Annotated in this window: 67 protein-coding genes and 3 pseudogenes (1 of these 70 cut by a window edge); 48 read left to right on the forward strand and 22 right to left on the reverse strand. The window is 41.9% G+C overall.

Annotation, left to right across the window (positions count from 1 at the left end; all coding sequences use genetic code 11):
- Positions 1–378: 378 nt before the first annotated feature.
- The 4 genes from LEP1GSC058_RS17665 (at position 379) to LEP1GSC058_RS17680 (ending at position 1,986) form a co-directional block, all read left to right on the forward strand.
- On the forward strand, positions 379–660 hold the full coding sequence (locus tag LEP1GSC058_RS17665; protein ID WP_016551334.1) for a type II toxin-antitoxin system RelE/ParE family toxin: 282 nt from the start codon (positions 379–381) through the stop codon (positions 658–660).
- A gap of 8 nt (positions 661–668) precedes the next feature.
- Entirely contained in the window at positions 669–971 is a 303-nt protein-coding gene (locus LEP1GSC058_RS17670; protein WP_039948782.1) for a HigA family addiction module antitoxin, read from the forward strand.
- Between the two features lie 297 nt (positions 972–1,268).
- Positions 1,269–1,568, forward strand: a complete 300-nt coding sequence (locus tag LEP1GSC058_RS17675) for a nucleotidyltransferase family protein (RefSeq protein WP_016551355.1) — start codon at positions 1,269–1,271, stop codon at positions 1,566–1,568.
- A complete protein-coding gene (locus tag LEP1GSC058_RS17680; protein ID WP_039948783.1) occupies positions 1,561–1,986 on the forward strand; it encodes a HepT-like ribonuclease domain-containing protein in 426 nt (141 codons plus the stop codon). Before LEP1GSC058_RS17675 ends, LEP1GSC058_RS17680 begins: the two co-directional genes overlap by 8 nt.
- Here the strand turns inward: LEP1GSC058_RS17680 and LEP1GSC058_RS17685 are convergent.
- Positions 1,920–3,133, reverse strand: a protein-coding gene (locus LEP1GSC058_RS17685; protein ID WP_156860729.1) for an IS3 family transposase whose coding sequence is annotated in 2 segments (ribosomal slippage) — positions 1,920–2,791 and positions 2,791–3,133 — 1,215 coding nt in all. Because the reading frame shifts where the segments join, the coding sequence is not laid out codon by codon here. The two genes, LEP1GSC058_RS17680 and LEP1GSC058_RS17685, sit on opposite strands and share 67 nt — an antisense overlap.
- A gap of 298 nt (positions 3,134–3,431) precedes the next feature.
- On the opposite strand from LEP1GSC058_RS17685, the gene LEP1GSC058_RS17695 reads away from it, so the two are divergent.
- The 4 genes from LEP1GSC058_RS17695 to LEP1GSC058_RS17705 are packed head-to-tail and all read left to right on the forward strand — an operon-like array spanning position 3,432 to position 5,061.
- Complete coding sequence (locus LEP1GSC058_RS17695; RefSeq protein WP_016551314.1) at positions 3,432–3,971, forward strand: hypothetical protein; 540 nt, start codon at positions 3,432–3,434, stop codon at positions 3,969–3,971.
- A 20-nt stretch (positions 3,972–3,991) separates the two neighbouring features.
- A complete protein-coding gene (locus LEP1GSC058_RS20400; RefSeq protein WP_198014432.1) occupies positions 3,992–4,174 on the forward strand; it encodes a hypothetical protein in 183 nt (60 codons plus the stop codon).
- Positions 4,171–4,668 (forward strand): hypothetical protein, encoded by a 498-nt coding sequence (locus LEP1GSC058_RS17700; RefSeq protein ID WP_016551083.1) that lies wholly within the window; start codon positions 4,171–4,173, stop codon positions 4,666–4,668. The genes LEP1GSC058_RS20400 and LEP1GSC058_RS17700 overlap by 4 nt, the downstream gene beginning before the upstream one ends.
- Positions 4,669–5,061 (forward strand): hypothetical protein, encoded by a 393-nt coding sequence (locus tag LEP1GSC058_RS17705; RefSeq protein ID WP_016551146.1) that lies wholly within the window; start codon positions 4,669–4,671, stop codon positions 5,059–5,061.
- Positions 5,062–5,279: 218 nt separating this feature from the next.
- Here LEP1GSC058_RS17705 and LEP1GSC058_RS17710 read toward each other — a convergent pair whose 3' ends face one another.
- Together LEP1GSC058_RS17710 and LEP1GSC058_RS17715 are read right to left on the reverse strand one after the other, a co-directional pair.
- Positions 5,280–5,489, reverse strand: coding sequence for a CopG family antitoxin (locus LEP1GSC058_RS17710; RefSeq protein WP_039948786.1), 210 nt, complete (start codon positions 5,487–5,489; stop codon positions 5,280–5,282).
- Positions 5,486–5,776 carry a BrnT family toxin gene (locus tag LEP1GSC058_RS17715; protein ID WP_016551343.1) on the reverse strand — a complete coding sequence of 97 codons (291 nt, stop codon included), beginning with the start codon at positions 5,774–5,776 and terminating at the stop codon, positions 5,486–5,488. Before LEP1GSC058_RS17715 ends, LEP1GSC058_RS17710 begins: the two co-directional genes overlap by 4 nt.
- A 439-nt stretch (positions 5,777–6,215) precedes the next feature.
- On the opposite strand from LEP1GSC058_RS17715, the gene LEP1GSC058_RS17720 reads away from it, so the two are divergent.
- From LEP1GSC058_RS17720 to map, 9 genes and pseudogenes are all read left to right on the forward strand, one after another.
- Complete coding sequence (locus LEP1GSC058_RS17720; protein ID WP_039948787.1) at positions 6,216–6,497, forward strand: BrnT family toxin; 282 nt, start codon at positions 6,216–6,218, stop codon at positions 6,495–6,497.
- A complete protein-coding gene (locus LEP1GSC058_RS17725) occupies positions 6,418–6,723 on the forward strand; it encodes a CopG family transcriptional regulator (RefSeq protein WP_232224739.1) in 306 nt (101 codons plus the stop codon). The genes LEP1GSC058_RS17720 and LEP1GSC058_RS17725 overlap by 80 nt, the downstream gene beginning before the upstream one ends.
- Positions 6,724–7,206: 483 nt before the next feature.
- Positions 7,207–8,410: pseudogene (locus LEP1GSC058_RS17730) on the forward strand (IS256 family transposase).
- Between the two features lie 190 nt (positions 8,411–8,600).
- Positions 8,601–10,367, forward strand: coding sequence for an AIPR family protein (locus LEP1GSC058_RS17735; protein WP_016551324.1), 1,767 nt, complete (start codon positions 8,601–8,603; stop codon positions 10,365–10,367).
- Between the two features lie 445 nt (positions 10,368–10,812).
- Positions 10,813–11,004 carry a type II toxin-antitoxin system RelE/ParE family toxin gene (locus LEP1GSC058_RS20090; protein ID WP_232224740.1) on the forward strand — a complete coding sequence of 64 codons (192 nt, stop codon included), beginning with the start codon at positions 10,813–10,815 and terminating at the stop codon, positions 11,002–11,004.
- A gap of 11 nt (positions 11,005–11,015) precedes the next feature.
- Positions 11,016–11,303: a HigA family addiction module antitoxin gene (locus tag LEP1GSC058_RS17740; protein WP_039948789.1), complete on the forward strand. Its 288-nt coding sequence runs from the start codon at positions 11,016–11,018 to the stop codon at positions 11,301–11,303.
- Positions 11,304–11,624: 321 nt separating this feature from the next.
- Positions 11,625–12,191 (forward strand): dihydrofolate reductase family protein, encoded by a 567-nt coding sequence (locus tag LEP1GSC058_RS17745; protein ID WP_039948790.1) that lies wholly within the window; start codon positions 11,625–11,627, stop codon positions 12,189–12,191.
- A gap of 314 nt (positions 12,192–12,505) precedes the next feature.
- Complete coding sequence (locus LEP1GSC058_RS17750; RefSeq protein WP_039948838.1) at positions 12,506–13,063, forward strand: dihydrofolate reductase family protein; 558 nt, start codon at positions 12,506–12,508, stop codon at positions 13,061–13,063.
- Between the two features lie 102 nt (positions 13,064–13,165).
- Positions 13,166–13,909, forward strand: coding sequence for a type I methionyl aminopeptidase (map, locus tag LEP1GSC058_RS17755; RefSeq protein WP_016551345.1), 744 nt, complete (start codon positions 13,166–13,168; stop codon positions 13,907–13,909).
- Between the two features lie 84 nt (positions 13,910–13,993).
- Here map and LEP1GSC058_RS17760 read toward each other — a convergent pair.
- A pseudogene (locus tag LEP1GSC058_RS17760) lies at positions 13,994–14,423 on the reverse strand (dihydrofolate reductase family protein); the annotation flags it as partial.
- A gap of 427 nt (positions 14,424–14,850) precedes the next feature.
- Here LEP1GSC058_RS17760 and LEP1GSC058_RS17765 point away from each other — a divergent pair.
- Entirely contained in the window at positions 14,851–15,294 is a 444-nt protein-coding gene (locus tag LEP1GSC058_RS17765; RefSeq protein WP_039948840.1) for a VOC family protein, read from the forward strand.
- A 294-nt stretch (positions 15,295–15,588) separates the two neighbouring features.
- Here the strand turns inward: LEP1GSC058_RS17765 and LEP1GSC058_RS17770 are convergent, their stop codons facing one another.
- Positions 15,589–16,101, reverse strand: coding sequence for a VOC family protein (locus LEP1GSC058_RS17770; protein ID WP_016551167.1), 513 nt, complete (start codon positions 16,099–16,101; stop codon positions 15,589–15,591).
- Positions 16,102–16,589: 488 nt separating this feature from the next.
- Here LEP1GSC058_RS17770 and LEP1GSC058_RS17780 point away from each other — a divergent pair, with 488 nt between their 5' ends.
- The 3 genes from LEP1GSC058_RS17780 (at position 16,590) to LEP1GSC058_RS20210 (ending at position 19,225) form a co-directional block, all read left to right on the forward strand.
- Positions 16,590–17,930: an ATP-binding protein gene (locus LEP1GSC058_RS17780; protein ID WP_016551300.1), complete on the forward strand. Its 1,341-nt coding sequence runs from the start codon at positions 16,590–16,592 to the stop codon at positions 17,928–17,930.
- A gap of 112 nt (positions 17,931–18,042) precedes the next feature.
- Positions 18,043–18,639 (forward strand): class I SAM-dependent DNA methyltransferase, encoded by a 597-nt coding sequence (locus LEP1GSC058_RS17785; protein ID WP_016551138.1) that lies wholly within the window; start codon positions 18,043–18,045, stop codon positions 18,637–18,639.
- A 346-nt stretch (positions 18,640–18,985) separates the two neighbouring features.
- Entirely contained in the window at positions 18,986–19,225 is a 240-nt protein-coding gene (locus LEP1GSC058_RS20210) for a hypothetical protein (RefSeq protein ID WP_156860730.1), read from the forward strand.
- A 195-nt stretch (positions 19,226–19,420) separates the two neighbouring features.
- Here LEP1GSC058_RS20210 and LEP1GSC058_RS17790 read toward each other — a convergent pair whose 3' ends face one another.
- Positions 19,421–19,903: an SRPBCC family protein gene (locus LEP1GSC058_RS17790; RefSeq protein WP_016551344.1), complete on the reverse strand. Its 483-nt coding sequence runs from the start codon at positions 19,901–19,903 to the stop codon at positions 19,421–19,423.
- Positions 19,890–20,219, reverse strand: coding sequence for an ArsR/SmtB family transcription factor (locus tag LEP1GSC058_RS17795; RefSeq protein ID WP_039948842.1), 330 nt, complete (start codon positions 20,217–20,219; stop codon positions 19,890–19,892). The genes LEP1GSC058_RS17790 and LEP1GSC058_RS17795 overlap by 14 nt, the downstream gene beginning before the upstream one ends.
- 401 nt (positions 20,220–20,620) lie before the next feature.
- Here LEP1GSC058_RS17795 and LEP1GSC058_RS17800 point away from each other — a divergent pair, with 401 nt between their 5' ends.
- The 3 genes from LEP1GSC058_RS17800 to LEP1GSC058_RS17810 all read left to right on the forward strand — a co-directional run bounded on the left by LEP1GSC058_RS17800 (position 20,621) and on the right by LEP1GSC058_RS17810 (position 22,325).
- Positions 20,621–21,022, forward strand: a complete 402-nt coding sequence (locus LEP1GSC058_RS17800; RefSeq protein ID WP_039948792.1) for a DoxX family protein — start codon at positions 20,621–20,623, stop codon at positions 21,020–21,022.
- Positions 21,019–21,594, forward strand: a complete 576-nt coding sequence (locus tag LEP1GSC058_RS17805; protein ID WP_016551304.1) for a DUF4256 domain-containing protein — start codon at positions 21,019–21,021, stop codon at positions 21,592–21,594. The genes LEP1GSC058_RS17800 and LEP1GSC058_RS17805 overlap by 4 nt, the downstream gene beginning before the upstream one ends.
- A 137-nt stretch (positions 21,595–21,731) precedes the next feature.
- Entirely contained in the window at positions 21,732–22,325 is a 594-nt protein-coding gene (locus LEP1GSC058_RS17810) for a YdeI/OmpD-associated family protein (protein WP_016551174.1), read from the forward strand.
- Positions 22,326–22,485: 160 nt separating this feature from the next.
- On the opposite strand, the gene LEP1GSC058_RS17815 is transcribed toward LEP1GSC058_RS17810, so the two are convergent.
- Positions 22,486–22,887: a hypothetical protein gene (locus LEP1GSC058_RS17815; RefSeq protein WP_039948793.1), complete on the reverse strand. Its 402-nt coding sequence runs from the start codon at positions 22,885–22,887 to the stop codon at positions 22,486–22,488.
- Between the two features lie 275 nt (positions 22,888–23,162).
- Between LEP1GSC058_RS17815 and LEP1GSC058_RS19825 the strand changes: the two genes are divergently transcribed.
- The 3 genes from LEP1GSC058_RS19825 to LEP1GSC058_RS17830 all read left to right on the forward strand — a co-directional run bounded on the left by LEP1GSC058_RS19825 (position 23,163) and on the right by LEP1GSC058_RS17830 (position 25,118).
- The gene (locus LEP1GSC058_RS19825; RefSeq protein WP_016551238.1) at positions 23,163–23,783 is read left to right on the forward strand and encodes a DUF998 domain-containing protein; all 621 of its coding nucleotides are present in this window, start codon (positions 23,163–23,165) and stop codon (positions 23,781–23,783) included.
- Positions 23,784–23,851: 68 nt separating this feature from the next.
- Positions 23,852–24,490: a thiopurine S-methyltransferase gene (gene tmpT, locus LEP1GSC058_RS17825; RefSeq protein ID WP_016551336.1), complete on the forward strand. Its 639-nt coding sequence runs from the start codon at positions 23,852–23,854 to the stop codon at positions 24,488–24,490.
- Between the two features lie 178 nt (positions 24,491–24,668).
- A complete protein-coding gene (locus LEP1GSC058_RS17830) occupies positions 24,669–25,118 on the forward strand; it encodes a hypothetical protein (protein WP_232224741.1) in 450 nt (149 codons plus the stop codon).
- 261 nt (positions 25,119–25,379) lie between these two features.
- On the opposite strand, the gene LEP1GSC058_RS17835 is transcribed toward LEP1GSC058_RS17830, so the two are convergent.
- From LEP1GSC058_RS17835 to LEP1GSC058_RS17845, 3 genes are read right to left on the reverse strand one after another with little or no spacing between them, the layout of a single operon-like run.
- Entirely contained in the window at positions 25,380–25,850 is a 471-nt protein-coding gene (locus LEP1GSC058_RS17835; protein ID WP_016551218.1) for an SRPBCC family protein, read from the reverse strand.
- A gap of 55 nt (positions 25,851–25,905) precedes the next feature.
- On the reverse strand, positions 25,906–26,379 hold the full coding sequence (locus LEP1GSC058_RS17840) for an SRPBCC family protein (RefSeq protein WP_039948795.1): 474 nt from the start codon (positions 26,377–26,379) through the stop codon (positions 25,906–25,908).
- Positions 26,342–26,722 carry an ArsR/SmtB family transcription factor gene (locus tag LEP1GSC058_RS17845; RefSeq protein WP_016551204.1) on the reverse strand — a complete coding sequence of 127 codons (381 nt, stop codon included), beginning with the start codon at positions 26,720–26,722 and terminating at the stop codon, positions 26,342–26,344. Before LEP1GSC058_RS17845 ends, LEP1GSC058_RS17840 begins: the two co-directional genes overlap by 38 nt.
- A 214-nt stretch (positions 26,723–26,936) precedes the next feature.
- Here LEP1GSC058_RS17845 and LEP1GSC058_RS17850 point away from each other — a divergent pair, with 214 nt between their 5' ends.
- Complete coding sequence (locus LEP1GSC058_RS17850) at positions 26,937–27,326, forward strand: hypothetical protein (protein WP_016551158.1); 390 nt, start codon at positions 26,937–26,939, stop codon at positions 27,324–27,326.
- A 147-nt stretch (positions 27,327–27,473) separates the two neighbouring features.
- Here LEP1GSC058_RS17850 and LEP1GSC058_RS17855 read toward each other — a convergent pair whose 3' ends face one another.
- On the reverse strand, positions 27,474–27,848 hold the full coding sequence (locus LEP1GSC058_RS17855) for a VOC family protein (protein ID WP_016551384.1): 375 nt from the start codon (positions 27,846–27,848) through the stop codon (positions 27,474–27,476).
- Between the two features lie 312 nt (positions 27,849–28,160).
- Between LEP1GSC058_RS17855 and LEP1GSC058_RS17860 the strand changes: the two genes are divergently transcribed.
- The gene (locus LEP1GSC058_RS17860; RefSeq protein ID WP_016551075.1) at positions 28,161–28,577 is read left to right on the forward strand and encodes a hypothetical protein; all 417 of its coding nucleotides are present in this window, start codon (positions 28,161–28,163) and stop codon (positions 28,575–28,577) included.
- Between the two features lie 28 nt (positions 28,578–28,605).
- Here the strand turns inward: LEP1GSC058_RS17860 and LEP1GSC058_RS17865 are convergent, their stop codons facing one another.
- Positions 28,606–29,403, reverse strand: a complete 798-nt coding sequence (locus LEP1GSC058_RS17865; protein ID WP_016551148.1) for a CPBP family intramembrane glutamic endopeptidase — start codon at positions 29,401–29,403, stop codon at positions 28,606–28,608.
- 222 nt (positions 29,404–29,625) lie between these two features.
- Here LEP1GSC058_RS17865 and LEP1GSC058_RS17870 point away from each other — a divergent pair, with 222 nt between their 5' ends.
- The 18 genes from LEP1GSC058_RS17870 (at position 29,626) to LEP1GSC058_RS17965 (ending at position 42,334) form a co-directional block, all read left to right on the forward strand.
- Positions 29,626–30,087 carry a GNAT family N-acetyltransferase gene (locus tag LEP1GSC058_RS17870; protein ID WP_039948846.1) on the forward strand — a complete coding sequence of 154 codons (462 nt, stop codon included), beginning with the start codon at positions 29,626–29,628 and terminating at the stop codon, positions 30,085–30,087.
- A 257-nt stretch (positions 30,088–30,344) separates the two neighbouring features.
- The gene (locus tag LEP1GSC058_RS17875) at positions 30,345–30,731 is read left to right on the forward strand and encodes a nuclear transport factor 2-like protein (RefSeq protein WP_016551298.1); all 387 of its coding nucleotides are present in this window, start codon (positions 30,345–30,347) and stop codon (positions 30,729–30,731) included.
- A 176-nt stretch (positions 30,732–30,907) separates the two neighbouring features.
- Entirely contained in the window at positions 30,908–31,090 is a 183-nt protein-coding gene (locus tag LEP1GSC058_RS17880; RefSeq protein WP_016551082.1) for a hypothetical protein, read from the forward strand.
- Between the two features lie 461 nt (positions 31,091–31,551).
- Positions 31,552–31,956: a DoxX family protein gene (locus LEP1GSC058_RS17885; protein WP_016551065.1), complete on the forward strand. Its 405-nt coding sequence runs from the start codon at positions 31,552–31,554 to the stop codon at positions 31,954–31,956.
- A gap of 24 nt (positions 31,957–31,980) precedes the next feature.
- The gene (locus LEP1GSC058_RS17890) at positions 31,981–32,445 is read left to right on the forward strand and encodes a hypothetical protein (protein ID WP_016551170.1); all 465 of its coding nucleotides are present in this window, start codon (positions 31,981–31,983) and stop codon (positions 32,443–32,445) included.
- A 221-nt stretch (positions 32,446–32,666) separates the two neighbouring features.
- Positions 32,667–33,023, forward strand: coding sequence for an ArsR/SmtB family transcription factor (locus LEP1GSC058_RS17895; RefSeq protein WP_010568577.1), 357 nt, complete (start codon positions 32,667–32,669; stop codon positions 33,021–33,023).
- Between the two features lie 20 nt (positions 33,024–33,043).
- Positions 33,044–33,430 carry a DoxX family protein gene (locus tag LEP1GSC058_RS17900; protein WP_016551303.1) on the forward strand — a complete coding sequence of 129 codons (387 nt, stop codon included), beginning with the start codon at positions 33,044–33,046 and terminating at the stop codon, positions 33,428–33,430.
- A 174-nt stretch (positions 33,431–33,604) separates the two neighbouring features.
- Positions 33,605–34,174, forward strand: a complete 570-nt coding sequence (locus LEP1GSC058_RS17905; protein ID WP_016551072.1) for a dihydrofolate reductase family protein — start codon at positions 33,605–33,607, stop codon at positions 34,172–34,174.
- Between the two features lie 305 nt (positions 34,175–34,479).
- Entirely contained in the window at positions 34,480–34,998 is a 519-nt protein-coding gene (locus tag LEP1GSC058_RS17915) for an SRPBCC family protein (protein ID WP_016551169.1), read from the forward strand.
- 110 nt (positions 34,999–35,108) lie between these two features.
- On the forward strand, positions 35,109–35,591 hold the full coding sequence (locus LEP1GSC058_RS17920) for an SRPBCC family protein (protein ID WP_016551372.1): 483 nt from the start codon (positions 35,109–35,111) through the stop codon (positions 35,589–35,591).
- A 9-nt stretch (positions 35,592–35,600) separates the two neighbouring features.
- Complete coding sequence (locus LEP1GSC058_RS17925) at positions 35,601–36,059, forward strand: SRPBCC domain-containing protein (RefSeq protein WP_016551118.1); 459 nt, start codon at positions 35,601–35,603, stop codon at positions 36,057–36,059.
- A 46-nt stretch (positions 36,060–36,105) separates the two neighbouring features.
- Complete coding sequence (locus tag LEP1GSC058_RS17930) at positions 36,106–36,651, forward strand: SRPBCC family protein (RefSeq protein WP_016551191.1); 546 nt, start codon at positions 36,106–36,108, stop codon at positions 36,649–36,651.
- 138 nt (positions 36,652–36,789) lie between these two features.
- The gene (locus LEP1GSC058_RS20215) at positions 36,790–36,963 is read left to right on the forward strand and encodes a dihydrofolate reductase family protein (protein ID WP_016551322.1); all 174 of its coding nucleotides are present in this window, start codon (positions 36,790–36,792) and stop codon (positions 36,961–36,963) included.
- Between the two features lie 12 nt (positions 36,964–36,975).
- A complete protein-coding gene (locus LEP1GSC058_RS17940) occupies positions 36,976–38,502 on the forward strand; it encodes an MFS transporter (RefSeq protein ID WP_016551236.1) in 1,527 nt (508 codons plus the stop codon).
- A complete protein-coding gene (locus tag LEP1GSC058_RS17945; RefSeq protein ID WP_016551128.1) occupies positions 38,499–39,029 on the forward strand; it encodes an SRPBCC domain-containing protein in 531 nt (176 codons plus the stop codon). The genes LEP1GSC058_RS17940 and LEP1GSC058_RS17945 overlap by 4 nt, the downstream gene beginning before the upstream one ends.
- 293 nt (positions 39,030–39,322) lie before the next feature.
- Complete coding sequence (locus LEP1GSC058_RS17950) at positions 39,323–39,820, forward strand: serine hydrolase (RefSeq protein WP_016551339.1); 498 nt, start codon at positions 39,323–39,325, stop codon at positions 39,818–39,820.
- Positions 39,821–39,998: 178 nt separating this feature from the next.
- Complete coding sequence (locus tag LEP1GSC058_RS17955) at positions 39,999–41,567, forward strand: NAD(P)/FAD-dependent oxidoreductase (RefSeq protein ID WP_016551243.1); 1,569 nt, start codon at positions 39,999–40,001, stop codon at positions 41,565–41,567.
- Between the two features lie 506 nt (positions 41,568–42,073).
- Positions 42,074–42,334 (forward strand): RNA recognition motif domain-containing protein, encoded by a 261-nt coding sequence (locus tag LEP1GSC058_RS17965; RefSeq protein WP_010409572.1) that lies wholly within the window; start codon positions 42,074–42,076, stop codon positions 42,332–42,334.
- Positions 42,335–42,523: 189 nt separating this feature from the next.
- On the opposite strand, the pseudogene LEP1GSC058_RS17970 reads toward LEP1GSC058_RS17965, so the two are convergent.
- From LEP1GSC058_RS17970 to LEP1GSC058_RS17980, 3 genes and pseudogenes are all read right to left on the reverse strand, one after another.
- A pseudogene (locus tag LEP1GSC058_RS17970) lies at positions 42,524–42,889 on the reverse strand (LB_289 family protein); the annotation flags it as partial.
- 247 nt (positions 42,890–43,136) lie between these two features.
- Positions 43,137–43,565: a thioesterase family protein gene (locus LEP1GSC058_RS17975; RefSeq protein WP_016551159.1), complete on the reverse strand. Its 429-nt coding sequence runs from the start codon at positions 43,563–43,565 to the stop codon at positions 43,137–43,139.
- 36 nt (positions 43,566–43,601) lie between these two features.
- The gene (locus LEP1GSC058_RS17980; RefSeq protein ID WP_016551256.1) at positions 43,602–44,321 is read right to left on the reverse strand and encodes a hypothetical protein; all 720 of its coding nucleotides are present in this window, start codon (positions 44,319–44,321) and stop codon (positions 43,602–43,604) included.
- Positions 44,322–44,456: 135 nt separating this feature from the next.
- On the opposite strand from LEP1GSC058_RS17980, the gene LEP1GSC058_RS17985 reads away from it, so the two are divergent.
- Positions 44,457–45,356, forward strand: a complete 900-nt coding sequence (locus LEP1GSC058_RS17985) for a glycerophosphodiester phosphodiesterase (RefSeq protein ID WP_051133843.1) — start codon at positions 44,457–44,459, stop codon at positions 45,354–45,356.
- Between the two features lie 16 nt (positions 45,357–45,372).
- On the opposite strand, the gene LEP1GSC058_RS17990 is transcribed toward LEP1GSC058_RS17985, so the two are convergent.
- The 6 genes from LEP1GSC058_RS17990 to LEP1GSC058_RS18015 form a co-directional block, all read right to left on the reverse strand.
- Entirely contained in the window at positions 45,373–46,941 is a 1,569-nt protein-coding gene (locus tag LEP1GSC058_RS17990) for an FMN-binding glutamate synthase family protein (protein WP_016551365.1), read from the reverse strand.
- Positions 46,942–47,061: 120 nt separating this feature from the next.
- A complete protein-coding gene (locus LEP1GSC058_RS17995) occupies positions 47,062–47,859 on the reverse strand; it encodes a UDP-2,3-diacylglucosamine diphosphatase (RefSeq protein WP_016551107.1) in 798 nt (265 codons plus the stop codon).
- Between the two features lie 155 nt (positions 47,860–48,014).
- Positions 48,015–48,407: a DoxX family protein gene (locus LEP1GSC058_RS18000; protein WP_016551062.1), complete on the reverse strand. Its 393-nt coding sequence runs from the start codon at positions 48,405–48,407 to the stop codon at positions 48,015–48,017.
- Between the two features lie 66 nt (positions 48,408–48,473).
- Positions 48,474–50,408, reverse strand: coding sequence for an AMP-binding protein (locus tag LEP1GSC058_RS18005; RefSeq protein ID WP_039948800.1), 1,935 nt, complete (start codon positions 50,406–50,408; stop codon positions 48,474–48,476).
- Between the two features lie 114 nt (positions 50,409–50,522).
- Positions 50,523–52,334, reverse strand: coding sequence for a diguanylate cyclase (locus LEP1GSC058_RS18010; RefSeq protein ID WP_232224743.1), 1,812 nt, complete (start codon positions 52,332–52,334; stop codon positions 50,523–50,525).
- A gap of 120 nt (positions 52,335–52,454) precedes the next feature.
- Positions 52,455–53,638: the 3' portion of a polysaccharide deacetylase family protein gene (locus LEP1GSC058_RS18015; RefSeq protein WP_016551283.1), read on the reverse strand. It continues 250 nt past the right edge of the window; only the last 1,184 of its 1,434 coding nucleotides appear in the window; its start codon lies beyond the right edge, outside the window; its stop codon occupies positions 52,455–52,457.

The raw sequence follows: 53,638 nt of genomic DNA on the forward strand, positions 1-53,638 counted from the left end.
TAAGAAAACAGAAAGAGAAGCTAAAACTCAAATTAGATAGTATTCAAACGCTACAAAGAACCGGCTGAGAACCTATTGCCCAACTTCGCATAACTACGCGGCTCCGTTCCGCTCAAGATCGCTTTGCGACTTTCGCTCCAGGCTTCGCCAAATTCGGCTTTGTCACTTCGCTTGCAGTGGCAAGCTCGCGCCAAGTGCTTCGCACGCGCGGAACTTCGACAATTATCTTTCGTTATACGCCATTTTGAAAAATGATATTTTTAACTAAAATTCTTTAAAATTGAACTTTTAACGGGGTCTATTGATCAGATTACCAATTTTGGTCATTTCATCAATATTCCTGCTTGACAATAATAACGGGATGCAGGAATATAAGGTGTGATAAATTCCTTTAAATCGAAGGAAACAGAAAAGATCTGGAATCAGGAGTTTTCAAAGAAACTTCCGAATCAAATTCAATTTATTGCTTATAGAAAATTAGTGATGATTGCTAGATCGAAGCAAATTGAAGATCTTAAAATTCCTCCTTCAAATCATTTGGAAAGACTCTCTGGAGGTAGGGGAGGACAATATAGTATTAGAATCAACAATCAATGGCGGATTTGCTTTAAATGGAAAGATGGCAATGCCTTTGATGTTGAAATAGTTGATTATCATTAGAGGTAGTTATGAAAAAGATTCCAAATGTGCATCCTGGTGAAATTTTACACGAAGAATTTCTTTTACCTATGAATATTACTGCATACCGGTTGGCTAAAGAGACTAAACTTAATCCAACTAGGATTAGTGAGATTATTCATGGTAAAAGGGGTATATCTGCTGATACAGCTCTAAGGTTCTCAAAGTTTTTTGGCAATTCGGTTGAATTCTGGATGGGTATCCAGGATGAGTATGAGATTCGTGAAGAAAGAGAGCGAATTTCAGGCGAATTGAAAGAAATCAAAAATTATAAAGAATTAATTAGCGCTTAATCCCTTCAAAACGGCGTATAACTACTACGCATTGTCGCGTCGCTTCGGGATCGCTTCGCGACCCTCGCTCCAGGCTTCGCCAAATTCGGCTTTGTCACTCGTCTTGCAAGGCAAGTCTCGCGCCAAGTGCTTTGCACGCGCCGAACTTCGGAGCCGCTCTTTCGTTAACCGCCATTTAGCAAAATCGTACCGGAAGCCCTAAAAAGAGAAAAAATTACCTCCAGAATCCTTATTTAGCCGGTTTAAGCTGATATTCCAAGTATTGACTTTTTCTCCCACAATTTGAATATTTTACATATGAAGGTAGAAACCAAACAGGACTTGATTCAGAAACTTTCTGAAATTAAACCTAAACTGCAGAATGAATTTGGCGTTCTGAAAATTGGTATTTTTGGTTCTTTTGCAAAAGATCAAATCACTTCAAACAGCGACATAGATGTCTTGGTTGAGATGAAGAATCCAGATTTTGATTCTGTGGCCGGTTTGCAGATCTTACTCGAGAAACTCTTTGAAAGAAATGTGGATTTAATTAGAAGAAGAGATCAAATAAAATCTTCATTTCTAAACAGAATTCAAAAAGACCTTATCAATGTCTGAAGAAATAAGAGAAAGATTCGAATTCATTTTAGAATCTCTTTCTCTTACCGAAACTAGATTTAATAAAATAAAATTTCCAGACGATCTGATAAGTTCTGAAGAAGGATTAACAATTCTTGATGCAATAGCGATGAGACTCCAAGCTATTGGAGACAATGTTAAATCTATTATTAAGTTAGATAGTAAGTTCCTTAATAATTATCCTGAAATTGATTGGGAGAAGATTATGAAACTGAGAGATGTTATTTCTCATCATTATGAAGGACTTGATCACGAAATTATATTTAATATTTGCAGAGAAAAATTGGGGACCCTTAAAACTTCTGTTCTTCTTGTAGTTACCCCCAAAAATCATACAACCAAGGCTAGCTCAGATTCAATAAATTCCTTTGGCGACATCATGTTGAGTCCTTTATGAGGAGCAAATTTGTTGTAGTCGTCAACCCAATTGTGAAGTTTCTGAAGAACTTCCTCAGCACTATCTAAACTGTTTACATAAGTGTAATCCCTCTTGAATGTCTTTACAAATGCCTCTGCCATGCCATTACTTTCGGGAGAATAAGCCGGGGTGTTACAGACTTCGAATCCCAAACTTTCTAAAAAATTTACCGTTGCTAACGCCGTATATTGAGGACCGTTATCCGATAAGAACTGAGTGGATGGGGCTTTCGAATCTCCGAATCTTTGCTCCTTAGCTTCAAAGACCATGTCTCTAATCATTTCTCCGTCGATTCCAATTGTGGAACCCACATAGTTGATGATTTCTCGATCATGGCAATCCATCACAAAGGCTACCCAGACAAGACGTCCGTCCCAACAACGAATACCCAAGATATCAGAACACCAACGTATATTGCTTCTAAGCGCAATGATCTTGCCTTCATGAGTTCGTTTCGGTCGAGGAGCGTGGCGCTGTAAGAGAAGGTGGTTTTCCTTCATGATTTTATAGATCCGCTTGTGATTCACGCGAGGAAGGCCTTTATTCTTATTGATCCGATTTACAAGTGCTGTTACTCGAGGATATCCGTAGGTCGAGCGAATTTCACAAACTTCAAATACGGTTTGTTTTACGTATTCTTTGAATTCGTTCACAGATTTTTTCGTTCTACGAAAACTAGCCTCATAATAAAAGATCGATCGGGACACTCCTAATGCCTCGGCTATTCTTGTCATTGGAAACCTTCGATTCCTTCTAATGGCTTTTGCGAGATCAGTTTTTTTTTACGAGCAAGGATGACCGCTTCCTTGAGTATCTCCACTTCTTCCGTCTTGCGCCCAAGTAGTCGTTCTAAGATCTTTATCCTTTGCTCAAGTTTTTTGACTTCTGACTCGGGAACCAGATTCTCTTCGTTCTCGATACCTTTGTTTGCGCCGCTTTCCATAAACCGCCTCCACTGGAAGAGTTGATTTGGTGCTATATTATGCTTTCTCGCAACTAAGGAAACAGAATTTCCCGGCTCGTAGGTCTCTAGGATGATTTGTTCTTTTTCCCGAACCGACCACCTGCGTCTTCGCTGAACAGATGTGATTACGTGAACCGTTTCATTACTACTAGTATTATTCATAGTATTACTCCTATCTCTAAGAAGCTAACTTCGCTGTACGGTTTTAAGTGGGGTAACTACACTTCTTATATTGGATAAGCTAAACGGCGGTTAACTACGGCTCGGCCACTTCGCTTCGGGCTTGCTTCGCAACCCTCGCTCGGCCTACGGCAAATCCAGCTTTGTCACTCGTCTTGCAAAGCAAGCCTCGCGCCAAGTCCTTCGGACGCGCGGAACTTCGACAATTATCTATCGTTAGGCGAAATCGCATGAGAATATTATTTTCCAGAAATTTAAAGTTTATCAAATAGATACGAATATGATCGAATCGAAGTATTGGAAAGAGGATTTAAAAATTCTTGTTAAAGACCTTTCACCTAAGCGTAACCCAAAGAGGATTTCGGGAAAAGCTTTGGCTGTCATGGAGAAAAGAATCGTTATTTGTTTCCTAATAATTAGAAAGTTAATGGAAGCCAAATCGAAACTAACTCAAGCGATCTACAAATATAAAGATATCATCACTTATTACCCAGTAAAGGCTGATGCGCGTATTACTAAACTAAACGATATTTTTTTGGAAAGACATTATGATTTAGATTCCCCTCGAGAGAAAAAGGTAGATATTAGATTTATTTGCAATCAGCTTATTCATAATGAAATTTTCTTTCTCGTAAGAGATGAAAATAGGAATTATTATAATGTTTTGGTATGTTCGGAATATGAGCAAAGAAAGGCATTATATGAGATTTCAATTGAAACTATATCTAAGATTTTATTGGTAGTCGCTGATAATAAGCAAGAATCAATAATTTATACTTTTGATGACCGCCTTGGTGACTATGTAATTAGTAGTAAGTAATTTGTGCGAAGGTTGTCGTAATGCGACTTCGGCTAACTATCGGCTCTGACGCTGCGCTTCAGGATTGCTTCGCAACCTTCGCTTGGCCTCCGGCACATTTCGCTTTGTCACTCGTCTTGCATAGCAAGTCTCGCGCCAAGTCCTTCGGACTCGCGAAACGTCGTCAAGCCTTAGTCGTTAGGCGCCATAAGGAAATTAAATGAAAGAAAAACTTGCAATAGTTCTGTTAGGACATCAAGAATCTGGAAAATCAATGACTTGGATTAATTTATTCCAAAGTAATGTAAAAACGGGAAAATATATTCGCGATTTAAAACTTAATAATGAAGAGTATGTTAATGTTTTTCTAAAAAATGGTTCATTCGAAGAACGTGAAGAAGAAATTGAAGATATGTCTTTTCTTGAAGAGATTGGTATATTATTAATATCTGTTCAATACATTGAACATGGGATTAAAACTATAGATTACTTAATTGAGAAAAATTTCGGCATAATTATTCAATGGTTAAATCCTGGATACAAGGACTCTGATGTAAGATATTTTGATTATCTCGGCTTAATCGATCGTTTTATTTCTAAAGGTGTAACGATTCAAATTAGAAATGGTAAAGAAGACCCTTCGGAAAGAGTCAATGAAATTAAAGGCTTTATCTATGGTTGGGCAAAGCAAAATGACTTAATTTTAAGGTATAGTTAAATGGAGATATTTTCGCTAATAAGTAATGTATTCTCAATTGCCTTGGCAATTATATCTATTTGGTTTGCATTTCATTCGATAAAAAGTTCAGAAATCCAATTTATCCAAACCAAAAATACGCTGCAAGAAATTGTTGAAAGGTCTACAAAAACGGAAACGATTGTAGGTATTCATTTTGAAAAATTAATGAATACAGTATTGAATATCGTTAATAATGCAACTTCTTCACCTGAAGTTAAACAGGCTGAGCTTGCGCTAAAAGAACAAGAAAATGATCTATTATTCCAATCAAAAATTGTTGATATAATAAACTCTATTCTATCTTCAGGAGATCCAAAGAAACTAGATGAAATAATAGAAGCATTGCATAAACTTAAAAGGTTGTCTAATTAATTCCTTACGGCGTCTAACTATCGGCTTGTCGCTGCGCTTCGAGATGCTTCGCACTCTCGCTTGGCCTTCGGCACATTTCGCTTTGTCACTCGTCTTGCAGAGCAAGTCTCGCGCCAAGTCCTTCGGACTCGCGAAACGTCCTCAAGCCTCGGCCGTTAGGCGCCATAACGCTTGAAACGAATGCCGGACATCCTTGTCCGGCTTGATTTGATAGATTCTTATTTCCAGGAAAGGTCGATTTTTTTGTGTTTTGAAGCACACTCAGCTAAGTATAAATTAATTAGATTTTGATAAGGAATACCTGTTTTATCAGATAGGCCTTTGAAATAACCTATTGTATCAACATCAACTCTGATGGTAATAGGCTTTCTTAATTTCTTTAAGTAAGGGTTTTTCTTTGATTTTGAAAAATCGTATTCTTTTTTCATAAAAATGCCTCGTATTGTTTAGATTCAGATTTTGTAGCTTTTCTTGCAGAAATAATTCTAATTACGTCTTTAGATGATCTGTAGCAGTGTGAAACCATAAGTAAATTCAGTTTATGACTAAATCCAAGAATGATAAATCTTTCTTCCTTATCAGAATGATCCGGATCATTAATAATCCTAGCGTTTTCGTCATAGAAGACTGTTTTAGCTTCTTCAAAAGAAATACCGTGCTTTCTTTTATTGGAAGAGTTTTTTGTTGAGTCCCATTCAAAGTCGATTGACGACATATGTATGATAGCAATATACTATACATATATTTGCGGTCAATAGGAATTTTAAAGAAAATTAAGGTGTAGGGGATTGACAGGGCGCCATCCGTGGCGCAGCAACGCGTTACAGGCGCCTAACTTCGGCTCGGCCACTTCGCTTCGGGCTTGCTATGCAACCCTCGCTCGGCCTTCGGCAAATCCAGCTTTGTCACTAAGCTTGCAAAGGCAAGCTCGTGCCAAGTCCTTCGGACGCGCTGGACTTCGGCCAGCCTTATTCGTTAGCTGAACAGTCCCGTGACATTTTTTGTGAATCAATAGCGGGCATCCTTGCCCGCGCTCAAAGTTTTAGACTCGAGGTTGTGTAATGAATATAAGAATTTTCAAATTTATACATACTATTATATGTATAAAAATATGTATTGACAAGATGCGCATACCTTTTATACTATCTACGTAGATGGAGTTTGAGTGGGATTCTGCCAAAAACGATGAGAACCTACGAAAACATGGTTTAGATTTTTTCGAAGGCCAACGAGCATTTTTAGACCCCAAGCGTGTAATATCAATTGATATGGCTTATTCATCTGAAAATGAAAAGAGATACTTTTGTTTTGGATTAGTTGATTTGTTCGTAGCAACTATAAGATTTACATATAGAAATGATAAAATCCGGATCTTTGGAGCAGGATACTGGAGAGAGGGTAAGAAAATTTATGAAAAAGAAAATAAAATACACTGACGCACCGTCTTTGATTTCTTCGTCCATAAAGTCTTCAATGGTTGTTGATGACTTTTTGCCGCCTCCTAATAAGCTTATCTTAAAAGAAGAAAATTCAAAAGTAACGATTACTCTCAGTAAAAAGAGTATTTCATTCTTCAAAGATCAATCAAAGAAATCAGGAATTCCATATCAAACGATGATTAAGAAAGTCTTAGATTTATATACTGATCACTATGCTAAGTAACAGGAAATTACTAACCTTGCTGCCATCCTTGGCTTGATTTTTAACTCTTTAGGCACGGGACCGTCGGCTAACTAAAAATTGTCGCAGCGCTTCGGGATTGCTTACGCAACCCAGGCTTGGCCTTCGGCACATTTCGCTTTGTCACTCGTCTTGCAAAGCAAGCCTCGCGCTAAGTCCTTCGGACGCGCGGAACTTCGACAATTATCTATCGTTAACCGCAAGTTTTGGGCCCAACTCTCGGTAGACGGATAGCGAGCCTCCATGCTCGCGCTTCAAGGAAAAAATGCAAGATTACGAAAAATTAGAAATCAGTGAAGCCGTTTCGAAAATAAACAAATCAATATTTCTACCGGATATTCAGCGAGACTTTGTATGGAAGCCGATAACGTCCTAAATATTTCGCACATTTAAAGATCTAAAGAAAGGCTCTCCTTGCCAATTGAGATTGCGACCAAACAAATTTCAAAAGAGGAGAACTCCCCAATGAGGGCAGAAGAAGATAAAAGCCACCTGAAAGTGATCCAAGTGGATGAGACCTCAACTCAAGAAGGACTTGAACGAGCTCGTAAGAGGTTCAGTAGAAGAAACCCTGAACGCTCTTTTAGATGAAGAGGCGGATAAACTTTGTCAAGCTTCGAAGTATGAAAGAAGCCCGGATCGAGTTGATACACGAGCAGGTTCTTACAATAGAAACTTCGAAACAAAAGCCGGAAAAGTAAAGTTAAAAGTTCCGAAACTTAGAACAATTCCGTTTGAGTCGGCTATTATCGAAAGATACAAACGTCGGGAGAGTTCGGTAGAGGAAGTTCTCATGGAAATGTATCTAGGGTATCTGTTCGGAGGGTTGAAGACATTACGGAAACACTCTAGGGAACCAAGGTTTCTCCTTCTACGATTAGCAAACTCAACCAGAAAGTCTTTGTTCAAGCTGACGAATGGAGGATTCGTCAGCTTACCGATGAATATCCTTATGTTTAATTGGATGGATTATATCTCAAGAAATCTAGGGGAGGCGAAGTTCGCAACGTAGCGATTCTAATCGCTATAGGAGTCAACTCTGAAGGCTACAGAGAGGTTTTAGGCTCCATGGAGAAGGAGCCAGGAAGATAAGGACAGTTGGTAGGCTTTCTTGAAGCATCTAAAGGATTGAGGACTGAAAGGAGTGAACTTAATAATCTCCGATAAATGTTTAGGTTTAGTGGAATCGCTTCCTTACTTCTTTCCGGAATCCAAGTGACAAAGATGTGTAGTTCATTTCTATAGAAACGTATTTGGAACGGCTCCGAGAGGATCGTTTAAAGTTATTTCTCAAATGTTAAAGGCAATCCATTCTCAAGAGAACAAAGGCGAGTCTTTGAAGAAAGCTAACTTTGTCGTAGAACGATTAACGGAAATGAAATTAAAGGAAGCGGCTAAAGTAGTTTAGAATGGAATCGAGGAAACTTTAGTCTACATGGACTTTCCTTCCGAACATTGGAGAAAGATACGAACAAATAATCCTTTGGAACGAATCATCAAAGAAATCGAGAGGAGAACCAAGGTTGTCGGAGCTTTCCCGGATGGCAAGTCCGCTCTAATGTTGGCAACCGCTCGCCTCAGGCATGTTGCCTCCACAAAATGGGGAACCAAAAAGTATGTTGACATGAAGAAGTTAAAAGAGTTAAAAATTTCAAAGCTCACGGCTTAACGGTCATTGAGAGCCTTATCTGAAATTCTAATTGTGCGAAACTTTCAGGACACTATCCCAGTGCTTTCGCACTCGCGAAACGTCGTCAAGCCCTGTTCATTAGCCGAAATGGCGCGCAAGGACGGCCGCCATCCGTGGCGGCCGGTCTCCGTACTTCGCGATCACTGAATCAAACCACGGGAGAAACAACATGTTTGAAAAGATTGTCACAGAAATAAAGGAACCCTTCTACCAACAACATTTTGCCAATGATGGGCAGCGGTTTGTCGCTTGGTATTTGAGGAACGTACACTTGCGGGACATGAATGAGACGCGGGACGATATCACGGACGGGGCGGACGATAAACAGATAGACGCCATTGTTATTGATGATGAACGCTCCACCGTCGTGGTTATTCAAGGGAAGTTCATTGGTGAAAAAGCCGTGAACGCCGAACCCCTTCGCGAGGTACTCTCTTCATGGGTGCAGCTAAGAAATCTTGTTCGGCTCCAGGAAGTCGCTAACGCGAAACTAAAACGCAAGCTGAGCGAAGTCGCGGCAGTGCTGGAAGACGAATACGAAATTGCTTTTGAGCTTTTGACAACGGGTGAACTCACGTCAGCCGCCAAGGATGATCTCGCCACGTTTCAGAAAGAGCTCGCCGAAATTGCAGAAAATGAAGACTTCGTTTGCTCTATTTCAGTAGTCGATCAAGATGAAATCAAACGCCGTCATGACATTGCGCTTGAGGCGGACAATCCACAAATCCATCACACTATAGGGCTCGCACATGTCCAGCATATGCAGTTAGAGATTGCAGGGAGCAAGGTCGTAATTGGCGCACTGCCACTGAAAGACTGCGTAGCTTTTCCTGGAATCAAGGATGGCACCCTTTTTCAAAAAAACGTGCGTCAGAGCCTGGGATTGAACAATTCCGTAAACAAGGGAATTCGAAACACTATATACGGAGATAAGTACAAGGACTTCTTCTTTTTCCACAATGGCGTGACTGCTATATGCAACAAAATAGAGATGATCGGTCCGCAGAAGGCGACGATGCGGCTGCATGGTCTCAGTATTGTTAATGGTTGCCAATCACTCAATACAATCCTCAGTTGCAGCGAGAAAGTAAAAACTTTGGATGATACATTCATTCTCTTTCGTTTCTACGAAATTCCACAGCGAGAGCGAGCCGACCGCATTAGTATAAACACCAATTCGCAAAGCGCCGTGAAACCGCGTGACCTACGCAGCAATGATCGGAGAGTCGTGGCTTTCAAGCGCGCCTTTGAGCAAAAGTATCCGACCGGTTTCTTTATCTCGAAGCGCGGTGAATCCGCACCGGCCGAAAAAGATAAACGCTATGTTCTTGATCTAGCTGACATGGCAAAGTCTCTTATTTCCTGGCATTCCCAACGGCCCAACTCAGCCCATAGCGAAACCAAGCTTTTCGATAAGTATTTCGAACAATTGTTCCGCCGGGAATACAAGCCCGAAGACGCACAAGCGTTAAATATGTGGATGCAACAAGTAATGAAAACGTGGGAACCGGCGAATCCGCTAAACTTCAATGAGAGCCTTTTGGCAATGAAAGCTTACGCCCCTGCCCACCATCTTTACGCCATTTCAATGTGCTTTGGCATTTCCAGCAACGCGCCAGAGCGCGTTGCTCCACCGAGCCACTGTTATGCCGTGGCCGCAAGCAATCAGCTTGTTGATGAGATTGTCAAAATCGCGGGCATCAGTATCAACATGGCGCTCGAAGCAGCCGCGAATGAACCGCAGCCTATAAATCGCGTTTTCAGTCCACAAAACTGGATCAAGGCAAAGACATGCCTTGCCGGAATCAACTTCGCAATCAGAAACTATTTCCAAATGCTGCCGATGATGCCTGGAGGCGCAGATATCAAAACAAGGCTCAACGCCGCGCTCGTTCTCGATTCCGCTACTTTCGAATATCGGTGGGCTGCCGATTAAAGTACCTCCGCCATCCGTGGGCTCCGGCACCCGGCGCGTCACTTCGGCTAACTCGCGTTAACCGTTAGGCTCCTTGGCTGCGCCTCCGGCTCCGCTATGGTGCTCAGCCGCCCGTTTCTCTCGCGAATCATTCCGGCTTTGCCTGTCTTCGGCCGGCACGCCTCCATTCATATTCGCTCATGCGGACGCGCGCAAATGGGGTTTAAGGCGGGATTAAATGCGCGCGCCGCACCGAACTTCGGGCACATGCTCGCTTCGCTCGCACGTCGGTTAGCTCACCACGTTATGCGGACAGTTTGGCTAATCTTACTATGAAAATAAAGAGTTGATAATGTAACCTATAGGGTTACATTTGTAACATTGATTATTTCCTTTAAACATAAGGGTCTTGAACATTTTTTGAGACGGGCAGTAAGAAAGAATACAAGCCGATCATGCGAGTAAATTGGCGAGACATCTAGATCGATTAGATTCATCTACTTCGCCGAAAGACATGAATTTGCCCGCCTACAGGCTGCATCCTCTTAAGGGACAAGAAAAGGGTAGGTGGTCAGTATGGGTAAATGGAAATTGCCGCCTTACTTTTGAATTTGAAGGCGAAAATGCTATACTGGTTGATTATGAGGACTATCACTGAGGAAAAACTTTATGAATAAGAGAAGGCCAACTCATCCCGGTGAGATTCTATTAGAAGATGTAATAAAGCCTTTGGGATTAACGATTACTGAGACTGCAAAAAATTTAGGTGTGTCTCGTAAAACTCTATCAGAAATAGTGAATGGAAAAAGTCCAGTTACGCCTGAAATGGCTGTTAGAATTGCCATTGCTACGAATACTTCAGCTGAGAGTTGGCTAAATATGCAGACAAAGTTAGATTTATGGGCTGCAATGCAGGAAAAACCTAAAAATATAATTAAATTTCCAATTTCGGCATAGCAACTTTCTTCAAGGGCCACCAGCGCATAACTACGCAGCCTCCGCTACGCTCGGGATCGCTTCAGGCTTCGCCGAATTCTGCTTTGCCACTCGCCTTGCAAAGCAAGTCTTGTTCCAAGTGCTTCGGACGCGCAGAACGTCGGAACCGCTCTTTCGTTATGCTCAATTCAAAAAATATTTTTCTAAATGAAAAATGAGAATAAGCTTTATTAAAAATGGATAGATTTGGTTTTTTCTTTTACTCTAGAACGGGATAATCTTTTGTTTTCTTTCGCTACACGACAGGAAGCGATTTATTTACAAATTTTTAAGGAAAATGTTATGAGAAAATTAATAATGTGGAATGTAATCACCTTAGACGGATATTTTGAAGGTGAGAAAAACTGGGACTTAAGCTTTCATGAACTTGTTTGGAGCAAAGAGCTTGAGGAACTCAGCCTAACTCAGTTGAATTCAGCCGACATGCTTGTATTTGGTGCGACAACATACAAAGGTATGGCAGACTACTGGACAAAGGCGGGAGAAGAGGAAGGAGAAATAGCCAAATTGATGAATGAGATTCGAAAGGTCGTCTGTTCATCAACGCTCAAAACTGCCGACTGGAACAATACGATAGTTGTAAAAGATGCAGTAGCTGAAATTTCTAATTTGAAACACCAAGGCAATGGAGATATGTTTGTGTTCGGTAGCGGTAACCTTTCCGAATCTTTAATAAAAGCAGATCTATTTGAAGAGTTTCGCTTATGCATTGCACCAGTATTTTTAGGGGATGGGAGACGTTTGTTTAATCAGGGAATCCCCTATAAAAAACTCAAACAACTTGAGGCTCGTCCCCTTTCGACGGGCGGCATCATCGTTCGGTATGCTCCGGAGAAAGAATCGAGATAATGAAAAGCAAAAAATAATTCTTTAAAAAACGAAATGGAAGAAAATAAAACGAAACCACTTGTCACGTAATTTTCGAACTGCGTTTAGATACGGCTCTGCCATTTCCCTTTGGGCTTGCTGCAACCCTCGCTTGTCCGTCGGCAAATCCGGCTTTGTCACTTCGTTCGCATTTACAAGTTCGCGCGAAGTCCTTCGGACACGCCGGATTTCGGCCAGTTTCGTTCGTTAGCACTAAGCGCCGCGCAGTATTCGATAATCGAAAATTCGCTTAATTGATACTTGAACTTCTCTGTGCAAGCCATATAACTAGACCGATGAGAAAAACTATTTTCGCAATCAATATTACCACTGATGGGTATTGTAGTCATACCGACATGATCGCTGACGAAGAGCTACATACGTATTTCACCGATCTTTTGCGTACTGCAAGCCTCATCCTTTATGGTCGGATTACGTATCAGCTAATGGTGCCTTATTGGCCTGACATCGCCAAGCGCCGATCAGAAGCAGAATCAACGAATGAGTTCGCTCGAGTATTTGACTCGCTCGATAAGGTCTTATTCTCCACAACATTGAGAGATGTGGAAGACAGGAATACGAGACTTGCGCAGCGAAACATTGCAGAAGAGGTCCTTGCTTTGAAACAGCAGTCCGGAAAGGACATTTTCGTGGGCAGTTTGAGCATTGCGTCGCAGCTTTCGGAACGCAATTTGATTGACGAGTATCGTTTCGTAGTTCATCCGGTTGTTGCTGGAAAAGGACCGCGGTTATTCGATACCGTGAGTTCGGAAAAGAGTCTCCGGTTGGATTTTCTTGGTTCGAAAATTTTTCAATCTGGAGCCGTTGCTCTTCATTATGAAAAACATATGTGAGGAGAAATGGATTTCATAAGCTGGGCAGGAAGGCCGAACTTCGGAGCCGCTCTATCGCAATTCGTAAATGGTCTAAGAGAAAGAAAATAAATCGAGGTAGTTATGTCAATTGAATCAGAAAAAGACATTATCGGCTTGCAAAAGGTCGGTAATTTAGTTGCCGAAACCATAAAACTAATGATTGCAAATGCGTCTCCTGGAATTACTACAAAATCCCTCGACAAAATTGCTCGAAATTACTTTGAGTCCTTCGGTGCACATTCCGCGCCCGAGATTACATATAATTTTCCCGGCGCAACTTGTATCAGTGTAAATCATGAAGTAGCACATGGGATTCCCGGCTCTCGCGTTTTACGCGAGGGCGATCTACTAAATGTAGATGTTTCTCTCGAACTTGAAGGTTATTTTGCTGATGCAGGGTATTCTATTTGTCTCTCTCCAGCTCGTCAGAATCTTATAAACCTTTGCAACACGTCGCACGATATTTTACTTAAAACAATTAAATCACTTCGTTCGGGAAACAAAATAAATAAAATCGGATGTACCATCGAAACTGAAGCAAAGAAGCACGGTTATCAAGTTATTAGAAATCTTACAGGTCATGGAACAGGTAGACGTCTGCATGAAGAACCTGATAATATTGTCAATTATAAAGATCCTACTGATCTAAGGCTTTTATCTAAAGGCATGGTCATTGCTGTCGAAACCTTTATTTCTACCGGTGCCAAACTTGCTATCGAATCAAATGATGGATGGACTTTGACAACACCCGATAAATCGTATGTCGCTCAATTCGAACATACGATCATCGTAACAGAGCAGGAACCGGTATTATTAACAGTTTAAAAGTGGGTCACTTCGCATAGTTGTCGGCGCTTTTGTCACACTCGAGCTTGTTTTGGGACTCTTCCTTGGGCTTCGCCACATTTCGCCTGCACGTTCGCAATTCACAATACTGACGCCGCTCGGGGAGACTTGGCTTTCGGTCACCTTGAACGCCGGGATTGTGCCATCGACAAACGACCGTTTCCCATTGCCCAAGGTCAGCGGATATGTCTTTAGCCAGAACTTATCGACTAAATCAAACCTCATGGGTGTCTTAACGAGATTCGCACTTCCATAAACGTGTAAATTCGGCCTTTGCTGCTGCTTGAGTTTCGGGACTTTCTGCACAATATCTCCTCCTAAAAATACGGAAGGCTGCCCATTCATGAGAGGTCATGGTATTCGAGGCGACGTATTTGGTCGCTTACATGACGCTTGACCATATCTCCGAACGTTGCGGTCAGTACGGCGCCAAATTTCAAAGGTTTCGCGTCCTAACAACGGATCAAAATGGCACGGTCATTTGCCTATTCATAACTGTTCTAACAACATCAAGAGTGAAAAATTCGAGTACAATAACTCTTTTCTCATGACCGAGTCCCTTATAAAATAAAATATATCCCGGCCTGATTTTGGAACAAAAGTTTGCATACGCCGATAGCAATTAGTAACAGCTTTATACCGAATGACCGATCGCGATAATAAATGCGCGATTTTATTTTGCTTGGTATCGGATAGTTAAAGCATCATAGATTCGTAGAGTTTAGTTTGGGTATTAATCTTATAAACGACACTAAGAGTAAGTTGAAACTCGAAGTGGTTAGCGTTCATCGCAATTTTGACAAAACGGCAGTGCAAATATATACGAGTAGAAAATAGAATAGAATAAAAAGGTTATTGACAATAATTTTTCTTGTAACACCTCTTACAAGCTATGATTCGATAGCCAAAAGATGAACAATATGGAAGATCCAAAAAAACAAACAGACAACTCGACTTCGTCGCCCGGCGTTGCGCCAAAGGTGACGGGAATTGGCGGCATTTTCTTTTTTTCAGATAATCTGCAGCAGACGAAAGAATGGTATGCCAAAAATTTAGGACTTGAAATCAATGAATGGGGTTCGACTTTTGAATCCAGAAACATCGACAGACCTGATGAAATAAACTCTCTTCAATGGAGTCCTTTCAAAAGAGGAGATAAATATTTTTCTCCGTCCAAAAAGGATTTTATGATTAATTACCGAGTTCAGAATATAGAAGGGCTTGTAAATAATCTCAAAAAGAACGGAGTCACCGTACTTGATAGTATTGAGGCTTCTGACTTCGGAAAATTCGTACATATTATGGACACAGACGGCAACAAGATTGAACTATGGGAGCCTATCGACAGCAAAGACGACCGCTAATCTTAACGGAGATTAATATACGAATTTGAAGCTTTGCATTACTTTCGACTTCAGTGGTTATAAGCATTGAAGTGCTTCAAATCTTATTGTGGCAAATCGTCAAGCTCGTTCCGCTTAGAATCATTGTTGCGTGGATGCCGAATTTCGGGGCAACTCGTTCGATGTCCGAAATAATTGCATCCCCCATTGCATAGGCATTTGCATCGTCAAAGCGATTTTTTTTCAGATTAGATACTTATTAGGATGATACGTTTAAATGCGTATGACTTTTGGCGATGCAATAGATATTTCATTCTAACCGGCTGCCGCTTTGAGCGCTGCAATGTCGATTTTTCGCATCTTTAGCATCGCTCGTCGCGCGCGCTCCGCTTTTTGCGAATCTTTATGTGAGATAAGTTTTAAGAGAATATTAGGTGTCACCTGCCACCACATGCCGTATTTGTCCTGAACCCAACCGCACATACTTTCTTTTCCACCGTCTACAAGAAGAGCGTTCCAATAATAATCGACTTCTTTCTGGGTATCGACGCTGATCATGAATGAGACACCCCAGCTGAATTGAAAATTAGGTCCACCATTGTAAGCGGAAAACTTTTGGCCGTTCAAAATGAAATCCGCCTGCATCCGATTTGCCCTGATAATTTTGGATTTCTTAAAAATCGATACGTAGAAATTTGTCACTTCCACGAGATCCGCATTGAACATGAGAAAAGGAGTGATGGTGTGCGATGGAGCGCCCATAAATTCGATTTTCATGTCGTCCGGTTTAGATTTTGTCGGACTGCTTTTCTTCTTTGCCTTCGCCATATATTTCTCCTTTGTCTTTGAGTAATTTGCTTGTTTGTATTACGAATTTAATATGCGCAATCGCTCGGTCGTATCCGCCAGGTAAGAAAACACCAGAGTGCACACTTAATTTTCAAAAACTTACAATGTAAGAACGGAATGGACATCATGGCTAATAAGGCCGAAAACTTCGGACAGGAGACCCGTGAAGGCTAAGGCTAATTTGAGAGTTGGCGTTCCGCATAGTTCTCGCCCGATGATCCTGCGCTTGTCTTGAGAAACGACGCGCTTGAATTCCTCAATTTTGCCTTCATGAATCTTCAGTCTTGCTAAGCTTTGAATCTCACTTATTGTTCTTAACTCCTTACATAAAGCGAACATTTTTTTCATTTGAAACTCGGAGACGTTCTTTCGGCTTCTTCGATTATACTTTTTTTTGAACTAAGTATATTATAGTTGGGAAAAAGCCTTTCTTTCTGTTTCCTTACCATTAAAATCCAAAGACCATTATGAAGAAGCCGTACATAGGTAGAATAACCGAGAAATACCTGTATTTTTTTGCGATTGTTTCAGTAGCAATCTTGATCATTGTTAATCAAGTTATCATTCATACTCTTTTAGTGGAAGTTCGGAAAGATGGATTAATCGTAAACATTGCGGGAAAACAGAGAATGCATAGTCAACGAATCACTAAACTGGCGCTAATGTCTATGATTGATCCGGGGAATTTTATTGAATTAAAAAAGGAGACCGAGAATTGGAACCGAACGCATTTTTCACTTCAACGAGGAGATGCAGAAATCGGTTTACCCGTCAACAAGTCGCCGGCTATATCTAAACTCTTCGACGACATTGCTCCTTATCAAAAAGGATTGTATTTATCGATTTCGCATCTTGAAGATAGTTCTCAGATACGCGGGATAATGGCAGAAATTTTCAAGAATGAAGAAGCGTACCTGCCCTTGATGGATTCCATAGTAGGAGTGTTCGAGAAAGAATCGAAAGTGCGTATCCAAAGGCTCGAGGTTGTTGAAATATTGCTGGCTGCCATTTCGCTATTATTACTTACCGCCGAGTTTCTATTCGTATTTAGACCGATTATTAGAGAATTAAAAGGGAGAGAAGAAAAACTCGAACGTTTGAATGAAAGTAAAGATCTGATTATGGCCACAATCGCGCATGACATTCGAAATCCGCTCAATATAATACAAATGTCTCTGGATCTTCTAAAAGAAAAAATCCCGGAAATTTCCGCTAAAAACAGGGAAACTCTTATGTATGCCCAAGAAGCTTGTTCAAGGGCAGAAAAATTAGTCCGAGAATTGCTGGAATTAGCCCAAATCGAGAGCGAAGACTTCTCCTTGACAAAGGAGATTACTCAACTTGATCCATATGTTGAACGAGTTCTGTCGCCTTTCCAATACAAAGCATCCGAAAAACATATAGAAATAAAAATTACCGTGCATCCTCCGGATCTTTCCGCCTTAATCGATCGCGAGAGATTTGCTCGAGTATTAGAAAATTTGATAACGAATTCTCTTAAATTTACGGACGAATCAGGAAAGATTGAAATCAATTCTTTTGAAGAGAACGAAAAGGTACGGCTTGAGATCAAGGACACGGGCATAGGAATTCCTGAGAAGTTAAAACAGCATATATTCGATAAATATTCCAAAGCTCGCAGAGACGGCATGCAAGGCGAAAAACCCGTCGGGTTGGGAATGTCGATCGTTAAAGCGATTGTTGAAAAACACCAAGGAAAGATTTGGCTTGAAAGTCATGAAGGACTCGGGACAACATTTCATGTTTGTTTGCCTAAGGCAAATCTAAAACCCCACAATGGAGACTAGCTTCGGAGCCAACTTTTCGTTATGCAAAACTTCTCCAAATAGAGCGGAAACATACAAAAAAAGAATCATGAAAGGCGGAAGATATTTTAACTAAATATTAAATGATGGACTAATGCAAAATAATTTATTTGATCAGATTGCAAGCGAATATGATACGAAAGAAAGACAGGAATTAGCGAAAATAATAGTTAAGGAGATAAAATCAGAGTTAAAAAATAGTAAAGATAAATCGTTATTGGATTATGGAAGCGGGACCGGATTAGTTGGATTGGAATTATCTCCATTAGTCGATAAGATTCTATTAATGGACTCTGCGGAACAAATGCTCGAGATAGCAAAAGAGAAGATTATTCGAGCTAATATGAAAAATGCTGAAGTTATTTACTCTGATTTTACGAAAACTACCTCAAGCATTAAAGCGGATATAATAGTAGTTTCGCTGGTTCTTCTTCATATTCCGGATACAAACAGGATACTAAAGCAATTCTTTTCTGTATTAAAAGAGAATGGAAAATTAATTATTGTAGATTTTGATAAAAACGAGAAAGTCAACCATCCGAAAGTTCACAATGGATTTAGTCATACGGATTTAAAATCGTTACTTACAGATGCGGGATTTAAAAAGACGGAAATAAGAACATTTTATAATGGTGAAAATATTTTTATGAATCAAGATGCCTCGCTATTGATTTCTACAAGTCTGAAGTAAATTCGAACACTAAATTCCTCTTTATCACGCATCTTGCAGGGAGAAGGTCCTGTACTATTTCATTACGATTATCTTTGGGATTATCGCTAACATGAAATCGATAATCTTACAGGGCAAAGCGTTGAAGCCAGCGATGTAGGACTCTTCGCATCCGCAAGCCGTTCGGCCTGCACTTTCGCATTACGCTTGACGGCCTCGATGAGGAGCGCATTCGCTCAAGAAGAAAATGGCCGAACTTGGGTTTGGGTCTATCGCATCTTCATATCAATTCTAATGATTTTTTCCTTATACGCAATGTTAGCATTCAATTGAGGAGACTTTTCACGAATAACGCAAAGGTAATTCGATGGACGGGTCTTTTTGGATTACTCGGAGCGCTTCCTTGATGGATTGGCTGGTTAGGTTGGGTCAGCGCAGTTACGTGCTTGTTGTCGATACCGGCGAAGTGCGGAACCGCCGTAAACACCCGGATTTTTTACAACGCCGCAGGTTGGGGACCTACAATTGTAGCGAATCTTCCTCCTTTAGTTTGGTTTTTTGGGGCGAGCCTTGCGATGATCTGCAAGAGTTATCAGCAAGGCAATAATTAGGATCTTCGTCAAACTTGGTCAAATTATTCTCTGGGTTAAACTGAGCCGCATTCTATAATAGCTCCACGCTTACTCACACAAGTTTTATGCAAGTCGGCTTTACCGCAAATGGAACGCAGCTTAATCTTTTTGCTAGACGACGTGTGAAATTCGAAAAGCAATCCCCTTCAATAATGTTTTCAGAATGTATCTTATTTACGCTTTTCCAAATATTTAGCAAGGTTGCCAAGATGTTGTTTGCCGCCCTCAATCGCACCGTATTTTTTATTCACTCTTTCCAACTCTTCTTTGTTCGGGAAAATCTGTTCCATAGTAAGATTTGTTCCTTCGCCGGATTCTTCAAATATGATTTTAGATTGGAAATGGATCTCCTTGGTACCTTCATCATCGCCAAGATGCTGATAATAAATGTAATTAGGTTTGTTAATTTCTATAAATTGAATCTTGCTTTTATAATTGTGTCCATCGGGGCCATGCATGATAAATTCCCAAATGCCGCCATTTGAAAAATCCAAACGCTTTGTCGTTATTGTAAATCCATCCGGCCCCCACCATTCGGAAAGATGTTCCTGGGACGACCATGCCTCGAATAGCAGATCAATCGATACGTCAAAGTATCTCTTATAAATGACTCTATTGCCTTCAATGATTGCTTCCACATTATTTTTTATCACGGTGTTTCTCCTTTTTGATTTTTAATACGTACTTATCCAGTCTATCTAGTCGCTTATTCCATAGATTTCTAATTTCCGATAACCAATCCTCCATTTCGTCGATTCCCGAGTTATTCAGCCTATAAATTCGTTTTTGTGCCTCTTTCTTCACTTGAAGAACCTTGGCTTCTTTCAATACCTTTAAGTGTTGTGAAATAGCCGGCGGACTCATCTTAAAATTTTGGCTTATCTCACTCGAAGTAAGCTCGCCGTTCTTTGCCACCAATTTCACAATCTCCCTTCGAGTATCATCTGCAAGAGCAGCAAAAGCATTCATTCGGACATATTGAATCATTTGCTTAATTAAGTCAACACTTAATTAAAATTCATTGAGAGGCTCTCGATTATATATTGTATAACTATCGATGCGGGCTCCATTTCATTTATGCTCGCTTCGGTGGCTTTCACTCTAGGCTCTGTCATTGATTTGGGAAGCGGGATACAGCCCAAATCCTTCAGAATTCTTCTTTTGTTACGCGAAATTATTCATCCATTCTGAGGTAAGGTGCTAAAAATCTATTTTCTCTTTTTCATATCAACTTTCAGATGGCGGCTACAAACTTCCGCAATCTTCGAGCCTGAAGATCTTCCAACAATAGTTAGTATCATTTATGAACGTTATCCATTGGATTGCAAAACCGATTGCAAGACATAGTAAACAAATTAATATAGCGCATTATGACAACGAGAAATAGAATTATCTATTGGATTTCTACTATCTGGCTTGCATTGGGGATGGTATCGACTGGAGCAGTTCAGTTAATCAAAGTTAAGGCGGAGGTAGATAAGATTACGGACTTAGGCTATCCGATCTATTTTTTAACGATACTAGGTGTTTGGAAAATTTTGGGGGTTATCGCCGTACTGATTCCCAAATTTCCCGTTCTAAAGGAATGGGCTTACGCAGGTTTTTTCTTTGCCATGTCCGGAGCCGCGTTTTCACATATCGCATCGGGTCATTCCGTGAGTGAAATATTTCCCTCGTTGCTACTTCTAATTCTAACGCTGGTATCCTGGTATTTCAGACCCGAGGATAGAAAGGTCATTTCGTTTAATCAACATAAGAATAGGAAGTTATGAAGAGCGCTGATAGCAATAAAAAGAAATTCTCGGCGGAAAAACAGCAGGAGCTACTCAGAACGTTGAAGGACCGTTTTGAAAAAAACATGAAACGGCATAAAGGATTGGAATGGCCTAAAATTGAGGTGAAGCTGAAAGGTAGCGCCGAAAAAATATTGTCACTGAACGAAATGGAAATAACCGGCGGCGAACCTGATGTTGTCAGTTATGATAAAAAGACGGGCGAATATGTTTTTTATGATTGTTCTGCAGAAAGTCCTAAGGGCCGCAGAAGCGTTTGTTACGATCGGGAAGCGCTGGATTCAAGGAAAGAACATAAGCCGAAAAATAATGCAATCGATATGGCTGCGACAATGGGCATCGAACTTTTATCGGAAGAACAATATCGGGAACTGCAGAAACTAGGAGATTTCGATACGAAAACATCGAGTTGGGTGAAAACGCCTCCCGGTATTAGAGAACTCGGCGGCGCTCTCTTTTGTGATCGCCGCTACGACAATGTCTTCGTTTATCATAACGGTGCGGAATCTTATTATGCCGTCCGAGGATTTCGCGGCTCGCTAAGGATCTAGATTTGAATTCGAGAACGGATCACTTGAAAGAAGAAAGAATTGTCACTGATTTAGATTCGAAACTCATCGGCATTATTAAAAGGCAGTTTCTAATAATGGAAACACGACAGCTAACGAGAATCGTTAAGTAATACGTTATGAAAAAGAATACGATGAATCCTAAGGTTGATTTCTATTTTAGCAAAGCCGAAAAGTGGCAAAAAGAATTGGCTAAATTAAGAACAATCGTTCTCGGATGTCAGTTAACGGAAGAGTTGAAGTGGGGTGTTCCTTGCTACACCTTTCAGGAAAGTAATATAGTTTTAATACACGTGTTTAAAGAATATTGTGCACTTCTGTTTTTCAAAGGCGTGTTGTTACAGGATGCTAACGGAATTTTAGTCCAACAAACGAAGAATGTGCAGGCAGCTCGACAGATTCGGTTCACCGATGTACGGGAGATCGTTAAGTTGAAGCCGATCTTGGAGGCTTATATTTACGAAGCTATCGAAGTGGAAAAAGCCGGTTTGAAAGTGAATTTAAAAAAGACTAAAGAATTCGACGTTCCTGAAGAATTTCTACGCAAATTAGATGAGGTTCCCGATCTGAAAACCGCATTTGATGCATTAACGCCGGGAAGGCAAAGAGCGTACATTCTACATTTTTCCGCACCCAAGCAATCTAAAACTCGGGCGTCTCGCGTTGACAAATGTATGAAGCAGATTCTCAATGGAAAGGGATTGAACGATTAGTACCTGCGATGATAAAGACTGTGGAGCAGTATCGCTTACTGTTTGTTAGATGGATTAACCAAAAATCGATGCCCAATAGTTTTATGAACGTCCGGAGAGCAAAATACTGTTTGCCCTCCGGATCGGTAATCTATCGTCGTTTTGCGAATTTGCAAAACACTTATTTATTACAGAATTGTGGTGGGTTGTTTTGCGGATTTCTAACTCTCGAATAACAATTAGTGCTGCCTTGTGAAGTTACGCCTAAAAGATTCCATTGAGTAACAGGATATTCTGCAGTGGAAGCGGGGCCTTTTTGCCAATCGATTCGATATATTCCTTTATTTTTTGTTCTGATTAATATTCCTTTGGTAACAGATTGTTGCGAGCATGAGATCACGTTATTATTCTTTATAATTATCCAAGCAGTTGGAGAAGGGCTAGGATCCTGTTCGCAACCGGAGGTTAACACCCAGTTTCCGTTCAAAAGAGTTTGATTTTCCTCTGCTTGCGTCTTTTTGTCTTCGCCATTAATGGCGGAGGCCAAAACAGTCATCAATATAAATAGCGCGATTCTTATCATGGGGTCGTCTTTCCTTTATAGAAATAAAATGTTTCTAAAATTTACTAAATATGCGAATAAATAGTATATTAAAATATAGTCAAATTATTTTTATTCTTTTAAATTCGTTTTGCTCCCTCGTGAAAAGCATTTCTTCCTAATATAATAAAACTCTACTTCCTCCAGGCGGGCCAGCCTCATCTTAGTTCGCGCTTGACTATATTTCTTGTATGATGGAATGTCGATTATCCATGTCCGTTATACGTTATTTTACGACGATAGATAACTAAGCGTTTATGAACTCGATTTCGCTTCAGATGGGCAAGGTAGGACCTGCACTATTTGTCATCGTGTTCACCGTTAGTGGATGGGTCCGCCCGGATTATTCAACCGTTCGTATGCCTGTGAGTGCGCTCTCGCTTGGCCCGCTTGGTTGGATACAAATCTTGAATTTTGTGATTGTTGGAATTAGTTTCGTAGTTTTCTCTTTCGCTCTTCTTCCTGTCGCAAAGGGGCGTAGCTGGTCTCGAATTCTGCCGGTACTTCTATTTCTCATCGGATGCTCTCTCGCTTTCTCCGGCCTATTTACCATGGACGCACCTGACATCCCCCGAACTTCTTGGACATTCCACGGGTGGATGCATCAGATTCTTGGCGCAACGGTTTTTCTACTCTTTCCTACCTGCTGTTTCGTCTCCTCATGGACGGTACGACATTCCCGCTTTCGCCGGTGGAGTTTTGTCGTAGGATGTTTCATCGTTGTTTCCATTTTTGCCATGAAGGTCGCGCAATTGCAAGGACCCGAGGCTTTTCTTTTCTCTCATTTTGGAATTCTTCAACGTGTAGCTATCGTGTCCTACATGTTTTGGGTGATCACTCTTGCCTTTATGACTGAAAGAGCTTCAAAGAATCTCTGATCTTTCATTCGCGAATCTTATTTTGCGAATGACAAGGAATTCGTGAATAAATTACTCTATTAGTTATTATGGATGCAAGTTTTTGGCATCAAAAGTGGGGAAAAAACGATATCGCTTTCCACGGAAGCGAGACTAACCCGCTGTTGGTCAAATATTTCAAAATGCTATCTTTAGCGAAAGGCAGTAGAGTCTTTTTACCCTTATGCGGCAAAACTCTCGACATTTCTTGGCTGCTTTCAAACGGCTATCGGGTCGCCGGAGCCGAATTGAGCAAAATAGCCATTGAGCAATTATTTCAGGAACTTGGCGTCGAGCCGAAAATATCGAGCGTGGGGGAACTTGATCGCTATAGCGCAAATAATATCGATATCTTTGTCGGAGATATATTTAATTTATCTAATAAACTTCTCGGATCAGTCGATGCAATTTACGATAGGGCGGCATTAGTAGCCTTGCCCGAGGAAATGCGCAATCGATACACAACTCACTTAGTCGAGATTACGGATAAAGCGCAGCAATTATTAATTTGCTACGAATACGATCAAAGCTTATCGAATGGTCCTCCGTTCTCGATCAGTAACGAGGAAGTTAACAGGCACTATAAAAAGTATTATCACTTAAATTTCATCGGAAGTGAAAACGTAATCGGTGGATTGAAGGGACAATGTCCGGCAAAAGAGAATGTCTGGCTGCTACAGCATAACTAGTCCGCGCCGATTCAAGAACTGCGTTTATAGTAAAAGACATTGAAATACTCTTCGGAACAGTGCTTACCGTAACCTACTTCTTTGATTCGTTATGTTCAAAATATTATCTAATTCGAAAGCGTATTCTTGGCAAGTATCCGAGTCGGAGAAAATTCGATCTTTTGCCTGCGATGCATATATGAGTGAACCCGATGACGTTTTATTTCGGGGAATAGATATAAATGCCTCACCCGAACGCGTCTTCCCGTGGCTTTGCCAATTGAGAGTAGCTCCTTATAGTTATGATTGGATTGATAACAAAGGAAAACGCAGTCCAAGAACTTTGGATCCTGAATTGCAAAAATTGAGTATAGGGCAGAAGTTCATAATATTTAAGTTGGCAAGCTTCAAAAAGAACGAACACATAACGTTGATTACTTATACCCGCAAAGTCGAAAATTTCTTTGGTAAAATCGCTATGACTTATTTGGTGCAAGAAATTTCTACGGGTTCTTCCAGATTATTGGTAAAGATGTTAGTGAAGCGTTCAGGCCGCAAACTGCTCGCGGCCTTGCTTCCTTGGGGTGATTGGGTTATGATGCGCAAACAGCTTCTTACTCTAAAAGAGTTGTCGGAAACATTCGTCTAAACACCCTTTATATCGCTTAGCTATGCGAATGTCGACGGTCGATGAAAGAGATTATGCACTTTAGCTATCAACATAAGTCGATTCGGCTGCATAGATTCATTTATTAATTCTTACTAATGTATTGACCAGGCGGATCGCCCTGTAGCATATTTGCTATAAATTGATTGAAAAGGACAAAACCAAGCGCGGATATTTTACTGGTGCTCGTAATACTTGCCTGAAAGCGCACGGCTCCTCCGTCGAAACCGTGCATTGAAAAGGTCAATTCAAATCATCAATCTTAATATCATCGGGTGCGGGTCTGCCGCTACCGATTTCAACGAGACTTTTCAAGCTGAGCAGGAAGGTCGCCCATTTCATGCTGCAGTGTGCGGTGAAGTCGCTTTCATTCTTCCAATCCTGATGTCGAAAGTGAACGAGAGTCATGGCAGCTCCGTCCGGTGCGGTACCTGCGATCAATTTAAAATCTATATGGGAACCGATCCAGTCTTCGGGTCCCGAGGTGCATTCCCAGAGGACACGTTGAGGAGCGAGTTCTTGGACTTTCATCTCCATATTGGCTTTATGCCCGAAGTCGAAACGAATCGATTCGCCGACAGCGGAAGCCCCGCCCGAAAACATTCCATCGACCTGCTTTGTCCACCAGCCTGCAAGGCCCGTTTTTGTCGTCAGCGCCTGGATGACATCCGAGGCCCCGGCGCGAATTCCTATCTTGTGATATATCCCGTTCATATTCTTCTCCTTTCTTATTCGTGGATTTTTTCGGCCTTGCCGATAAAAACGTTATTTACTCTTCCTGCCCTTGCCATTTTTCCAGGCCGGATAGAATATTCGTCCAACCATGCTGATGCATTTTAATTTCAACGTCGTTTGCCAAACGTTCGTGAATCAATGTGACTAACGTCTGCGGTTTTCCGATCTTGCCTGTCCGATTCTTATCCGCAACCGTAGGCAATGCCGTAAAAGTAATCGTGACCAAGGTATCTCGTTCACCGGTGGCATGAGATCGCCATGTGAAGACAAGCTTTGTTGGCTCTTCGATGACAAGGTATTCGCCCACATGCGGTAGTACTTTTCCATCGAGAAGCATATCGATATGAAAGCGGCCGCCTGGACGCGGATCGATGCTCACAGATCCAAGGCCGATGGGATCTCCCGATAGGAACCACCGCGAAAATTCTTCGGCTTTCAGCCACGCTTGAAATAGTCGCGTCGGTTCTGCGTTAATTTTTTTTTCTATTTTTAGGACCTGTTCGGTCATTGTTTTGCTCCTCCATAAAGGTTTCGAGTTTGTCGAGTTTATTAGTCCAAAATTCCTGATGATAGGTGAGCCAGGCAGAAGCCTCGGAAAGAGAATGATTTTGCAGTTCGAGCCGGAAACTGCGCCCGTCCTCCGGAGCGCGTACCTTTCGCACAAGACCGGCTGCGGTTAGAACATCTATATGTTTGGCAACCCCCGCAAAGGACATAGAAAAGGGCTGCGCTAATTCTGAGATGGTGAGCGAGCCTTTCCGCAAACGTGCCAACATTTGTCGTCTCGAGTGATCGGCAAGCGCCGCAAATACTCGATCCAATTTTTGCTCCTTTTTGTATAATTCAACCATTTGGTTGAATATATGCCGAACTTTTCATTCGTCAAGTATTAAACCATTTTGTTGAATAAATTTGAAGACGATTTCCCTATTTAATGTATGATGAGGATCGCATATTATACGAGATGGAGGCATAATTATAACGCTATACGCGCCAATTTAGTCTGTTGCGATTTCCTAAATCTTTTGTAGACTTCAATTATTCTGCCGGGTATATATTTCACCCGTGGAATTAAATGAAAAACTGCTGTATCACCAGATTCATCCGTTGAAATTATGCGTTGATTTTAGTACGGGTCTTTATACGACTTATTTGGCCTGGCATCATAATCTTTCTTGGTTTCTAATTCTATTTCTTATTCCGTCTATTTTGATCACTATTTTGCTGATTAAATTTGCGGACCTCGAAAGCCTTAAAAACTCTGCATTCGGAAAATACGTTAAAAAATATATGAGTAAAACGACCCAGGGAATTCGTCTTGCGGGGCAGATATTAATGTGGACTGCTGCTTGGTTTCATTTAACGGTATTGATAGGAACCGGATTCGTCGTTATAATTGGGGGCTGGCTTTTCGGTCTATTCATAGAACGAAAGAATAAAAGAAAGCTCCGATAATTTCGGAATGGTATGGTTCGTTTTTGAAATTCCAATAATATTTTCCAAATTTTATTGGAAAATTAAAACCGGAACGGTCCTTTATAACAATTTCGTCTTTATTAGACCGTTCGTATTAAGCGTTAATTTTCCTTTCTTTCGTTCCAATCATTCTTCAATAATTGCAAAATAATTTCCCTCCGAATCTGCAAAATTAAAGACTTTCTTCCCGTTCGGAAAATTCACTTTATCACCGACCGTAATTCCTCTTTCTTTTAATTTTAGATATAACCCTTCGATATCGCTTGACGTTAAAAGAATTGATGGTGTGCCAAGATTCATATCAGGATTAGCGGCAGCGACGACTGCTTTGTTCTGCAGAACTAGTTTCGTTGAATTTTGACGGCTATCGGATAAAATAATGGCAAAGGATTTTCCGTAGTCTTCTCTTCCCTCAACATTAAATCCGAAGTTATTAACCCAAAAAGCTGCAATTGCATCCTGGTCGTTTACGTAGAGCATAATTTGATTTAATTTATTCATATTCTTTATTCCTTTTCAGAATTACCGTATTCGCCATATAATCGTTTTTAGACAAATTATAATTGTCTGCGTAGAAATATTTTTACATTCCTATGTTGCATATTCTTTGTCGTATCTTTCCATTTTTAATAGTTATATTGAAAACATAGCGACGGAAAAAATCGAGACAAAATATAAAAAGTTCCAGACCCTCGGCGACTCTGTTTTTCGGCATGTGAACCGTTTTTGTTAGATGATTTTTGATTTACTATATTCAAAGAAATTGTCGAATCATGAATTCCGCTCTTTAATTAAAAAATAGGACGGTTTAATATGAATTCGATCATTAGGAACATTTTATCCGTTGCGGCAGGTATCCTTTTGGGAAGCGCCGTCAACATGGGAATCATTACGATCAGCGCTTACATTATTCCTCCACCGGACGGCGCGGATATGACTACGATGGAAGGACTAAAGGCTTCTCTGCATCTATTTCAGCCTAAACATTTTATTTTACCGTTTTTAGCGCATGCTATGGGGACATTCATAGGCTCAGCTATAACAGCCGTAATCTCCGCGAGTCATAAGATTAATTTTGCGTTAGGCGTTGCGACTTTTTTCTTAGTCGGCGGGATTGCCAATGCATTCATGCTGCCTTCGCCTATTTGGTTTATCGCTTTGGATTTAGCCTGTGCATATATTCCTATGGGCTATCTTGCTGGGAAATTAGTTACAAGGAAAAGTAGATAGGAAATCAATTCGTGTTTTCTCATGCGATTTACGGTACCAATACGACGTGCAAGACTAAATCGCAAATGAAATGAGATAACATTGCGGATTCTAATCCTCGCGTGGCAAAGAGATAACCGAACGCGATTCCCGCCAAACCATTTAGCGCGGCGGCTCGAAGAATCACCAATGGTGTCAATGGTAGGATCATCGATGTAGCCGGCAAATGTCCCAGGCCAAAAATGATCGCAGTCAGGATATTAGCCGTCCAGAGAACGACCGCTGTCGGCTTGATCTCGGCGGTCTTGCTTAAAAAACGTCCACACCAAACCAAGAAGGACATCAAGAATAATCGCAATAAGATTTCTTCGTTGATGCTTCCGTAAAAGGAAGCGAATAAACCTTTCCAAGCCGCTGGCTTTGCTACCCCGGTATTAATAAGCGAAGAGGCCCTGTCTCCTAGTTCGATTTTGAGCGCAGGCTGAAACAGATAGGCATCAAGCATCGCGATTAGCAGGGAAGCGACCACGCCGAGAATACAGCTAATGGGCACGATCGAAAGAATTTTATTCCTGATAGATTCTCCTTTAAAATAAGCTTCCAGAATCGGTAGATCGAGACCGGTCCGATTTGCGAAATAAAGTCCTATCGCAATTATTATTCCGAATAACAAAACCTGGGTGATGATCTGGATTGTCGCCAATAGAGGGAGCGGCATTGAAAGTTGAGTTTGTTTCAGCGCACCTGATTGAAGCTCGAGAGAGTAGGGAATAATAGAGATCAAGCCAAAAGTCGCAGCTACGAGAAGAATGACAAAAATTTTCCTGTGGAAAGGTTTGACCATCATGATAGGTTCCTGATTCCGGATTTCTTTACATTTTTGAGAAATGCAAAACATTGGGGTAGTTTATTTTCTCTGAGCGCATGATTGATCCGCCAGGTGTGCAGATTGCCGCGTTCTGTCGAAATGCGAAATAAAGACGTTTGGCGAAGAGTCGTACGGCATATACGAATCCGGAAAATTCTTTACGGCGATTCGGTTTATTATTCCAACGATGTAGGAAACCCTATGGAAAGAATTAGAGTAGAAAAATTAACGGATCAGGATGTTGACAAATTCATCGAGCTTATCCGCGTTTTTGAAACCGTATTTGAAATGAAAAATTTCAAATTGCCCGACAAAAGTCATCTTCGGCATTTATTGAAGGACGAGAATTTCTTCGTTTTTGTGGCTCTGTTTGAGGAAAAAGTGATGGGTGGTTTGACGGCTTATACTTTAAATCAATACTATTCTCGATTGCCGTTAGTTTATATTTACGATCTCGCAATCTTGACGGAATTTCAACGACAAGGAATTGGAAAATTATTGATTTCAAAGACTACGGACTACTGCAAAGAAATCGGAATGGAAGAAGTTTTTGTTCAAGCGGATTTGGAAGATACTTACGCGGTCGATTTTTATCGATCGACGGGCGCTATTGCGGAAAATGTAATCCATTTTTATTATCCATTGAACAAGAATGTATCATAAAGATATAAATTGTCTTTCCTAATATATATGGCTTTAATTAAAGGACGGCGGATTGAATTGATCTATTCCTAAATTAAGATTTAAAGTTATAGTCGATTTTGATTGTTTAAAATTAACGAAAAAGGATAATCCGATTGCCAATTTCGTGCTCGCAAAGGAATTGATACCATATTCTTTGCCTGAGTAGTTTTATCGGTTCGGATTTTTCCGAAATCGGAAATATTCTTTAATTACGATCCGAAAAGGAGGCTACGGAAATGCCTACACTTGAAACTTTAGAACGTTTTATCGCACTGGTTGAACAAAATCGGCATGATCAAGCGATAGAAGAATTTTATACTGAAAATTCGTCAATGCAGGAAAACCAATCCAAACCGCGCGTCGGAAGGGATCTGCATGTCGCGAATGAGAGGATCGTCTTAGCAAGAGCCGAATCGATATCGTCAAAATGCGTTCGTCCTGTTTTTGTGAACGGGGATAAGGTTGTAATTCGCTGGATTTTTGATTTTGAGTGGAAAGACCAGACAATGACGCATATGGAGGAACTCGCTTATCAACGTTGGGAAGGCGAACGCATTGCAGAAGAGGTTTTCTTTTATGACCCGACGCAGCGCCAACCGAAAAAAAAGAAAACATCCGACTAATTCGGAACGTTAAGGATAATAGCATAAATGTTCGAACGAGGGCATATCCTGCTCTGTCACAAAATCGTTAACTCGACCGAAATAAGCCTAATTCTTTGATTTATTATTTCCATTTCCAAGAATTTAACTGTTTTCCAGAATTTGATCTTTGAAATTCTGTAAATAAGGATAATAAATTGGCAAAGAATAACTATCTGTTTGAAAAACGTCAGAAAGATATAGCAAAGAAGAAGAAACAGGATGAAAAACGCCAGAAAAAGCTGAATAAGGCTGCTAATCCCGGTGAAGAAAATGCTGAAAATACGGAAGAAAGCGCGGAAAATCCTGAAATTACCGATAAAAAAACGGACGATATCTGATTAATTAACTTTTTTTAAAAATATTTCATAACGGCGGGATCGAAAAACACTTTTCTTTCTCATGAAGTATTTTCATGAAACTTTAATATTTCCCGCTACTGCATTATATTGTGATGGTTCGCGTTTAGCCTCGCGGCCGATTTGGCAGCTCTAATTCGGTAAATATCACATATCTTTCTCTTTCTTTCAAACTTTTGATAATGATACCTTTCGATTTACAAAGGGCCGTTCATTTGCGAATTCCCCCCTTTAATATTTAAAGACCTCGATCTATACGCGGACGAGTTCGCTTATCCATTCAAAAGTACATAACCTTATCATAAATACTTTAATTCCTTTATGGTATATCGAAGCTGAGCAGGGCCGTCGAATCGACATTCATGACACTCACAAAAATTACTTGAATTTTTCATCAATAGACTGACGATGAGCCGGTTTTTAGAGTAGAGGAGCATCGTATTATGGAATCTCAAACTGTTTCGAAAGGGCATTTATGGACCGGTCGAGTACTAAGCGGTTTATCTATCGCCTTTCTTTTATTCGACGGTGTTATGAAATTTTTTCTTGAGAGTATGCCCAAGGAAGCGATGGAGGCCGCGGCCAAGCTCGATTATCCGATGAGTTTAATGCCCGGGATAGGAACAACTTTGTTAATCTGCACCTTGTTATATGCGATTCCCAGAACCGCAATTCTTGGTGCGATTCTCTTAACCGGCTACCTTGGCGGTGCAGTTGCCTCCCATGTTCGCGTCTTAAATCCCTGGATGAGTCATATATTGTTTCCCGTTTATCTCGGTATTCTAATATGGGGCGGGCTCTATCTTAGATTCCCGAAACTGCGGGATTTCATTCCCTTGCAAAAATGAATTCGATAAGGCCCATTGTAGAGAATGACCGTCAAACGAGTGAAAGTCGATAAACGCGAAGAGGGACTGATTTTGCAGGAATACCTCCATTTGCATAAAACTGTGGAAGCATTCGATTCTCGCGGGCTTACGATCAAGGCATGGAGCGTTACTCTAAGTATGGCCGGAATCGGAACGGCTATTTTGGATTCCACATATTCTATTCTGCTTCTTTCCGCCGGAAGCGCATTCCTATTTTGGATTATAGAAGGATTATGGAAATCGTTTCAGTATGCTTATTATCTTCGAATCCGAATGATAGAAGGATATTTTTCAGGAGAGAATAAGACTCTTACTCCTTTTCAAATTTCGACATCCTGGTCCACTTCTTGGAGAGCCGGCGGATGGAAACGACTTTTCTGGATTTTGACATGGCCACATATTTTTCTTCCTCATTTAGCTACAGTGTTAGCCGGACCTCTCCTTTATGCATATTTTGTTTTGCAGTGAACTCACTTTACATTGGCTTGTTAAATGAAATTACTTCGCATAACAAGCCGAATTTCCGACAAATACGGTTCTGACTATCGAGCATATTTGTCGTTTTTTGGAATCGGCAGGGACAGGCAGGCTCCCCTGCTTTAATTTAAGGCCAAATCAGGTTATTTTCTCCTTTTTTACTTGACGACCAGGGAAATGGCTTATATTTTACCTGAAGGTTAATTAACCATATGGTTCAATACGAAGCGACAGTTGATCATTTAAGCAGTACCTTTGCTGCGCTTGCCGATCCGACACGCCGGCAAATTCTCGCTACGCTTAAAAATGGCGAGGTTACGGTTAAAGAACTCGCTGAACCATTTTCTATGAGTCTTCCTGCGATTACCAAGCACCTCAAAGTGCTGGAAAGAGCCGGCTTGATTTCGAGAGGAAGGGAAGCTCAATGGCGCCCCGCTAGATTGGAAGTCGGCCGATTGAAAGAAGCCTCCGATTGGATCGATCGATATCGCCAATTATGGGAGGAAAGATTTGATCGGCTGGATGAATATCTGCGGGAACTCCAACGGAAGGATTTTAAAGATGAATAGATTCAAGGAGAAATCGAATCGTGAAAAATGAAAAAATCAAAAGCATCGTGTATTGGATAGCTACTGCGCTTACGGCAGCTAATTATGCGTTCGGTGGAGTCGTCTACCTAAGTCGTAATGCAGAAGTGGCCGCGGGCATGAGCCAATTAGGTTATCCACTTTATTTCGCATCGATTTTAGGCTTTTGGAAAATACTGGGCGCTATCGCCATCGTTATACCGCGATTTCCGTTAGTGAAGGAGTGGGCGTACGCCGGAATGGTATTCAATCTTACTGCGGCAGCAGCTTCGAACGCGTTCGTGGGCAATGCCGTGGTCCATATCATTACGCCTTTAATCGGTTTGGTTTTAGTCGTAGCCTCTTGGGCATTACGGCCCGCAAGTAGAACTCTTCTATTCAAGTCGTAAAGTTCTATAATTGAGCGAATCGGATGGATAAGAAAGATCGAATATGGAATGAGCGATAATATTCTAAAACCGAATATAATTTCGTTAAATAGAATTCAGATCATTCGATGAATATTCTGCCCATCCGGTTCGAAGCGAATAAACGAAATACCATAGATTAAGAGGGAATATCAAATGAGAAGAATAATCGTTTCCGAATTTCTTACACTCGACGGAGTCATGGAAGATCCCGGTGGGGCAGAAAAATCCGAATTTGGCGGATGGAGTCACCAATTCTTTAACGAAGAATTCGGAAAATATAAATTCGACGAATTATTCTCGTGCGATGCTCTTCTTTTAGGTCGTTTAACATACGAAGGCTTTGCCGCAGCTTGGCCTTCGATGACCGACGAGCAGGGGTTTTCGGAAAGAATGAACGGTATTCCTAAGTTCGTAGTCACGACGACGCTTACTAAGGCGGATTGGAATAATTCGACGCTAATAAAGGAAAATATCGTAGCTGAAATAAGTAAGCTCAAAGAACAACCGGGTAAAGACATTCTGGTAGCCGGTAGCGGAGTTTTAGCGAGGGGCTTATTGCAAAACGATCTCGTCGACGAATTTAGACTGATGATTCATCCGATCCTAGTCGGCGGCGGTAGGCGGCTGTTTGACGAAACACCGAGGAAAGTTCTTAAACTCGTGGAGTCCAAGGAGTTGAATACCGGGGTTGAAATTCTAACATATCATCCCGTAAAAAATTAGGAAAATATAAATAATAGAAATTTTAAGTTTGGAGAACGTGCAAATATCGAATATAGATCAAACGAGGAAGAGGACCTGTGCGGTCATACGAGTGTTTTCGAATCGCCTCGAAAACAAGTCTTTATGGCTTGGGCGGAATCTAAATACGTTATCCGCTGCCGGTGGTCGAAATCATTCGCAGCCCGCTTTTATAAGATAGACTTTCGCGTAGGGAAACGTATTAAGCAAAACCTCCGTTACGGCATTAGAGGAATTCTCGCATTGAAAATCATAAAATCAGAATTTGACCATAAAAGAAGGTAACCATGAAAACCGAAAATATTACCACTCAAATCGAAGGAAAAGAATTCATCATCTCGCGCGTTTTTGACGCACCTCGTGATCTTGTTTGGAAAGCCTGGACCGAGCAGGGGCGCATGACTCAATGGTGGGGGCCGAAAGGGTTCAATACGAGTGTCGCAAAATTAGATCTCCGCCCCGGAGGAGTTTTACATTACGGCATGAAATCTCCGGACGGGCTTGAAATGTGGGGTAGGTTCGTTTATCGCGAAATCGTACCGCCGGAACGGATCGTTTTCGTAGATTCTTTTTCGGATCAAAACTGCGGAGTTACGCGACATCCCTTGAGCGAAACCTGGCCTCTCGAAGTATTGAACGTACTTACTCTCACCGAACAAGAGGGAAAGACGGTAGTTACGATTAAGGCAGGCCCGATTAACGCAACGGAAGAAGAAATCAATGCGTTCTTAGGCGGATATGAATCGATGCGGAAAGGTTTTGCCGGGATCTTCGATCAGCTTGCCGTGCATCTTGCAAAGACTTGAAACCTACAGAATATTTTTATCTGGTTCGGAGGAAGCGCAGGATCTCTTCGAGGAGTTCCAGGCGAAATGCTGATTTTCGTAGGACTCGATATATAATAAGGAGAAAGAATTTGGCGCAAGGAAATACGAATATTTCGGATACGGCCGATAGAGAAATCTCAGCAACACGAATCTTTAATGCACCTCGCGAATTAGTTTGGAACGCTTGGACGGATCCAAATCACGTAGCACAATGGTGGGGTCCGTTCGGATTTAAGAGTACCGTGCATGAAATGAACGTGAAACAAGGAGGAGTTTGGCGTATTACGATGCACGGTCGCGACGGAATCGACTACCCGAATAAGATCGTTTATCTTGAAGTCGTAAAGCCGGAACGATTAGTATATTCTCATGGATCGGATGATAAGGAAAATCCCGGAGATTTCCATGTGACGGTGACCTTTACCGAGCAAGAAGGGAAAACGGAACTTTGCATGCGTTTACTCTTTAAAACGGCAAAAGATCGCGATCGACTAGTTAACGAATTCGGAGCGATAGAGGGATTGAAGCAGACGTTAGATCGCCTCGCGCAATTTTTGGCTAAGGTGGCTTGATTTTATCCTATGGGAAATGACGGGGAACTTCTTATAACTCGCATCTTCGATGCGCCGCGAGAGATCATATTCAAACTTTGGACAAACCCGGAATATACAAAACAATGGATGGGCCCGCGGGAACATCCGGCAGTTTATGTTGAACAAGATCTCAGACCCGGCGGAGTTTGGCGTACTTGTTTGCGAGCGGTAGACGGTAGCGGCGATCTTTGGCAAAACGGGGTTTATCACGAAATCAAAGAACCCGAGAAACTCGTTTTCACTTTCGTTTGGGAAGGCGATAACGATCTTCCCCATAAGGAAAACTTGGTGACGATTATCTTCTCCGAACACGAAGGAAAGACAAAGATGATATTCAAACAGTCGGTATTCGAGTCGGTAACTCAACGAGACGGCCATCAATACGGTTGGAATAGTAGTTTCGATAGATTGGTCGAGCATCTTGCGAGGGTTTCAAAGAGTGATTGATTGCGTCCGCTTATATTTATCAAATTTAGATTATTAGGAGATTTTTATGTCTAAACTAAAACAAATTTTAAAGGTCGGAGCGGCGATCATCGTGGTTCTGATTATCGCCGTACTCTTGTTAGCCGCCAATAAATCGAACACTCTCCGTGTCGAACGTTCAATTGAGATTAAGGCGCCTCCGGAAAAGATTTTCGTGCTCATCAATAATCTCCAAAGCTGGCGTTCCTGGTCGCCGTATGAGAAATTGGATCCGGCGATGAAACGAACTCTCACCGGACCGATATCAGGAAAAGGCGCCATCTACGAATGGAATGGCAATTCAAATATCGGCAAGGGAAGGATGGAGATTATCGAATCGACCGAACCTTCTAAAGTGGGTATAAAATTGGATTTTCTAGAGCCTTTTGAAGCGCATAATACTGCAGAGTTTACTCTGAAAAGCGGAGGGGATTCTACCAAAGTCACTTGGATGATGTCGGGTCCTGCTTCCTTTTTTTCCAGGATCTTGGGAGTCTTTATCGATATGGATACGATGATCGGAAAGAATTTCGAAGAGGGACTGGAAAATCTAAAGAGAATTATGGAAAAGTGATATATTTCGAACGTAACGGTACTCGCGAATAAGCGGAAAGACGGTTTTGGTGAGTAAGGAAAATATCATAGACGAAGTCTTGAAATTAAAGAATCAAACCGGTAAAGACATGGCGATCTTCGGAAGTTCCAACTTATCATGAACCTTCATAAGACACGGAGTTGCGATGAATTTAGGAATATCGTCAGTCCTATCCTTTTAGGAAAAGGTAGGACTTTGTTTGGGGAAATGGATTCTAAGCTGAATTTAAAACTCGTTCGGACCACGATGTTTGACTTAGGACTCGTTTCGCTTTGTTATAAACCGGACTAAAAAGGAATCTAAATGAATGAAAATGTTCCTCCAAGGGCAGGGAGTCGCGAATGGATCGGCTTAGCCGTGATCGCTCTTCCTTGTCTTTTATATGCCATGGATTTAACGGTCCTTTATTTGGCGGTTCCGCATTTAACCGCAGCATTGAAACCGACTAGCTCCCAGTTATTATGGATCGTTGATATCTACGGTTTCTTAGTCGCAGGATTCTTAATTACCATGGGAACTTTAGGAGATAGAATCGGGCGACGAAAACTTCTCTTGATAGGTGCTGGAGCGTTCGGAGTCGCTTCCGTACTTGCGGCATTTTCGACAAGCGCCGAGATGCTTATCGGGACGAGGGCTCTTTTAGGAATCACTGCAGCGACTTTGGCGCCGTCAACACTATCGTTGATTCGTAATATGTTTTTAGATCAGAATCAACGCACCGTTGCGATCGGTATTTGGGGAACAAGTTTTTCGATAGGCGGCGCGATCGGTCCTCTTGTCGGCGGTCTATTGCTAGAACATTTCTGGTGGGGATCGGTATTTTTATTGAGCGTTCCGGTTATGGTAGTACTGCTGATCGTCGGTCCGACATTATTGCCGGAATTTAGAGATCCAAATGCAGGGAAGTTAGATATCTTTAGCGCGGTACTGTCATTGGCTTCCGTTCTTTCGGTAATCTACGGACTAAAGCAAATCGCCGAAAACGGTTGGGGATTATTGTCTATTCTTCCAATTTCGATCGGACTCGTCATCGGTTTCTTATTCGTTCGACGACAACAAACGTTAGCCGATCCGCTTCTGGATCTATCCCTTTTTCGGATTCCAGCCTTTACCGGCGCATTAGTCGCGAATACACTTACGATTTTTGTCGCATTGGGAACCTTTCTCTTCATCGCACAATATTTGCAATTAGTACTCGGACTATCTCCGTTGGAAGCCGGGTTATGGACGCTGCCGTCTGCAGCGGGAAACGTAGTCGGTTCCTTGACAGTACCAATTCTGGTTCGCTATATTCGTCCTGCATCCGTGATGGTAGGGGGATTGATATTATCCGCGTTAGGACTTCTGCTTTACGCACAGGTTGATGGAACTTCCGGATTACCATACATCGTATGCGGATCGGTTGTTTTATCCTTAGGCATCTGTGCGGTTGTCATTTTGGGAACGGATATTATCGTTAGTGCTGCTCCACCGGAACGGGCGGGAGCGGCAGCTTCGATTTCCGAAACCGGCGCGGAATTCGGCGGAGTACTCGGAATTGCAGTACTAGGTAGCATCGGAACGATAGTCTATCGAAATCAAATGAAAAATTCGGCTCTGATCGGCATGAGTCCTGAAGCAGCCGAGGACGCGCGAAATACGTTAGGCGCGGCCGTCGGGATTGCCAACGAACTTCCGGATCAAATCAGGACGATCTTATTGGGACTTGCTCGCGAAGCTTTCACTGATTCGTTACAACTTATCGCTATCATTTGCGCAGGTCTTACGATTCTTTTAGCGATTACCGTAATCGTAGCGCTTCGAAATATGCGAAAAGGAGAAGGCGCATGAAAGAGAGAAATGCAGTATCGGTGAAAATCGCAGAACGTGAGCTAGTGCTAACGCGCATTTTCGACGCGCCACGAGAGTTAGTATTTAGAGTTTGGACGGATCCAAAACACGTAGTAAATTGGTGGGGACCGAATCATTTTACGAATCCTGTCTGCGAAATGGATTTCCGTCCAGGTGGAAAGTATCGAATTATTATGCGCTCTCCTGAAGGGGTCGATTACCCGGTTGCGGGTTCTTATTTAGAAATCGTTGAAAATGAACGAATCGTATCTACCGTTTTTGTAGTAGAACATCCGAAAGAATGGATTGAAGAAATGAGAAATAGCATCGGCCAAGATGAAGAAGCAAATTCCTTGGACTCAGTTGTGACCGTAACTTTCGAGGATCACGAGAAAAAGAAAACAAAACTGACTATTCGTAGTCGATTTGAGTCCGATACGGTTCGCGACGGATTCAAAAAAATGGGAATGGTCGAAGGCTGGACTCAGAGCCTCGAACGATTCGAAGACCAATTGTCAAACGGCTGAACCTATTTGTATCTTCAACTGTCTAAACGGGAATCGACTTCGTCTTAGAAAATTCGAATATTTCTAAGATTAAAGTTTAAGATTCTCGTTCGGACAGGAAATGAACCTAAAAACCTATTTCAAAATATTCATAGCCTTTCAGTTCTTTCTGATTGGTTGCAATTCGAATAATCAATATGATCGCGCATTAACGAACGGGTATCCGAATCCCCAAACTTTTAAAATCTTCCCGGAAAGAAAGGCCGGAAACCTCCGGCCCGACTTCGCTTATAGGTAAATCGGAAAGAGTGAAGATGCCGGAAGTTTTAACGTTCCTAACGGTTCGCAACGGCATGCAAACGATCCCTTTCGATGAAATTTTGAAAATTACCCGAACAAACGCTCTTGTCGTAATCAAAGAAAACAAGATAGTATATGAAAGATATCTGAACGGATACAATCGGGAGAGTCTTCAAACTTCCTTCTCTTCCGCAAAGTCCATCCTTTCGACTTTGATAGGTATCGCTATCGAGGAAGGAAAAATGCAGAGCGTAAACGATCCGATAATAAAGTACATACCCGAGTTGAAAAATCGCGGATTGGATACCCTGACGATAAGAGACATTATGACGATGTCCACAGGCATAGACTACAATCGGGTTGAAGATACTTTTTTTCCTTTGATTCCTTTTTCTCCCGATATTACCACGTTCTATGGCGACAATCTGCGCGCGATAATCGAAGATTTACATTCAGGTAAAATACCCGTCGGAAAATCATCTTTGTTTCGCCTTCGCGGAAGACGGTCGTAGTTCGCTTAGGCGAGGAGTCTAATAATAATTATCAGTGGCCTTCTATCGCAAAGGCGTTAGCAGGGCAACTTAAATAGGAAATCATTCTAAAAGAAAATTTTTGAGAACCTTCCGACCGAATTTTTTCTGATAGTCCGATTCTACGCGGCTTAAAAGATTCAAATAGAAAATACCTTTTATGATAAAAGAACTTCAGGTTCGGTTGGCTCCTGAAATTGCAGGACAGGAAGAAGAATTAAAGCGCTATCTTTCAAGGACCGCTAAGATCCCTTTAACCGACATTCGCCATATAGAAATCCTAAATCGGTCGATCGATGCAAGGCAAAGAACAGTAATTATAAATCTAGGGGTCCGAATCTACGTTCGCGAAGATTTTGTTGAGAAACCGATCGTTCTGCCAGAATATTCCGATGTCCGCAATGCCGAAGAAATACTCGTAATCGGAGCCGGGCCGGCCGGGCTATTTGCCGCGCTCCAATTAATAGAATCCGGACTTAAACCCGTTATTATAGAGCGCGGAAAGGACGTAAAAAATAGGCCTGTAGATCTGCGGAATATTAACGCACATCATATCGTGAACGAGGATTCAAATTATTGCTTCGGCGAAGGAGGAGCCGGAACATATTCGGACGGAAAACTCTACACTCGATCCAAAAAGCGCGGGAACGTCCGTCGAATTCTCGAATTACTCGTAGGGTTCGGGGCAAATCCCGATATATTGATAGAAGCACATCCGCATATCGGAACGAATAAGTTACCGAATATAGTTCGCCGCATTCGTGAAGTCATATTGGAACGGGGCGGGGAAGTACATTTCAATCAACGCGTTTCGGATTTTCTCTTGGAAGGGAACCAAATTCGCGGGGTAACGACTAAAAACGGAGATCGATTTAAATCGAATAAGGTGATTCTAGCCACGGGACATTCGGCTCGGGATATTTTTACGTTATTGCATTCAAAGGGCATTGAAATAGAACTAAAGCCGCTTGCAATCGGAGTGAGAATCGAACATAAACAATCTCTAATAGACTCGATTCAATATCGCTGCGGCGATCGGGGGCTTTTTCTTCCTCCTTCTCCCTATAGTATCGTTAAGCAGATTGACGGAAGAGGGGTTTATTCTTTTTGCATGTGTCCAGGCGGAGTAATTGCCGCCTGCGCAACAAAATCGGAGGAGATCGTTACAAACGGATGGTCGTCGTCGCGCAGAGCGAGGCCGACCGCAAATTCGGGGATCGTAGTGGAATTAAGACCGGCAGATTTTAAATCTTTCGATATGCACGGTCCCTTGGCGGCAATGGAATTCCAAAAAGAGATCGAAAAGAAAGCCTGGATTGCCGGCGGTAAAACTCAAGTTGCTCCCGCGCAGCGCCTAATCGATTTTGTCGAAGGAAAGATTTCCGGTGACCTTCCAAAAACGTCTTATCCGCCGGGTGTTAAATCCGTCGATCTAGGAACTGTCTTACCGCCTCTCATTTATGACACTCTGCGGGCAGGGTTTCGTGAATTCGATAAATCGATGCGCGGATATCTTACGAACGAGGCAGTCGTTCATGCCCCGGAAACTAGAACTTCGTCTCCGGTAAGCATCCCCAGAGATCCAGAATCCTTACAGCATATACGTATCGCAGGCTTATATCCTTGTGGAGAAGGGGCAGGTTATGCCGGTGGAATCGTGTCCGCAGCTATGGACGGGATTCGATGTGCAAATGCAATCGCTGCAAGAATAACGCCTTTGAATACTTGAACCGTTAATAATCCGCTAACAATTACGAACTTATCGGTTTTTATCGGAAATAAGATTTGGGAATCGTCGGCTTTCACATTCACATCTATCAGCGACTGTAAGGCAAAAAAGCCCAGGACATCCTTCCTTATCATCTTCAAGACGGGATAGCGGAATGGACCGAGTTTTGGAGGAATTCCTTCAAAATGGACCTAAAAAAATCGGAATTTTTGAACTATTTCCAACTTAAACGCGCAAACAATTTCTTATGCTTGCGCGTTCCGGGAGAGAAATTTATAATGGCTCTATTGCAGGTTTGCTGATCTTTTAAACCGCACATGTCACAGTAGTAGATATCCGATCGTAGCGGATTGAGTTTGTTTAGGTAATTTACCGGCAGTTCAATTCGAATATTGATCGCGAATCCCACTCGAATCGCTTCCTTCGGCACTTTTGGTTGTTTTCGGGAAACGACTAACCATTTGCGAAATCCCGGCTGCCTAAAATGAAACTAACTCGAGGAAAGCATGCAAAATCGCAAACTTTTTGTAGGAAATCTGAACTACTCTGTAGGACACTCAGAAATTAACGAACTATTCTCTAACTATGGTGAAGTGGCTTTTGTTAAAATTATCGAAGGCAAAGGCTTTGGCTTCGTTGAAATGGCAAATGAACAACAAGCTGAGAATGCTAAGAACAGCCTGAATGGCACTGAATTTAAAGGCAGAACTTTAAACGTAGACGTTGCAAAACCGCAAACGTTTAATAACCGCCCGAAAAGACATTAAAATCAAAGACTATTCTGAATAAGTTTAGTCTTGAATAAAAAAGAGCACGACCCGAAGGGTAATTACTTTTCGGAACCGTGCTCTTTTTTTTTGATTTGAATAACTGCACTTGTGAATCAAGTGATGGCGATGCCCGATTCAGTGTTTTTGCTGGAGTTCCAGAATGGAACTAAAGAAAAGCCGGAGATTTTAAACTCCGACTTCTTGGGTTTCTTCGTCTTCCTCTTCTTCAAAGGAGAGAAGTTCTAATAACTCTTGGTAAGCCCGTTCTTTTTCCACGACGCCGGTCTTTTTGATCGCTTTACGGAGCACATCATCCCATTTTTTTTGAGGGATTAGGGCCTGCATATCTTCTAAAACTTCCAAAATACCGATATCGTCTTTCGTATTGAAAATCTCAGTGGCGTCGTAGCGAAATAATCCGGATAGCTGATCGATAAAATCGCCCACACTGCTTCCTTTCGAACGTCTCTCCAGGGTTTCTTGTTTTTTTTGCGCTTTGCGGAGATCTCTTTCTCGTCTCTCCAACTCGGTCCGTTTCATAGAAAAACCCTCTCTTTCCGGCTATATTACCATTCTTTATTAGCGGTCGCCTAGGCAAAGAAAAAACTATTGGATCGCTTTTAGGGAATGTGTCCTTTTGCTTGTTTTGAAATTTTTTTAGCCCTTAGAGGGGGGAGTTTTAGCCGGTAAGAAATACTCTCACCCCGTTTTCTCATTTTGAGATCGTCTTTATAAATTCGACTGCCTTTGCTAATTAGACAGTCTCATCGAGAAAAAAAGTTCCGGAATGGTACCTTGCTTAGAACCAACCCCTAAAGACGCCCGGAATTTCGGTAACCTTTCGGGTAGTATAATCCATAAACACCAATCCCGTCTTTGCCTCGCATATCACCTTCCCTGTAATCGGCCCGTCGGTATGAATCATTCGATAGAATAAATCACAACCCTTAGAGCTAAAATCGGCCGCGCCGATCTCGATACGAACTTCATCGGCAAAGAACGCTTCTGCTTTATATACGACGACAAGATCCGTTAAAATAATTCCGGAACCCTCCACGTCTAATTCATTGTATCCTTTCTCCTGAAACAAGCGCGCACGGGCCTCATGGAGCAAGGAAACCACTCGATCGTGAGCAAGATGTCCCGCAAAGTTCGTATCATATATTCGAATTTTTAACGATGTAGACCAGGAAAGAATCTCGGGTAAATGCAATTGAACTCTAGCCATCTTTGTCCCCTAATTGATCAAAGAAAATATTTGTAATTACTTTTCAAGACCCTTTTCTCTTCGCTCCCGTTCTAATTTTTCGATGATTTCCCGAGCTTGCTGGGTCTTCTCCCGCTCTTCCTCCGGCGTAAGCAGCTTCGGTTGGGTCGGTCGGGAAAATTCTCCCGAAATTCTTTCGCCATTAAAATTGAAAAGAGCCGCTGATAAAACGGCAACGGCTATACTTCCGAATATGGCGTTCCTACGTTCGCACTTTAATCCGTAATATAATGCATTCATAATTAGATAAGCACCATAAGAAAAAAATAAAATAATCAGGACGACTCCGAACCAACCGGAGGTAAACGTCTCACTTAAAATTGCAAGCAGGGTCGTTAAAAAGGAGAGCCTGGAAACGTAGGTCGTAATTCGCAAAAGATCGAGCAGACCGCGAGAATATTTCGCAATCAAATAGAATGCCCCGATTCCGGAAGCCAGGAAGAGAACCGTATAGATCGACGAATAGAAAATGAGCCACAAAAGGGAAGGTATTATACTTCTAAATAGGAAGTCGATTATGGAACCGCCTAAAAAGAAAAAGAGGAGCGCTGATTTGATGGAGAAAAGTTCGCTAAAAAGAAAACTTAAGAGTATAAAAAAGAAGGCCCTTTGAACAGAAATTCGATAACCGTCATCCGGGATTATTTCGATAAAAGTCCGTCCGGGGGACTTAATTAAGGAGATTGCTTCTTTTAAATACGCTTTTAAAATCTTCATAATTAAAACCGCGTCACATTGTTACGAATTGAAAAAAAGGCAAGCGATTCTCCTGAAAACTACTTTCCTTCGTTTCGAACGAAGATAGAAAGGTTCTCATTCGTTCTAATGGTATTAGAGTCGAGGGAGAGTTCGATGTCGTTTTCAACGTTCCAGCTACGGGGAAAAAATTTACTATTCCTATCCGTTTTCTTTTTATCGATCGTTTTAGGAACTTCTTGCGTTCACCACTCTCCTAGACAAGAACAAGTCCAAAAGCAATTTCCGGAAAAGTTCATGATCATAGGACACCGTGGTGCGAGAGCTTTAGCCCCGGAAAATACCATTGCCGGGTTCCGATTGGCCGAAAAATACGGCCACGGCTTCGAGCTGGATACGATGTTATGCAAAACCGGCGAGCTTGTAGTTATTCATGATTATAGCCTGGATAGAGTGACGAACGGAAAAGGAAAGGTTAAAGATTCTAGTCTAGCCGATATCAAGCGACTAGACGCAGGAAGTCATTTTTCGCCGGAATATAAAGGAGAACAGATCCCGACTCTGGAAGAAGTATTGAATGAATTCGGCGGGAAGACTGTCATTGATATCGAAATCAAATCCGAAGAATCGGGTGAACCGGCACAGAAAGTAGCCGATGCCGTTGTGGATTTACTGACCAAAAAAAAATTTCCCGAAAAGGTTTTCGTCTCATCGTTTAATCCTATCGTCTTAGAACGAATCCGGGAGACGAAGCCTGAGATTCTGAGGGGACAAATTTACGGGACTTTCAAGGATTCCACGCTCCCTTTCTATAAGAAAGTCGCGTTGAAAAATCTTCTTTTAAACAAAAAGGCCGTCCCGGATATCTTAGCCCCGGAGCATCTTTTAGTAGATCAGGAATACGTTAAAGAATATCATAAATTAGGATATAGGATCTATCCTTGGACGGTAAACGATCCTAGCGAAATGAGAAAACTCATTCAGGCGGGAGTGGACGGAATCATCACTGACAAGCCGGACCTACTCGCTCAAATCCTGAAAGAATTCGGAAATTGATTCCCGAATAAATTTTTTAAGTTTTTTGCGGAATGAAGCTCGTATAGTCCATCATCGTCGTGAATCGAACAGGCTCGCGTTCATATTGCAGAACTTCGGTTAAGGTTCGAAACCGATTTTGTCCGGCTCCGATTTCTATATCATGCCCGGTAAATTGCAGCGGATGCTCGTATCCGCACGCGTGCGCGACGGAGAGTAATTCCTTTCTGAATCCCTTGATATAGTTCGCTGCCCGATCGGCCTTAATGGAGACATCAAGCCCGGCTTGTAGCCATTTACTCTGGGTTGCAATTCCAGTAGGGCAGTGTCCGGTATGACATTTTTGAGCTTGAATACAGCCGATGGACATCATAGCTTCGCGTGCGACATGTATCAAATCACAACCCATCGCAAAGGCTATGATAGTTCGATCAGGAAAACCTAATTTACCGCTCCCGATCCATACGATATTATCGGATAACTTTTCCTCTTGAAAAATCGTATAAACTCGCGCAAAACCGACCTTGAACGGTAAGGAAACATGGTCCGTAAACGTTAGAGGGGCAGCTCCCGTTCCGCCTTCTCCTCCGTCGATCGTGATAAAGTCCGGTCCTTTTCCGGTTTCTTTCATTCGCTTAGCCAGTTCTTCCCAAAATTTAGTCTCACCGACTGCACTTTTGATTCCTACGGGGAGCCCTGTTTGCTCGGCGATCTTTTCGATGAAATTAATCAGACCTTCCACATCCTTGAATTCGGAATGCGCATTGGGTGAAACGCAATCCTGACCCGGCTTTATTCCTCGAATTTTCGCAATCTCCGATGTGACTTTCGCCCCAGGCAGTATGCCGCCTTTACCCGGTTTGGCTCCCTGAGAGAGTTTGATTTCAATAGCTCTCACGTTCGGATTTCCTGCAAGGCGCTCCAAAAACTTGTCCATCGAAAAGCGGCCGTGTTCGTCTCGAGCTCCGAAATATCCGGTCCCTAATTGCCACATCACGTCGGCGCCAAACCCGTGAAACGGAGATAGACCACCTTCGCCGGTATTATGATAACAGCGGGCTAATTTCGCACCCTGATTCAAAGCGGAGACCGCTCTTTCCCCTAATGATCCGTAAGACATTGCGGAGATATTAACTACGGACGGAGGGCGATACATTTTTTTTCTGCGATGAAATTCACCCATGACTTTCAAGGACGGGATCATCGAGGGATCTCCATCTACGAACTTAGCATGTCCTTCCGGAAACGGAAATGCGGCATGCTTTATGATCGGATATCCTGCGTCGTATAAAAGTTCCGTTGTTCCGAAGCCGAAATTATTATTCTGTTTTTTTGCGGTCGCATACACCCAGGATCGTTCGGCACGATTGAAGGGCATCTCTTCCTTATCGTTCGCGACCCAATATTGCCTTAACTCGGGTCCGACCATTTCGAATAGGTATCGAATATGACCCACGATAGGGAAGTTGTGTTTGATTGTGTGCTTTCTTTGAACTATATCGTGGATAAAAACGGCGACTAAAAGAAATCCGACGATTGCCGACCAAAATAACCAAGGATGATTGTCTATGATTCTTAAATACTCGAAGATCCGTTCTTCAGACATGGGCGAAAGTATATCCTATAGGAAAGAAATTGCAATTTCGTTTTTCCGGACATATTCGCAATGGAAATTATTATGGGAAAGGAAAAACCGAAATCCCGTTTCGGTATTTTCAATCGACGCTCAAACTTTCAGACGGAATTCCTTCTTGAATTCTTTTCTGGCGGTCATTCGAATTCCTATAAACTTACGCAATTCCTGTATTACGAAGGTATTACTTTTAACCCAATCCCCCGTGTTGATGATGTTCATTTTAGGCAGGCAAAGGAAATCATGCGTATGACCGGAAATAAGCACCTTCTTGCCCTGATGAGCGAACTTAGCCAATCGCTGGTAGTATGCCAAAGTTTCCTCGGTAGTCGTCGGGTCCTGGCGGTTTAAGTGTTTATGATAGAAGGTTTCCGAAAATTTAAATACCCCGGGAAACAAGGAAGCGAAGACATGCAATAACCTTAGAACGAATATCGATCCTATCCATGTAAACTTATTATATTGTCCTTGATGTCCGTGAACGGCGATCAGTATCTCATCCTCGGCTTTCTCGCAAATTATCCAACCCCGCTCGCGCAAGTAGGTTTCCACGTTCGGGGAAAGACGCATCAAATAAGAGGTAGTATCGTGGTTCCCGACAATATAATATTTGCGTCCTTTTCCGCTGGCGAGCCGATCCAAGCGATCGAAGAGTTTATTAAATCTCTTTTTACCTTTAACCCGTCTTAATCTACGATCGGCGCTAAAAAACCAACTTTCGATAATGTCACCCACTAAGTACACATTGTGAAACTTGATTTCCTTCCGATCGAGATGATCCAAAAGTTGAAAGAGTTCTTTGTGTTTATGCGACTTGATTTTTTTATTCAGGAGATAATGGATATCGGAGACGAAAAATCCGTCGTAGGTTTTTCCTCGGGGGAATTTCATTCGGTCAAAGTCGCCTTATCCCATAAGAAGGTATGCTGAAGAAATGTCAACGGAATCGATTCCGATTGCCGACTTCTTTCCGTATATTTTAGAATAAAAATGCGTTACGATGGAAGATTGAATTAGAATTTATTTCCTTCCCGAATTCTGGAAAATCAGGACGGAGGACGATTATCCCATTCTATACTTAAGATGACCGCGCATGATACAAGGGTAAATAGCGCTAAACCGAATAAAAGCCCGCCGTCCTCATGAATCACGATACCTAAAAAGAGCAAATGAGAGAAAACGGCTCCTATCATCAGAAAAAAACCGCCCATTGCGCCGATAAATCGAAGCGGCGGAATCAATAATAAAATTGCGATTAGAAATTCAAAGGTCCCGGTCCAAATTCTTCCCCAAGGCTCCACGCCAAGGGAGGAGAAAATTTCCACGGATTCCTGTGCACCGGTAAATTTGAAGAATAAAGTCTGCAGGAAAATGATCGCAGATAAAATAGATAGAATTGTCGAAATTCGATTCTTAATGGGTTGAGTAAGAGACAACATTTAGAACTCCTTTTCCCCAATTCGAGGAATTAATTCGATCGGTTACATTTTTCTCGAAATAAACATTTATCGGTACAGATCGTTGATCGCATCTTTATATTTATCTGTGACTATATTCCTTCGCACTTTCATCGTCATCGTGAGTTCATCTCCCGGTTCGAATTTTTTCGGCAAGAGATAGAAATTGGAGACTTTTTCGAAATTCTTGAATCCGTTTTTAGAGGAAACGAGATCTTTAATTTCTTTCTTAAAGAGTTCTCTTACATCTGGATCGGAATTCGGGTCCTGAATTTCCTGCAGCAATCTGGATTTCCAGTCTCTTAATTGTTTATCCAGAACTTCCCAATCCGGTACTAGTAAGGCGCTCACCGCCTTTTTATCGTGCCCTACAATCATCGCTTGTACGATTAATTCGCTTTGTGTTAGCGCAAATTCGATCGGTTCGGGTTCTAAATTCTCGCCGCCCAAAAGAACAATCGTATCTTTAGCTCTACCCGCATATTTTAATTCTCCCTGCACTGTCCAAAGCAATAGGTCTCCCGAATTCAGCCATCCATCCACAATGATTTCCGCCGTTTTCTCCGGGTCCTTATAATAGCCCATCATGACGTGAGGGCCTTTATGCCATGCGACTCCTTTTATACCCGGCTCGTGAATTTCTTTACCTTGCTCGTCGATCAGTTTGATCTCAACTCCCGGAATGCAACGGCCTAACGTTCCGACCGTAATGGAGTTTAATCTTCTTCTTGTTGAGACTCCTCCTAATTCGGTCATGCCGTAACCTTCTAAGATTGGAATTCCGATGGAATTGAAGAATCGATCAACATATTCCGGCAAGGCTCCCGCCCCGGAAAGAGCAAATTTAAGCTTTCCTCCTAATCCTTGTCTAATCTTCGAAAAAGCCGCCATAGCAATCAGATTAGCGGGAAATAGTAACATAACGAAGAATAATGCGACCAATCTTCGCCCGAACTCACGAAAGATTGAAACTCGCTCCAGCATATATTCCAAACCGAGTAGGCGACTTCTATATTTATGAAATGTCGAAGCCGTTCCTTGGAATACCTTGAATAGAAATTTGCCGAGCGGGGAGGCTTCTCTCAGCTTATCATAAATCTTATTATAAAAACTTTCCCATACGCGGGGGACGGAAAGCAAAAACGTAGGCCGAATTTCCTGCAAATCCTGACCAAGACTAGAAATCGAGGTAAACGCCTCGGACGCTCCGATCCGAATACACCCTGTTTCGATTAGTCTTTCCGCAATATGCCATGGAGGCAAATAAGCCATCGTACGATCTTCGGCGCTGAACTGAATATCATCGATGGAAAGGGACATGTCCACGTTAAAAAGAATATTCTTGTGAGAAAGCATTACCCCTTTAGGTCGTCCCGTAGTTCCGGAGGTATAGACGATCGTGGCTAATTCATCTTCAGAAACGGACTCTCCACGTTTATGAAATTCCATTTCCCCCTTATCCTGAATCCAACGGTCGCCTAACGAGATTAAGTCGTCTAGATGCAGTAATTTAAACGGTAAGTTCGGGCCTATATGTGAGGAAGGTTCGAATAGAATTACGACTTTCAGATAAGGAAATGAATCCGGATTAGAGGCTATCTTTCTAAGCACGACCGCATTTTCGACGAAAGCGACCCGAGCTTCCGAATGATTCAGGATATAAATCAAATCCTCGGAAGTAGAATCCGTTCCTCTTGGAACGTCCACGCATCCGATATTCGTAATCCCCATACTGACCCAAAGCCAACGATGACCGGAATCGGCAATCAACGCTACGTTTTCTTTCCTATTGACTCCGATCGAAGTTAATCCGAGTCCGATTCGCAACACTATTTGATACAATTCACCGTAAGAAACCGCTCTATAAGACTTTCCGTCGGGCTTATAAAATTGAGCCGGATGGTCCTTAAAAGTTTCGGCGGAAACCTTCATCATGTAATATAACGTCTGTGAATTTAGTATAGGCAGTTTGGAAGGTTCCATAGCGGGAACCGATTGTAACCTTGAGAAGAAGGGGGGTCCAGGAAAATTTGAATATTTAAAAGCTTTTTTACGGTTTTTTTAATATTTATCCCTGTATAGACGATTTCTATTCATTTAATGACGAATATGGTTTCTACCGAAAGATTTCGCATCGTACAAATTCTTATCCGCAATTCCAAGAAGTTCTTCCGGAGAATGTATCTCTCTATCTAGATTACTCGATACTCCTATCGAAACCGTTACTCGGGAAAAAGGACTTTTTTCATGAAGAATATTCATGTCTTCGACCGTTTGCAACATGTTTAATGCGACCACAATCGCTCCCTCCACAGGAGTGTCCGGCAGAATAACCCCGAATTCTTCGCCTCCGTAGCGCGAAATCATATCTGAAGAACGATTTAAACATTCTTTTAGGGATTGAGCCACCCGCTCCAAAACTTCATCACCTTTTAAATGACCGTACGTATCGTTAAAGGCTTTAAAATAATCCACATCAATCATAAGAAGCGATAACGGGCGTTCTGTTCTAACGGAGCGATTCCATTCTCGGTCCAATTCTTGATCAAAGAATCTTCGATTCGCAACTCCGGTTAAAGGATCCAAAAGAGAAAGTTCCAGTAGTTGATCGGCTCTTTCCTTATATTCATCTTTTTCCTTTCGGAATGTGTTAATACGGTCCACTAACCCGAGGGAAAGAAGTATGACGTTGCTCAATAATCCGAATTTTAACGCCCCGCTTGCAACCGGCTCAGAATCGTAAACCCCCAATCTATTTAAAGAAAATATAATTGTTCCTATCAGTCCCAACACCCAAGCGGCCAGAAAAATTTTAGCCTTTCTGTCATTTTGGAAAACTCGTAAAACCGAGATGACTACCAGTAATAGAATCTCGAGAATCGGTAAAATAGCGCTGATCGGTAATAGGATTCGAAGAGGAACGTATATTGCAGAAAGAAGATAAACGATCCAAACTGCGATGATGCCCTGCAGAGCGATGTGTAATCGAGGATGAGAATTTTTCGTTTGCAGATACTCTGCGGAAAACAATCCGAGAAAAATCATCGCAATCGCTGCAACGGCCACGAATAGATAAGCCAAAAATTTAGGGTAGTCGGATAAAAATAGCCAGAATCCGTATCCGGATCCTAAGACTGCGAATAACGTAAAAGCGAAAACAACGATAGTATAATATAGGTATGCCTTCTCCCGGATTCCTAAGAATAGGAAAAAGTTGTAAAACACCATCACACCCAGGGCTCCGAAAAAAATTCCGTTAAACAAAAGCGATATTTTGGAAGATTCTTCCAATCTGGTCCGAGTGGTAAGGTATGTCGGAACGGTCAACGAGCCTTCCGATTCCACTTTAAAATAAACTTCCACGACCGATTTATCTTCCAAGGGAAGGGGGAATACGAAAAACCGATCGTTGAAAGGCCGTTCTTTAAAGGGAAACGAATCTCCGGTATGGAACTCGCCCTCTCTGCCGAGAGTGTCTTTCCAATAAAGATCGATTTTATCCAGATGCGGATATTCAATTTTTAAAAATCTTTCCTCGGATAGCGGCTCCTCCACCTCTATCTTAAAATGGAGCCAATATGGACTGGAATCATAACCGAAATTAGGAATTCGATTGGTATTTCTTCGGAATGCAGAATCGTATTCTCCGCCGATAATTTCATTTGCGGGAAGCGATTTCGTCGAGTCCTTCATATAGAAGATCTCTTTGGACAGAAGAATTTCTTCAGGAGAGCGTGTATCTAGTTTGAGCGGTTCGGAATCTTCTGACGGACTTTTTCCGGATTCTGCCCCGCTTTCATTAACAGAAAAGAAAATAGAAGATGCGAGAATCAGTAAAATTAGGACAAACGTTTTACTTAGTATCTTTGATCGTTTAAAGCGTTCTCGCATATAGCTGAAAAGATTCACCGTAACCGCAGAATGTCAAAGATTTTCGGAGTTCGGATCTATTTCGTTTTTAACGAAATCGGAAATTTTTTCAGGACAAAGAACCGCAATCCAAGCTTTCACCCCTCGGACATTGGACGGTTAATCAGGATCCTTAGAAAATTCCTTCCGGTTTACGAATAAAAATTGAGTCTCGGATTTTCGACCGTCCGGCGTTTTTCCCGATATTACGAAGGGAGGGTAGCTGGTCTTTGTTTTGAAATCAGGGATTCTAACCGAATATTCCGTTCCGGATTTTCTAGATTGAATGGCATCCTTTCCCCGAATTTGCATTTTAACGGTATTTGGATCCAATCCTTCGACAGTAACGCTAAACGTTTCTCCGGGTTTTACCCAAGAGCCGTCGAGAATACCTAATTTGATTTTATTCGGCGGACTAGCGCTGAGAATCGAGTTAAATCTTGATTGAGATTGTCCCCAAGGAATTAAGGAACGATGAATCGTGTAGGCGTAAGTATTAACTACGTTTTTGCCGGGATTCACGGTAAATGCCATTCGGTAACCTGCAGCCTTTGCTTCTTCGATTACGCGTACATCGTACAATCCGAATGGATAGGCAAGATCTTGAACGGTTTTTCCGGTTTTTGACTCCAGTATAGATTTTGAATCTTTCAACTGTTTACGAATCTCAGCCCGTTTCATCGCGGGTAGTTTTGGGTGGTAAACCGTATGCGAACCCAAATCCAAAACTCCGCTATCTAAAGCTTCCTTCAGCTCGGACCAGCTTAAATAGAATTTATACTTTGGATTGGAAATTGCGGTCGGATAAATGAAGATAGAGGCCCTAAATCCGTATTTTTTTAATAAAGGGACAAGAACGGTTTTGTGCGTGAGCGAGCCGTCATCAAAGGTGAGTAGAATGGGCTTTTTCGGGAAATCTGCGCCCGCCTTTCCTTGAATGTACGCGTAAAATTGATCCAGACTAACCGTTTGGTACCCTAGATTCTTCAAATATTTGAACTGTTCTTCCAATAAACTAGGGTCTAGATTATAGCCACCCATCGGGTTTCCATTATCGACTAAATGGTGATAACAAAGAACCGGAATCCCTTTCCCGTGTCCGGAACCGTTTGAATTTTCCTTACTGACGTCGTAATTTGCCTTTGGCGGCAATCCGGAAACCCCCGGAACGGCATTCTCATAGGATTTAGGAACTTGGTTTTTTTTTGTCTCTTTATCGTTATTTTGACGATTCGAGCGCGTTTTTGTCCTACTCTTCTTTTTTATAGAGGAAGACGACCCTTCTTTCTCCGAGCCATCCGATT

It is taken from the genome of Leptospira fainei serovar Hurstbridge str. BUT 6 (genome assembly GCF_000306235.2).
Classification (GTDB): Bacteria; Spirochaetota; Leptospiria; order Leptospirales; family Leptospiraceae; genus Leptospira_B; species Leptospira_B fainei.

Bases quoted from the DNA above. Each gene is read 5' to 3' on its own strand.
- LEP1GSC058_RS17975 (WP_016551159.1), bottom strand. From the start codon at position 43,565: ATGGCTAGAGTTCAATTGCATTTACCCGAGATTCTTTCCTGGTCTACA.
- LEP1GSC058_RS18000 (WP_016551062.1), bottom strand. From the start codon at position 48,407: ATGTTGTCTCTTACTCAACCCATTAAGAATCGAATTTCGACAATTCTA.
- LEP1GSC058_RS17810 (WP_016551174.1), top strand. From the start codon at position 21,732: ATGAAAAAGAATACGATGAATCCTAAGGTTGATTTCTATTTTAGCAAA.
- LEP1GSC058_RS17720 (WP_039948787.1), top strand. From the start codon at position 6,216: ATGGAGTTTGAGTGGGATTCTGCCAAAAACGATGAGAACCTACGAAAA.
- LEP1GSC058_RS17865 (WP_016551148.1), bottom strand. From the start codon at position 29,403: ATGATGGTCAAACCTTTCCACAGGAAAATTTTTGTCATTCTTCTCGTA.
- LEP1GSC058_RS18005 (WP_039948800.1), bottom strand. From the start codon at position 50,408: ATGGAACCTTCCAAACTGCCTATACTAAATTCACAGACGTTATATTAC.
- LEP1GSC058_RS17955 (WP_016551243.1), top strand. From the start codon at position 39,999: ATGATAAAAGAACTTCAGGTTCGGTTGGCTCCTGAAATTGCAGGACAG.
- LEP1GSC058_RS17735 (WP_016551324.1), top strand. From the start codon at position 8,601: ATGTTTGAAAAGATTGTCACAGAAATAAAGGAACCCTTCTACCAACAA.
- LEP1GSC058_RS17670 (WP_039948782.1), top strand. From the start codon at position 669: ATGAAAAAGATTCCAAATGTGCATCCTGGTGAAATTTTACACGAAGAA.
- LEP1GSC058_RS20210 (WP_156860730.1), top strand. From the start codon at position 18,986: ATGGACGGGTCTTTTTGGATTACTCGGAGCGCTTCCTTGATGGATTGG.
- map (WP_016551345.1), top strand. From the start codon at position 13,166: ATGTCAATTGAATCAGAAAAAGACATTATCGGCTTGCAAAAGGTCGGT.
- LEP1GSC058_RS17895 (WP_010568577.1), top strand. From the start codon at position 32,667: ATGGTTCAATACGAAGCGACAGTTGATCATTTAAGCAGTACCTTTGCT.
- LEP1GSC058_RS19825 (WP_016551238.1), top strand. From the start codon at position 23,163: ATGAACTCGATTTCGCTTCAGATGGGCAAGGTAGGACCTGCACTATTT.
- LEP1GSC058_RS17715 (WP_016551343.1), bottom strand. From the start codon at position 5,776: ATGTCGTCAATCGACTTTGAATGGGACTCAACAAAAAACTCTTCCAAT.
- LEP1GSC058_RS17675 (WP_016551355.1), top strand. From the start codon at position 1,269: ATGAAGGTAGAAACCAAACAGGACTTGATTCAGAAACTTTCTGAAATT.
- LEP1GSC058_RS17780 (WP_016551300.1), top strand. From the start codon at position 16,590: ATGAAGAAGCCGTACATAGGTAGAATAACCGAGAAATACCTGTATTTT.
- LEP1GSC058_RS17855 (WP_016551384.1), bottom strand. From the start codon at position 27,848: ATGAATAAATTAAATCAAATTATGCTCTACGTAAACGACCAGGATGCA.
- LEP1GSC058_RS17890 (WP_016551170.1), top strand. From the start codon at position 31,981: ATGACCGTCAAACGAGTGAAAGTCGATAAACGCGAAGAGGGACTGATT.
- LEP1GSC058_RS17950 (WP_016551339.1), top strand. From the start codon at position 39,323: ATGCCGGAAGTTTTAACGTTCCTAACGGTTCGCAACGGCATGCAAACG.
- LEP1GSC058_RS17930 (WP_016551191.1), top strand. From the start codon at position 36,106: ATGTCTAAACTAAAACAAATTTTAAAGGTCGGAGCGGCGATCATCGTG.
- LEP1GSC058_RS17940 (WP_016551236.1), top strand. From the start codon at position 36,976: ATGAATGAAAATGTTCCTCCAAGGGCAGGGAGTCGCGAATGGATCGGC.
- LEP1GSC058_RS17990 (WP_016551365.1), bottom strand. From the start codon at position 46,941: ATGTCTGAAGAACGGATCTTCGAGTATTTAAGAATCATAGACAATCAT.
- LEP1GSC058_RS17860 (WP_016551075.1), top strand. From the start codon at position 28,161: ATGAATTCGATCATTAGGAACATTTTATCCGTTGCGGCAGGTATCCTT.
- tmpT (WP_016551336.1), top strand. From the start codon at position 23,852: ATGGATGCAAGTTTTTGGCATCAAAAGTGGGGAAAAAACGATATCGCT.
- LEP1GSC058_RS17740 (WP_039948789.1), top strand. From the start codon at position 11,016: ATGAATAAGAGAAGGCCAACTCATCCCGGTGAGATTCTATTAGAAGAT.
- LEP1GSC058_RS17995 (WP_016551107.1), bottom strand. From the start codon at position 47,859: ATGAAATTCCCCCGAGGAAAAACCTACGACGGATTTTTCGTCTCCGAT.
- LEP1GSC058_RS17725 (WP_232224739.1), top strand. From the start codon at position 6,418: ATGATAAAATCCGGATCTTTGGAGCAGGATACTGGAGAGAGGGTAAGA.
- LEP1GSC058_RS17805 (WP_016551304.1), top strand. From the start codon at position 21,019: ATGAAGAGCGCTGATAGCAATAAAAAGAAATTCTCGGCGGAAAAACAG.
- LEP1GSC058_RS17680 (WP_039948783.1), top strand. From the start codon at position 1,561: ATGTCTGAAGAAATAAGAGAAAGATTCGAATTCATTTTAGAATCTCTT.
- LEP1GSC058_RS17840 (WP_039948795.1), bottom strand. From the start codon at position 26,379: ATGACCGAACAGGTCCTAAAAATAGAAAAAAAAATTAACGCAGAACCG.
- LEP1GSC058_RS17835 (WP_016551218.1), bottom strand. From the start codon at position 25,850: ATGAACGGGATATATCACAAGATAGGAATTCGCGCCGGGGCCTCGGAT.
- LEP1GSC058_RS17785 (WP_016551138.1), top strand. From the start codon at position 18,043: ATGCAAAATAATTTATTTGATCAGATTGCAAGCGAATATGATACGAAA.
- LEP1GSC058_RS17830 (WP_232224741.1), top strand. From the start codon at position 24,669: ATGAGTGAACCCGATGACGTTTTATTTCGGGGAATAGATATAAATGCC.
- LEP1GSC058_RS17795 (WP_039948842.1), bottom strand. From the start codon at position 20,219: ATGAATGCTTTTGCTGCTCTTGCAGATGATACTCGAAGGGAGATTGTG.
- LEP1GSC058_RS17705 (WP_016551146.1), top strand. From the start codon at position 4,669: ATGGAGATATTTTCGCTAATAAGTAATGTATTCTCAATTGCCTTGGCA.
- LEP1GSC058_RS17965 (WP_010409572.1), top strand. From the start codon at position 42,074: ATGCAAAATCGCAAACTTTTTGTAGGAAATCTGAACTACTCTGTAGGA.
- LEP1GSC058_RS17875 (WP_016551298.1), top strand. From the start codon at position 30,345: ATGCCTACACTTGAAACTTTAGAACGTTTTATCGCACTGGTTGAACAA.
- LEP1GSC058_RS17750 (WP_039948838.1), top strand. From the start codon at position 12,506: ATGAGAAAAACTATTTTCGCAATCAATATTACCACTGATGGGTATTGT.
- LEP1GSC058_RS17945 (WP_016551128.1), top strand. From the start codon at position 38,499: ATGAAAGAGAGAAATGCAGTATCGGTGAAAATCGCAGAACGTGAGCTA.
- LEP1GSC058_RS17885 (WP_016551065.1), top strand. From the start codon at position 31,552: ATGGAATCTCAAACTGTTTCGAAAGGGCATTTATGGACCGGTCGAGTA.
- LEP1GSC058_RS17985 (WP_051133843.1), top strand. From the start codon at position 44,457: ATGTCGTTTTCAACGTTCCAGCTACGGGGAAAAAATTTACTATTCCTA.
- LEP1GSC058_RS17925 (WP_016551118.1), top strand. From the start codon at position 35,601: ATGGGAAATGACGGGGAACTTCTTATAACTCGCATCTTCGATGCGCCG.
- LEP1GSC058_RS20400 (WP_198014432.1), top strand. From the start codon at position 3,992: ATGCGACTTCGGCTAACTATCGGCTCTGACGCTGCGCTTCAGGATTGC.
- LEP1GSC058_RS20215 (WP_016551322.1), top strand. From the start codon at position 36,790: ATGAACCTTCATAAGACACGGAGTTGCGATGAATTTAGGAATATCGTC.
- LEP1GSC058_RS17710 (WP_039948786.1), bottom strand. From the start codon at position 5,489: ATGAAAAAAGAATACGATTTTTCAAAATCAAAGAAAAACCCTTACTTA.
- LEP1GSC058_RS17800 (WP_039948792.1), top strand. From the start codon at position 20,621: ATGACAACGAGAAATAGAATTATCTATTGGATTTCTACTATCTGGCTT.
- LEP1GSC058_RS17845 (WP_016551204.1), bottom strand. From the start codon at position 26,722: ATGGTTGAATTATACAAAAAGGAGCAAAAATTGGATCGAGTATTTGCG.
- LEP1GSC058_RS17915 (WP_016551169.1), top strand. From the start codon at position 34,480: ATGAAAACCGAAAATATTACCACTCAAATCGAAGGAAAAGAATTCATC.
- LEP1GSC058_RS17745 (WP_039948790.1), top strand. From the start codon at position 11,625: ATGAGAAAATTAATAATGTGGAATGTAATCACCTTAGACGGATATTTT.
- LEP1GSC058_RS17905 (WP_016551072.1), top strand. From the start codon at position 33,605: ATGAGAAGAATAATCGTTTCCGAATTTCTTACACTCGACGGAGTCATG.
- LEP1GSC058_RS17695 (WP_016551314.1), top strand. From the start codon at position 3,432: ATGATCGAATCGAAGTATTGGAAAGAGGATTTAAAAATTCTTGTTAAA.
- LEP1GSC058_RS17870 (WP_039948846.1), top strand. From the start codon at position 29,626: ATGGAAAGAATTAGAGTAGAAAAATTAACGGATCAGGATGTTGACAAA.
- LEP1GSC058_RS17770 (WP_016551167.1), bottom strand. From the start codon at position 16,101: ATGGCGAAGGCAAAGAAGAAAAGCAGTCCGACAAAATCTAAACCGGAC.
- LEP1GSC058_RS17765 (WP_039948840.1), top strand. From the start codon at position 14,851: ATGGAAGATCCAAAAAAACAAACAGACAACTCGACTTCGTCGCCCGGC.
- LEP1GSC058_RS17815 (WP_039948793.1), bottom strand. From the start codon at position 22,887: ATGATAAGAATCGCGCTATTTATATTGATGACTGTTTTGGCCTCCGCC.
- LEP1GSC058_RS17700 (WP_016551083.1), top strand. From the start codon at position 4,171: ATGAAAGAAAAACTTGCAATAGTTCTGTTAGGACATCAAGAATCTGGA.
- LEP1GSC058_RS17980 (WP_016551256.1), bottom strand. From the start codon at position 44,321: ATGAAGATTTTAAAAGCGTATTTAAAAGAAGCAATCTCCTTAATTAAG.